This is a genomic window from Nostoc sp. NMS9 (assembly GCF_017114995.1).
In the GTDB taxonomy this organism is placed as follows: Bacteria; Cyanobacteriota; Cyanobacteriia; order Cyanobacteriales; family Nostocaceae; genus Nostoc.
In genome coordinates this window covers 1-57,671 of record NZ_JABXKL010000017.1, presented here as the reverse complement: position 1 = coordinate 57,671, position 57,671 = coordinate 1, and the positions used below count along the sequence as shown (strand labels likewise).

The following is a 57,671-nucleotide window of genomic DNA, read 5'->3' as shown; positions in this document are numbered from 1 at the left end:
CTTTATTACAGCCCATTCGACCCAGCACAAAGGTTATAATACTTACTCCCACAGAAGTCACTAACTATTTTGCAACCAAGCAAGAGTATCTTAAAAGCCTTGTAAAATAAATAAATATTGTACTAGCTACAGATGCGGCTGGTAGGGGTAAAGCTTAGGCAGACTGAAACCATTGTTTTGTCTAACCCGCACAAGGAAGCTTTGTAATCTTTGGCATTGCGCTTAAAGTCGGTAAGAGTTTGAATATTTTCGAGATTAATTTTGATCTGCATCGCATCTAATTAAATGCTTTATTAAGATATCTTATCAGATGTTAGACCTGCTGTGTCTTCTCCAATTCATAAAGGATTTAAAATATAAAAAATATCTTTGAGCAAAGTGACTCAAACAGATGTGAATCAAAACGGGGCAATGCCACAAAGCAGCGAACCAACTTATTACTCCCTGCTAGGACTGCATCCCTGGGCATCGGTAATTGACATTCGTCGCGCTTATCGGCAACTGAGCAAACTCTATCATCCTGATACTACAGACTTGCCGACTGCGATCGCCACTCCCAAATTTCAGCAAATCAACGAAGCCTACGCCACCCTTAGCCATCCAGAACGGCGGTTAAGCTACGATTTAAAAATTGGCTATTCCCGCTTTGGAGTAATTCAACCACCCCCTGATTTGAATCATCCCGTCTCGCGTTCGTATAACTGGTCAAAATCAGCTTACCTCGATGCGAGCGATCGCCCCTTATCATCTGGCGAAATCTTTGCTTTATTTATGCTGGTGCTAACATTTGTAGGTTGTCTGTTATTAGCAGTTGCCATTGGCTTAACTCGTGGCGAGGCTGCTTTCCAAACCCATAAGCTGCAACCAATTACATCTATACAACAGCAGATTACCTATCTGTCGCAACTAATTACCCATCCGATAATTAAGAATTAAACAATTCTCTAATCCAAAATCTAAAATTCCTATGCCTCTTCTTCCCTCTGATACTCCCCTATATAATCATCCCCTGCCACAAATTGAGCAGTGGCTAAAAGACCAAGGCTGTCAACAAGACGAAACACAAAGGCATTGCTGGCGTGTACAGCGACCTAATTGGCAAGCTGAATTATGGCTCGATGTTGAGCAAATTGTAGTGCGATATGTTCAATCTGGGGAAAATGGACAAGATATCCAACGCTCATTCAAGTATTCTCTTAGTCGGGATGATGTAGAACAAGCTGTGTTTTCTGGGCCATAAGGAAGTGCTAATGTATTATAGGACTTACGCAAAAATCCCCAAAAAGCTTAATTTATCGAACTGCCTAATCTGCAATATGCTTCCGCCAACGCGTCTTGTAGAGAAGAATCGTAGAGTGTGCGTAAGTCCTATATTAGATTAAAGCTAAAAGCAGGGGTTCTAGCTGGTAGAGCTTCCAATAACTCCGTTATAGGGTTGTACCATTTCTTTGTGAGGCTGCGCCAAACCCTCTTAACTTCTTCTTTCTTTCTTTGTGTCCTTTGCGTCCTTCTCCCAAGGGGAGACGCTAACGCGAATGCGGTTCGTTTTTCTTTCTTGTACTTAAATATGGTTTAGCGCATCTTCATACAGAATTGGTATTGCTGCCCTATAACAAGAATTATGTATCAGATTTTGTTACCAATGCTTTAGGAGTAACTTGACTACAAATTTCCAGCAGTCGAGCAACAGCACGCGCAGCTGAAAACTTTTCTGCAACGTATTGGCTGGACTGAAAACCTCGGTTAATTGCTTCATCTGGATTATCTAAGCAATATCGCATACATTTGGCTAATTCTTCTGCATCTTCATTTTCAAAAAATAGGCTGTGCGGCCCTCCTACTTCTGACAATCCTCCCATTTTTGAGACAATCGAGCAGGTTTGAACGCTAGAGGCTTCTTGCACTACGTAAGGTGCTGGATCTTGCCAACGAGATGGAGCAATTAAAGCCAAAGCATCTTGAACTTTTAGAAGTACTTCTTTTTGAGTAACCTTACCTAAAAAATTAACTTTGTCGGCAATTCCTAAATCAAACGTTAGCTGTTTTAATTCCTGAGATTGTTTGCCATCGCCAATAATAGTAATTTTAAATTTTTTATTTTCATCTTGTAAAATCCGCGCTGCTTTTAATAAAATATCTACGCCTTTGTCTGTAGCTAATCTACCGACAAAAATAAAATTATATGGCTGAGATAAATTTTCTAAAGTTTTAAGCTGGTTTTCCGACTTGATTTCAATCGGATTATATAAAGTATCAACTGGCCAAGGAAAAGCAGAAGATTCTCCTAAAAAGTTACTACAAGCTGTATGATAATCGGCTAAGAAGGCAGTAGAAAGCCGGGTGGTTAGGCGTGCCCATTTGATAAAAGTGTGTAATTTCCACTTTAATGGATAATTAGCTTTCGGCAATGTGTGTTTAAATTCAGCTTTTAAACGTTGCGTCAATTTCATCTGCTCATAACTAGTATGAGTAGATTGATAAAGAGAATAATGGTATTTAATAATTATTTTTTTTCGCAAGACTTTACATAACAAAGTAAACAATAAGTCATTGGAATTCATGTGTACTATATCTGCCCAAACAATATAACGAAACCATTTGACGATATTATCTTGTCTGGTCGAAATAGTTTTAACTTCAATTAATCTAGCTTCCAACTCAGGAATAATAGAATAAATATAAGTTAAAACTCCACTAATTTCATTGTCGTAATGACGGTGTTGAATTAATATTTTCATAGATCACGTATGGGAAATTTTGTATTTATGGGAATTGGGATTGAGCATAACTATGAAACAAGTATTTCACTTTGTTCAGAATCAACTTGGTGTTTAAGCTAGGTAAGCACAAATAAATCTAACTATCCAACGAGATATAAAAAGCTTGAAACCCCTGTGATTGCTTCTCTACGAGACGCTACGCGAACACTTCGCTGAGTCCCAATGAGACACGCTTTGCGAATGCTGCGTTCGCTACAGACATAGTTATAAATTTCCTCATCCATCTACTTATATGCAGAAAGTTGGGAAAAGTATTTTTCCTGATAGTTATAGTTATATAATTCCCGCAGATACTGCTAAAGTACCATTCTGTTCGCTACAGGCTAAAAGTTTAGTCTGACAGTAGTGTGTAAAATTATCATCAATTTGAAATACCTGCCGATCAGCCTGAGTGTTACCCAAACAGGAACCAAAAGCCATTATCCCCAGTTTGACTTCGTAGCGTCTACTCGTGAAAGAGAAGTAACAAGCCGCACTATCGCTTCGACTATCTTAACTTCTTGGAAGAATTTGTTTGGAGACACAAGTGCTGATATACGTCTTTACATACCCACTGACCAATGACCAATGACCAATGACTAATAATTAATTTCTTTCCATCCATGCATGGATGCTATGCCTTTTGTAACCCATTCGATCACAATTGGGGGAGCTTCTGATATCAAAATACTAGGATAAACTGCTGCACCCCAATCGGGATGAACTAACACACAGCATTGATTTTTAATCACTGGATAGTTGAGCAAAGCTTTGACAACTGCTGTGTCGTCGTGGGGGATTGCTCCGGGATGGGACAGTAAGGGATAGCCTGTACGAGGGTCAATTAGGTCGGTTAAATAGCCGCGATCGCGCAAATTAAATGCTAAATCACAGCCAAATCTCATAAATTTTTCTCGTAAGCGTTCTTTCTCTGACTCTACTTCTGCTGTCTTTTCGACTAATTGATAACGCGATTGCTGTAATACAATCACTACTCGTAAAAATGGCTGCCGTTTCCAATCTGGTAATATCCGTTCGCAGTTGGCACAGATATATTGACTGGGAGCATGAATTGAAATTTGAACCGCTTGTCCTGTTTCGCCAACTAAATTAATGGGGCAGGCTTGCTCCGAAGTGTAAACTTTGGGATAGTTCACTAAATTGATTCGGCTTATACAAATTTTTTAATTTAATCTACGGTATAGATGATACCTCTTAAAAGTTAAGAAAAATCATCATTTTTCTATAATATGTTACTTTTTTGGGAAGCAGTTAATAATAATTTGAGAAATTTAATCCGAATTTTATCCTTTATTAACCTGTTCTCATGGAATTTGCTGCGATCGCTCTAAGCATTGGCATAGGTTCAGCTTGTGGTAGACAAGCGATGCCTATGGCGGGCTACGCCTACGCAGATAAAATATGTTCGATCAAAATCCCAAATAAAGCAAAGCAGGTTGGAGTAAGCAGAAAATAACAAAAGTAATTATGTCTGCCAAGAGATACTTCAGCTATGCAGCCTAATTTCTATAGCACCCAATTAATTGAGTTTTAAAGAATTCACCGGCACTTCATCCCAAGAATCGACTGTCCGCAATCGCGCTACCCAACCTGCCGCCTTTTGCCTCTCGGTCAAATTATTCTCAAAAGAATCATGACAATCTTTAGCTTGAGATTCATTACAAGTGGCAATACAGGCATGAATCATCCCAGACGGATCAATTTGCTCATTTACCCAAATAGTCATGGAATATTTCCTCAATAACTGTAGCAAACAAAGCTATTCGTCATTTTAGAATACTATTAGAGTCAAAAGTTTTAGAGCAAAATCGGTAACAAATAATGAACTAATCCCAATTACCGATTACTAATTGACAATTACCTAGTTCCGCTTCATTTATTCGGCAGATATGATTTATCTGCTCTTTCGTAGCGACGGCGGTAGAGTAATTCTAACTGTCCACCATATTCTTGAATCCAGGCAATCTGGCGTTGGTAGAGTCCCCGAAAGGTATTAGCAAATAGAAGTGTAAAGATTGCTACTACCAACCCTGATGCTGTGGATACTAAAGCTTCACTAATTCCAGATGTTACACCTGTTGTTTTACTACCTCCCACATCTCCGATATTCAGAGAAGCAAAGGAGTTAATTAATCCTAATACAGTTCCTAAAAGTCCTAATAGAGGCGCAAGACCAATAATTGTCTCAAAAATATTTTGGGAGCGCTTGAGTAAGGGAATTTCGGCTTGTGCTTCACTTTCTAATGCCAAACGAAATTCCTCTGGTGTTGGCTCCTCCAATTCTAAAGCTGCTAAAAAAATTCGAGCCATAGGTAAGTCAGTATTTTTCTGCAATTTATCTAAAGCACTAACTACATTATCAAGGCGATAAAGGTGTAGCACCTCTCGCACCACCTTGTTTTGCCGATTATTTATCTTTACCCAAAAGATGATACGTTCGATAATCAGCGCCACCCCTAACAAAGAGAATACCAGCAGAGGCCACATGACCACGCCACCTGCTGTAAACAGATTACTAATTTCCATTTATTATTTTTTAACTCCTCAACAACGCTAGATTAACAGATCGTTGAGATGGAGCAGTTTAACGCTGCATTGTAGTTACAGCAACTTTTGGGCTATCCTCAGTTTGGCCGATCGCGATCGCGGATGATTAAAAATTTCTTTTGTTAAGGAGTTGAGATTATTCCTACACCAGAACAGAAAACACAGTGCTATATATTGTGCTGTTGGTTTACTAAGCTTTACTTGCCTATTAATATCGTTCGTATGGATGAACGGACAAAAAATCTATTCTTCTTGGCAGGTGAGGAAAATATTATAGAGATATACCCTAACGGTAAATGGAGATACATAGGATGAGCAAGCCTAATTTTCATGCAATGAGTCAGAAAGAGTTACATGATTACGTTCTTGCTCATCGAGAAGATCGGGAAGCCTTCTACGCTTATGTAGATAAGCTGCATCTCGAAGGTAATTGGATTGAAATGCCACCGTTGGAGTCAGAACAGGATTTAGAAGATTATCCTCATTTCATTGAGCGTATTCGCAGCAGTTCTGAGCCACGAGATGAAGCAGTTTAAAGCTTACAGTAGCTTTTCTGCTATCCTCAGTTTGGCCGATCGCGATCGCGGATTTTTCCCAATTTCCTCTTCTTGGGCAATAATCGGCTTTTTTGTCAATACCTTTAATAAAGGTGAATTTCTTAAACCATGCTTCACCGGGCGATCTTCCAAACTGTGGAAACTGATAATCGCAATTCTACCACCAGGGACAAGGGCATTTGGTGCTTGCTCCAAAAAGGTTTCTAGGGATTTTAACTCATCGTTGACGACAATTCGCAGAGCTTGAAAAACACGGGTAGCGGGGTGAATTCTCCCATAACGATATTTCGGGGGAACTGAAGAAGCGATCGCATCAGCTAATTCTGTAGTCGTGTGCAACGGTCGCCGTTCGACAATGCGTCTAGCAATGCGCCGCGATAATCTCTCTTCACCGTACTTAAAGAAAATATCTGCTAATTCTGCTTCATCCCAATTATTAATTACATCCGCAGCAGTTAGCGATCGCCCTCTATCCATTCGCATATCTAAATTTGCGGCTTGGCGAAAGCTAAAACCCCTTTCTGCTTGGTCTAAATGGTAAGAACTTACCCCCAAATCGGCTAAAATACCATCGAAAGTGTTGAGGGGAAATTCGTACTCAGCAAAATTGCGATGAATAAATTGTATGCGATCGCCAAACTCAGCTAATTCTTTCCTCGCTGCTGCTAAAGCATCCTCATCTTGGTCAATCGCCGTTACCCGCACATCCGCAGCAGCTTCTAAGATTAGGCGACTGTGACCACCACCGCCTACCGTCACATCAAGATAATGACCTCCCGGAGATACCGCTAGACCTGCAATCACTTCTTGCGGTAACACTGGTAGATGGGAAAATATCGGTTCTTCAATAGCTAGCTGACGATTCATGAGACTTAGGGCAAAAAACCACAGATGAACTTTAATTATGTATTCTTTTGTTTGTGTCTTTGTGTGTTCCTAGCTAAAAAATAGTTTTTAAACCACTAAGACACAAAAGAAAATATCATAAACTCAACACTCAACGTCAGCTTTGAATGTTGAGCTTTAAGCATCTGTAGTGCTATTTTTTACCTTTTTTTTGGTAAATCATTGAATTTGATATCCGTTTTAATTTTTTCTCCATACTTAAATTACTATTTAAAATAAAAATGAATACATTATCGGGCAATTCATTTTCCTTTAATAAGCTCTGAACAATTTTAGAGTTATCGGTTTCATAAATACGACTACCTTCCCAAAAACTAAATCCACGCTTCACAGCTAGAACATAAAGTGGTTTTTCAGGAAAATATTGCAGATTCTTTTTAACTAAATAAGCAGTTATTATCTGCGGGTGATGAGATAACTGCTGACGAAGCTTATTTACCTCTATCTCAGAGATATTATGAGGGTCAAATTTATCATTTATTTTCAAACTAGAGCGCTCTTTCTGTCCTTTTAAAATTAATTTATGATAATTTTCTGCACGTTCTTGATAAGACTTCGCCTCCTGGTTTTTACCTTGGTTTTTCAGAAAATAGCAAATTATCTGACAACCTCCTATAACTATACTTGAGTCTTGCTCTATTGCCTTCTCAATGTATTCTATTCCAGTCGCATCTTGTTTTTTTAATAAAATTTGACCTAGTAAATAATTAGCTGATGCATGGTAAGCATCACGATGAATAATTTCTTGTAATAGAGGTATAACAGCTTCTTCGCCCTCAAGTTCCAATGCCAAAAATGCTCGCTGACTAGCTTCTTCTAAAGTTAGCTGTTGTTTTTGCGATTTGTGATTTAAATTTTTTAATGTAGCTATCGATTTTTGAAACTCAGCATATTTTTGTCGCCAAGGTGTTGCTATCTTTTCTCGCCAATTTTGACTAAAATAATCAATAAAACTTTCCAATTTATCTCCTAAAAATTCTTGGGCAGCACTAATTTCAATTGGTGCAAAGATAGCTAATTCCTGCTGAGTATCGGCGATATATCCCAAGGCTTTTAATCTATCTGTCAGGCAAGGGTGAGTATCAGCATTGTTGGTTTTTTCCGTTAAAGCTTCACTTAAATAAGTACTTGTGATTTCCTGATGAAGTCTCTGGCTTAAAGCCTGCCTCATATCCATATAAGTCATTTTTGGTGGTTCAATCTCTGTCTGTATTTGTTTATAAATACTAGACCAAAAATATCTTTCTAAAAATCTAGATTTGACCTCCAAACTTATCAAAGCTTTAGCAGTATTTTGTTCTCCCGTTAAATCAACAGCACATCTATCTGCTTCATATTCATCCATTCGTGCCAATACAAAAGAATAGGCATTAAAAAATGGAATGTACCATATCAAAAACAGTTGAAAAATTAACAATGATAGATCGTGTCCACTTTGTTGGAGTCCCTTAAGAATGCGATACCAAGTTTCGCGTTGGCGATAAATCCAACCACTAAAGCGGCTGTGATTTCCTGATAAATGTCCCAGTTCATGGGCTAAGACGGCACGAAATTGTTCGGGCGGCAGTGCTAGCATCAGTGGTAGACCTACAATTAAGTAATTTTGCTGCCATCCCAGCAAACCTAAGCGTGGTATTTGGACAACCCCTGCATTAAAATCGTTGGTCAGCAGGATGTGGTGAAACCGTGGAGCTTTTAGCTTCGATGATATTTCGTTAATTAAACAATAGAGATTGGGTACATCCTTGGGTTGCAGTGGTAAACCTGTAGGTGGGGGAAAAGAAACCCAAAGCGATCGCACTAATACGAATGCTAACGTCAGGAAAAACAGAAGACCTGTCAAAGATAAGTTAGAAATTGACTGAGCATTAAGTATCCCAAAGATAATACTTACCAGTAGAGTCAACGTTACAGCTAGAACCAAAAATATATATGCGTAGCCCAAAGTAGCCAAAAAAGCAACGTGCAATTTATAAAGATGCGGTTGTTTGTTAGCGAAAACTTCTAACTTCTGAATTAGCCTATCAAAACGCTCTTGATTGAAAGCCATAAATATGTATCAGCCTCATAAAACTGTAATATAGCTGACACAATATCTCTATAGCTTACGTAGAAACTCAGAAGTCAATAGTCATTATTGAGAAAAAGCATCTTCTTTCACCCCGTCCCCTTATCCCAGCACCATGAGATAAAAAAATTCGATGCCTTAATTAAGTGCATATCGAGCTTCCATATAATAGTTGAAGAAGTGCAACAAAATTAAACATCAAATCAAATCTCTCCTCTCACAACCCTTACTTTGGCTTGACAAACAAGATAAATTGGGTCTAGTTGGCATCTGCGCGGTTGAATTCAATATTTTCACGAACGGAGAACACGAAATCTATGACCAGACTAGAAACCCGCACTGAACCTATGGTGCTAAACATGGGGCCACACCACCCCTCAATGCACGGGGTTCTGCGGCTAATCATGACTCTGGATGGCGAGGATGTTGTTGACTGTGAACCGGTCATCGGCTATTTGCACCGGGGAATGGAAAAAATTGCTGAGAACCGCACTAATGTAATGTACGTCCCCTACGTTAGTCGGTGGGACTACGCTGCGGGAATGTTCAACGAAGCCGTCACTGTTAACGCCCCAGAAAAGCTTGCAGGTGTCGCTGTCCCCAAACGTGCTAGCTACATCCGCGTCATCATGCTGGAGTTGAACCGCATTGCTAACCACTTGCTGTGGTTTGGCCCCTTCCTCGCTGACGTAGGCGCTCAAACTCCGTTCTTCTACCAGTTCCGGGAACGGGAGATGATTTATGATTTGTGGGAAGCTGCTACAGGTTATCGGATGGTAAATAACAACTACTTCCGCGTTGGTGGGGTAGCAGCCGATTTACCTTACGGTTGGGTAGATAAGTGTCTGGAATTTTGCGACTACCTATTACCCAAAGTTGATGAGTACGAACGCTTAGTAACAGATAACCCGATCTTCCGGCGACGTGTTGAGGGTCTTGGGACTATCACCCGTGAAGAAGCAATTAACTGGGGACTTTCTGGCCCAATGTTACGCGCATCTGGCGTGCAATGGGATTTGCGGAAAGTTGACCATTATGAATGCTACGACGATTTCGACTGGGATGTGCAGTGGGAAACCGCCGGTGATTGCTTTGCCCGTTATGTGGTGCGGATGCGGGAAATGCGCGAATCTGTGAAGATTATTCGCCAAGCAATTAAAGGACTTCCTGGCGGCCCTTACGAAAATCTGGAAGCAAAACGTTTAGCCGCAGGTAAAAAATCCGAGTGGGATGCATTTGATTACCAATTCATTGGTAAAAAAGTTTCCCCCACTTTTAAGATTCCCAAGGGTGAAATCTACGCTCGTGTAGAAAGTGGCAAAGGTGAATTGGGAATTTATTTGGTTGGCGATGATAATGTTTTCCCTGCACGTTGGAAGATTCGCGCAGCAGATTTCAACAACCTCCAAATTGTTCCACATTTACTGCGCGGAATGAAGGTTGCAGATATTGTGGTGATTCTCGGTAGTGTTGACGTAATCATGGGGTCTGTGGATAGGTAGAAAATATCTATCTAGATATTTTTTAGAGCAGTTGTATTACAGTGCAACTGCTCTATTTTTTAGTTAATCAAGCTAAATAAAAATGTTCGTAGTAAGGACTTTAGTGCTGGCTTTGGGGACTGAAGTTCCCACTAAAAACGTTTAAAAAACGCATGGCGGCAGAATTTCGCCAGCAGTTGACTATCGGTGCACCGACTAATCAGGATGAAGCGGGGTTGCGGCGGTTAAGTCATCAGCTAAAAACTCAGAAACTAATTATTAAACTGTTTCTCCGTCATTCTCTCCACGCCAAGTTATATCTTGTGCATCGCCATGACGCTAACACTCCTACAGTAGGATTCTTGGGTAGTAGTAATTTAACCCTTCCCGGACTGGCAAAACAAGGGGAGTTGAATGTTGATATTTTAGACCATGATGCTTGTAATAAACTGCAAAAATGGTTTAGCGATCGCTGGCAAGATTACGGTTGTGTAGATATTTCGCAAGAGTTAGCAGAAATTATCGATCAGAGTTGGGCTAGAGATGAGTTAGTCTCACCTTACTACATCTACCTGAAGATAGCTTACCACTTATCCCATGAAGCGATCGCCGGACTTTCTGAATTCCGCATCCCCCGCGAATTTAACAACTTATTTGATTTCCAAAAAGCCGCCGTCCAGCTAGCAGCACGTCATGTAACTAGGCGTGGTGGCGTATTAGTAGGCGATGTGGTTGGTTTGGGTAAAACTTTAGTTGGAACCGCCCTAGCTAAGATTTTACAAGAAGATTGTTTTTTAGAAACACTAATTATTTGCCCGAAAAACTTAGTACCAATGTGGCAAGAATATGTAAATAACTATCGGTTACTTGCCGAAGTTATGCCAATTAGTCAAGTACAAAATAAATTACCAAAACTCCGCCGCTATAGAGTTGTGTTAATTGATGAAAGTCATAATTTACGTAACCGTGAAGGCAAACGTTATCGAGCAATTACAGAATATATTGCTGCTAACGAAAGTAAATGTATTTTATTATCTGCTACTCCTTACAATAAAAGTTATCTTGACCTTTCCGCTCAACTTCGGCTATTTGTACCAGAAGACGAAGATTTGGGATTAAGACCAGAAGCTTTAATTAATGAACTGGGTGGTAGTTCTATAGGAGAATTAGAGTTTAATAGAAAGCATCAGTGTTTTGTGCGTTCTTTAGCTGCCTTTGAGAAAAGTGAACACCCTGATGACTGGCGAGAATTGATAAAGCGTTACATGGTACGACGCACTCGCTCGTTTATTAAAGATAATTATGCCCACACAGATGAAACAGGGCGGAAATATTTAGAATTTGCTGATGGGAGATGTTCTTATTTTCCCCAGCGTCTACCTCGTAGTCTTAAGTTTCGTCTAGAAGGTTCTAACACTGACTTTTATTCTCGCCTTTACTCTGAGTTAGTAGTAGAAGTAATTAATCAACTGAATTTACCTCGTTATGGTCTAGGAAATTACGTTATTGCTAAACATAAACAGCCGCCTACAGACACAGAGCAACGCTTTATTAATAGCTTATTCCGTGGCGATAGGAGGTTAATGGGTTTTTCTCGCACTAATTTATTTAAACGTTTAGAAAGTAGTGGTGTTGCCTTTATTCAATCAATTGAACGCCATATATTACGGAACTTCATTTATTTATATGCCCTAGAGCAGGGGCTTGATATTCCGATTGGAACTCAGGAAGCTGAGTTATTAGATACAAGTAATAATGATGAAGATGCCGATTCTGTGGTAGCAACTTTGTTTGATACAGAAACAGAAGAAGATGATTCTACTACTTCGCTGCAAGCAGAGAGAGAGGAAGAAGTAACTCCTTTCTCTAATAAAGATGATAAAGCATCTAAAACAGAAAAAGTTTTTTGTCAAAGGGCAGAATCAATTTATCAAGAAGATACAACTCGATATCAACGGCGATTTAAGTGGTTGCGTTCTACACTTTTTGATATTAAAAAACTGAAACGGGATTTATTAGAAGATGCCAAAGCACTGATTAATCTACTGCAACAGTGTAGCGAGTGGAATCCTCAAAAAGATGAAAAACTTGCTGCTTTAATCAAACTGCTAACAAAAACTCACCCAAAAGATAAAGTACTAATTTTCACCCAATTTGCTGATACAGTCCGTTATCTTACAGACAATTTACAGTCGAGTCATATTACTAATGTCGCTGGAGTGACAGGTCAATCTAAAGACCCGACAGTAATGACGGGAAGATTTAGCCCTGTGAGTAATGGAAAACGGGAGCAAATTTCATCATCAGATGAGTTGCGTGTTTTAATAGCTACCGATGTTTTAAGTGAAGGTCATAATTTGCAAGACTGTGCAATTATCGTCAATTGGGATTTACCTTGGGCGATTATTCGCTTAATTCAACGCGCCGGAAGGGTAGACCGTATTGGACAAAATGCTGATAAAATTCTCTGTTATTCTTTTTTACCAGCCGAGGGAGTAGAACGGATTATTAATTTGCGGGGACGACTCCGCAAACGACTGCAAGAAAATGCTGAAGTGGTGGGAACCGATGAAGCTTTTTTTGAAGATGATGATGCACGAGTAATTCTTGACCTCTAGAACGAGAAATCTGGAGTTTTAGATGGCGAAGAAGATACAGAAGTTGATTTGACATCAGAAGCATTTCAAATTTGGAAAAAAGCCACTGATGGTAATCCGGGCTTGAAAAAAACGATTGAAGAAATGCAAAATGTGGTTTATTCTACCCGCACCCATACTCCGCAACCTGTGCAACCGGAGGGGGTATTACGTTATATGAAAACCACCGAGGGAAATGATTCTTTGATTTATGTTGACCGTGATGGAAATAGCGTTACTCAATCACAATTAGCGGTGCTTCGGGTGGCGGCGTGTGAAGAATCTACCCCAGCGATACCGAGAGATAAACAGCATCATGAGTTAGTACAAAAGGGTGCTGAATTAATTGCTGAAGATGAGAATAATGCAGGCGGTCAATTAGGGCGACCATCAGGTGCAAGGTTTCGCAGTTATGAACGACTGAAAAGTTATGTTCAAGAAATGAAGGGAACCGCCGTCTTTGTTATATTTAAATATATAAGTTAGTTATTTTAGGAGTAATTTTTATGGTTACATTATCATCTAATCTTTCTTTAACAGAGTTTCTGCAATTACCAGAAACTCAACCAGCTAGTGAATATATTGATGCAAAAATCTACCAAAAACCAATGCCGCAGGGAAAACATAGCAGAATTCAAACTCGTTTATCAACTGAGATTAATCAGGTAAGTGAGCCTGAGCAAAAAGCTTTAGCATTAACTGAATTACGCTGCACATATGGAGGACGTTCTTTAGTTCCAGATATTGCTGTATTTGAGTGGTCACGGCTTGTTGTTGATCAAGATGGTGAAATTGCCAATCAGTTTGGAATTTATCCAGATTGGATAATTGAAATTCTATCACCTGACCAATTTCCTAACCGTGTAATTGATAAAATTATTTTTTGTATTAATCATGGGACAAAACTAGGTTGGTTTATTGACTCTAATGATAAATCGGTGATGGTATTTCAACCTAATAAATTACCGGAAGTTAAATATAATAATGATAATTTGACTGTTCTTTATGTATTAGCAGATTGGCAAATTACGCCAGCAGATATATTTAGTTGGTTAAAGGTTAAATAGTTAAAAGTGCAATTATAAACCACGTCTAGACAAGCAAGATTTACCTCCGTGAATTTCAATCCCTCAATTTAGCTAGTTCACCTCATCACCTTATTCCCCGAATGTAGCGTTTTTCGTATGGATGCAATAGACTCTGACCTCACTTCCATTCCTCTCTCCTCTTAGGCTACGGTAGAATTACCCCCCTTAATCCCCCCTTATTAAGGCTACGGTGTATACACATCTTGGTAATGAAGCCCAAACCCTGGATTTACCCCCCTTAATCCCCCCTTGCAAAGGGGGGAAATATCCGGTTCTCCCCCTTTGCAAGGGGGAGTTAGAGGGGGTGAAAAGGACTTGTGTGTACACTGTAGCCTTTCCAAGGGGAGGGTTAGGGTGGGGTAAAACCGTGATTTCTCAGCTATTTTAGACTTGTGTATACACCGTAGCCTTATTAAGGGGGGAAACAATAAATCTAGTTCCTTCCCCTTAGAAAGGGGAGGGTTAGGGTGGGGTAAAACCTTGGTTAATCAGGGGCTGTTCTTGTTAGGTCTGTATTGCACTCAACTGAGAAGCCCTATAGTAGGTTGGGTTAAGCGACACCAAAACCGAATAAAGCTTTGATAAGGTTGGGTTACCCTGCAAGAAGCAAGCTATGTTCCTCAAACCAGCCTACGCTTTACGTAAAACACTGAAATGAGAAAGCAAACTGGGGTTTGAGAAAGCAAAAGCTTATTTGACTTGCGTAAAACACCAAAATGAGAAAGCAAACTGGGGTTTGAGAAAGCAAAAGCTCATTTTGCTTGCGGAAAACACCGAAATGAGAAAGCAAACTGGGGTTTGAGAAAGTAAAAGCTCATTTTGCTTGCGGAAAACACCAAAATGAATAAGTCAAATCACCTTTTGAGTAAGTCAAAGGTCATTTTGAGAAAGTAAACGGACATTTTTATAAAACAATTAGAGATTTTGATAAAGTAATCAGAAAATATACCTGATAATTAAAAATTACGATTTTACAAATAAAGCTGCCGCTTAGATAAATCAATAACGTTTCAGTAATATCTCTCAAGCGCAAGAAAGATAAAGGATTTATAAAGTATGAAAAGCATGGTAAAAATTTAACTCTATAAAGAGAGTTTCTTAAAGTCTGCCAGCGCAGACTTAATTTTTAAAGCCACAGATTTATTTTCTGAATGGCAAATTTACCATGCTTGGTTTTTATTTTCCAAATATGGTAAATTATGTCGCTTAATTTTCAACGAACACGCGATTTACTCTCTAAGTTCAAATTTAGTGATTTGTTTATAGAGGAATTAGGTTGGTCTAAACCTTCTAGACAAAAACCTGTAACCTTAAAGATTGATAACAAGACATATCAATTACAGTCTTTAGCCGCAGATAATTATAAGAAAATTTTAGAAGAAAAGAATAAATCTGTTGACTTGTACAAAAAACACGCTTTTTTACCGAAAACATTACCCGATACAGATACACCTCAAGATACTCGATTGATACACCTCCGCAAAAATATTGAACAACTCAACAACAAATCGCAAGAAAAGTTAAATCTTTTGCTGTTGGATGAGTTTAGTAAGCGTTTGGGTATCAAGTATGAGGAGGTTCGTTAACTGGGAAATCACAGAAGCGGGTTTTGAAGGTTGAGGATATTGCAGCTTTGAAGCCGTTTCATTGGGGTTATCATTTTGACAAGGTTTTAGAACGCGGCGGTTTTGATGCAATTATCACTAATCCACCTTGGGAAACTTTTCAGCCTGATGCAAAAGAGTTTTGCTCTGAATACAGTGATGTTGTGTGTAAGAAAAAGATGGACATCAAAGATTTTGAGGTTGAACTAAAACGTTTACTAATAGACACAAAAATTCAAAAGGCATGGTCTAAGTATCAAAGTGATTATAACCATCAAAGAGAGTATTTTAGATTTGCTGAACAGTATAAAAATCAGGTTCCCATAATTAATGGCAAACGCCACGGAAAAGATATTAATTTTTACAAGCTGTTTCTAGAACAATGTTTTAATCTTTTACGTCATAGTGGTGAATGTAGCATCGTTATACCAAGTGGCATTTATACTGATTTAGGAGCTAATAAGCTTCGAGAAATGCTATTCAATAACACTCAAATCACTGGTTTATTCTGCCTTGAAAATCGCAAAACAATTTTTGAAGGTGTTGATAGCCGTTTTAAATTTGTTGTTCTTACTTTTGAGAAAGAAGGCAAAACAGAAAATTTTCCTGCTGCTTTTATGCGGCAAGATGTCCAAGAACTACAAGGGTTTCCTAAAAATGATGGTTTATCCATTAGTATTGACTTGGTGCGAAAGCTATCACCTGATTCTCTCTCAGTAATGGAGTTCAAGAATAAGATTGATTTTGACATTGCTGAAAAAATGACAAAATTTCCATTACTGGGAGAAAAATTTGAGGATAAATGGAACTTAGAACTACATCGTGAATTCAATATGACCGATGATGCTTTCCTTTTTCACAAAAATCCTAATCAAGGTAAATTACCATTATATGAAGGTAAGATAATTCATCAATTTACTCATACTTTTTCAGAGCCGCGTTATTGGGTAGAAGAAAATGAAGGGAGAAAAGCAGTATTAGGTAAAAAAATAGATGCTCAACAAAAACTAGGATATCAAAAATACAGATTTGCGTATCGTAGTATCGCTTCTAATACAAATGAAAGGTCTTTTATATGTACTATTATTCCCCCTTGTTTTACAGGGAATTCTCTAAATATTGCTGATAAAATTGACAATGTATCACAATTGCTTTGTGTTGGGTTACTAAACTCTTTTGTAATTGATTGGTTACTAAGACAAAAGGTAACAACAAATATTAATATGTTCTATGTCTACCAACTACTAGTCTGTCAAGAACTAATTGACGGATAAATTTCCTGTAGAGACGGCGATTTATCGCGTCTTTCTAACCGTCAAAATGAATTTGACAGACTACTACCAGTCCCACGTTTAACAAAAAACGATCGCAACTTCAACGATATTGTACAACGCGCCGCCAAACTCATCTGCACCACACCAGAATTTGACGAACTCGCGCAAGAAGTCGGTCTAGGTTCCCATCAACAAGGCATTACCGATGAAGCAGAACGCGCCAAACTCCGCGCAGAACTCGATGGAATGGTAGCACATCTTTACGGCTTAACCGAAGATGAATTTAGCTACATTCTCACTACCTTTCCGATTGTGAATGCAACAGTTAAAGAAGCAGCATTGTCAGCTTACCGTACCTTGGTTTTACCCCACCCTAACCCTCCCCGTATGTATTGGGGAGGGAACTAGATTTCTTGTTTCCCCCCTTGACAAGGGGGGATTAAGAGGGGGGTATTTCGACTTATGTGTACAACGTAGCACTTGAGGAGACAGGTTTGGAGAGAGGTCAAAGACTATTGCATACAAGAGAGCGTAGACGCATTAGCGGAGCGTCTCGTAAAGAAGCGGCTTGTCGTAAGACATCGCTATATTTATGCTATAAAAAAACTTAAAATACATATTATTTGTAACATACTGAAAATCTTAACTTTAAATTTATTATTTTGAATTTTCTCTGGTCTGGATTAAAAATTGTAATTTATTAATAATTTTTTCAAATTCACCGAAGATGTTGACTAGTATTAACTTCCGTTAAAATTGAAGTGCTGCTATAAATACAAAAATGTATTTAGATAAGGTGTAATAAATTACTATATAAATCCGGCAGCATTTACTTAGTCGTAATTTTAGAACTGTGCAAATTCATCCTCACTCCAAATTTAACCAAAACGGCGATCGCCGTGAACAGGGTTTGCAAAAATTGCTTGATCGCCTTGTCAGCTCAATAGAGCAAAATGAGTTAGTCCGGCAAACAACCAATCAACTCAGAGAATCGCTTCAGGTTGATCGAGTGGTGTTGTATTATTTTTACGGGCAGTGGGAAGGACAGGTGACTTTTGAATCTTTGAGTTCTAAAGAATTCTCGATACTTGGTTCCACCGGCCCAGATGATTGTTTTAACAACGAGTATGCTGCTTTATACTTAGCAGGACGGGTAAAGGCGATCGCTGATATTGAATTAGAGCCAATCGAGCCTTGTCACCGAGATTTTCTCCGCAATATGCAGGTTTGCGCCAACTTGGTTGTACCAATTGTCATACCTAGAGGATTATGGGGATTGTTAGTAGCACATCACTGTCAAGGGCCTCATTATTGGTCGCCATCAGATATAAAAATGATGAAAACAGGTGCACAAACTCTAGCAACAGATCGTAATATTTTAGAGAGTTAAGTCACAGTGTATTCAAATAGCATACAGTTAAGTAGCAGAAATCCTCGCTAGCACTGATTTTTCTAGATAAGGAGAAAAAACTGTGAAATTTTGTTACACGGTCATTTGGGTAGACGATGTAGTTAAGACCGTTGAGTTTTACGAAAAAGCCTTCGGTCTAGTTCGTCGCACTCTCGTGGATAAGGGACAATCTATCTGGGCGGAAATCGAAACCGGAAACACCACACTAGCTTTCTCCTCTAGTAGCGAAGCACAGAAGTTATTTCCTGGTGGCTGCCATCCCAACGACGCTACACAACCACCGGCATTAATCCAGATATCATTTATTACTCCTGATGTTGGCAGCGCTTACATGAGAGCGATCGGCGCTGGTGCAAAAACACTAGATGCACCTAAATCTCAGCCTGGGGGACAAACTATTGCTCGTGTCCGCGATCTCAATGGTGTGCTAGTGTCGTTGGTGAGTGGCTAGGTAGCAAATTGCCTTCAACACGATTAATTGGGCTGAAGATTGCGATCGCTAGAGTTAAAATCAACACCTAAAATACTATTTATAAAATAAATCTTCAGTAGCGTGTGTTACGACTTTAGCTTAATGCACCGTTTTCTATAGATAGCGGTGTATTAGGCACTTTAATTATATTTTTCGATAAAAAAATAGGACGAAATATAAAAGGTGTTTTGAAGGAGTCTGGCTTATTTGAAATTATCGAGAGTCAGGATAGCCAGAAAAACAGAATATTTATTTTATACAAAAGTAAAATTACGTAATAATAAATCGCTAAATTCACAAGCGAGAGCCGATTACTGGCAATTAATAATCGTTATATTATTGAACTTACTATTAGAATTAAAATTATTTTTATTTAATTTTGCGTGTAATAGAGTTGAGGCAGAAATACAAAACTATTTCTATCTCTTGCTCCATACTATAATTTATGACCCTATTTCAAATATGTATAATTTATTTACACAACGCAATCTTCCTAAACATAAAATATGGGTATAATTGCTGCATAAATCTCTTAACTAAGTCCGATAAGTTAACACAGGTTCCCATTAGAGATACCTGATTTGATATTTCCATTCTGGAATAGCCAATAGGCTTTACAATCAACAGGACTTTGATCATGACACAACAAATAATTCGTGAAGCACCTGCTCCTGATCCGTTAGAAGGTCAACAGACAAACGCATTCTTCTACGTCCCTGCACCTAATGAGCCTATTCTCAATGTCAACAATATTCAAGGCAACATTCTAGGTGGGTTCAATAAAGACTATCAAGCCCTCTTGTTCCTTGAAATTGAAAATCCAAATGCCTTTAAGCACTGGCTTAAGTCACAGATCAACTTCATTGCCACTGCCTCAGAAGTGATTGCCTTCAACCGCCTATTTAAGTCCGCCAGACAACGGCGAGGCCGCGAAGGTACTGTTAAAGCAACTTGGATCAATGTAGCTTTCTCCTTTGAAGGGCTAAAGAAACTAACCAATGATGCCGACTCATTTACGGATAAATCCTTTAAAGCTGGACTAGCAGCACGCGCAGCCGATCTGAACGACCCAGTGGATAACGATGGCAAGCCTATTGGCTGGGTTGTGGGTGGGCCGGATAATGGCAAAGTTGATGTGGTTTTCATTATTGCTAGCGACGAACGCGCAGACTTGTTAGCAGAAGTCTCGCGGATCTTAGAAAGCATTGTGGCATTTACAGATGGGAAAGGCAACGCTAAGAGCAGTGGAGCCAAAATTACCTTTTTAGAAGAAGGAGCCAACTTACCTGCACCCCTGACTGGACATGAGCATTTTGGCAACCTGGATGGAATATCACAACCTGGTATTCGTGGCCGGGTTGCTGATAATCCTAAAGACCTTCTGACTCCTCGGCAGAACCCAGAGAATAAAAACCAGGGTAAACCAGGACAGGATCTGCTGTGGCCAGGAGAGTTTGTTTTTGGCTATGAGGGTCAGAAGGATGATGCTAAAAAGTTGGAAGATAGCAAAGGTCAGGTTGTGTCAGCAGGACTACACTGGGCGAATGATGGCTCTTACCTTGTATTCCGGCGATTGCGTCAAGATGTGTATAAGTTCCACAAGTTCTTAAACGATATTGCTGCTGACCTAGACACCGATGCTCGAAAGGTGAGTGCAAAGCTGATTGGTCGCTGGCCTAGCGGTGCTCCCACTGTCCGCACGCCGGAAGAAGATGCCCCAAGTTTGGGTGATGATGACAATGCCAATAATGATTTTGAATTCAACGGTGATGATCCACCAAAGGATAATTTCTTCAAAAACGATGTAGTCCCGCCTTCCGATGATGCAACGGGTCTGCGCTGTCCGTTTATTGCCCATACCCGCAAGACTTATCCACGCAATGACAAAACACCAGGAGGGAGAGTCCCTAATTCTGACGAGATTGATATCGATCGCAGTGAAGTGACGACTCAAACACATCGCTTGCTCCGTCGCGGCATTCCTTATGGCCCGGTATCTCCTTCAACGCCAAACAATCCGCTACAAGACCCAAACTTTGTTGATCGCGGTCTCCACTTTTTGGCTTATCAGACTTCGATTGTAGAGCAGTTTGAATTTGTCACTCAGTTCTGGGCTAACGAGCCAAACTTTAGTGAACCGGCTGCTACCAATCACAAGGTTGGCGACAAACTACCCCTTGGTCACGATCCAATTATTGGTCAAAGTGATAATAACAAACCAGGTGGCGATCGCACCCGCAAGTTCTTTATCCACCTTGAGGATGACCAAAATCAACCTCAAACTAAGGAGTTGACTGCACCTGAAGACTGGGTAATCCCTACTGGTGGCGGCTACTTCTTTGCACCCTCGATTTCTGCTTTAAAGGAAGTCTTGACAAAATAAGGATTTTAGGTAATGAGGGACAGAACCATTTGGTGGCGATCGCACCGAACTGCAAACTTCCCAAGTTTTGTCTGTCAATAAATGCCAGCGCTTATGCCACAGTGGTCGATATCATGAGGTTTGTAGACCATTAGGGAAATAATGAATTATGAATTTTGTTTTGCATCATGCATAATTCATTTATTTTTCTCTATTCCCCAATCTCAAACCTCAAATTTATGGATTCAAATCCAGCATTGTGTGCTGCGATCGCCAATCACATTACCACTACTCCCCAGCAACGAATTACTTTCGCCCAATTCATGGATCTGGCACTATACCACCCTGAATACGGCTACTATTCCAGCGATGCACTCAAAATTGGCTTTAAAGGTGGTGATTTTTTCACTTCTCCCAACCTTTGCTCTGACTTTGGCGAGTTACTAGCAGAACAATTTTTGCAAATGTGGGAGATTCTAGGGAAACCTGTACCCTTTTCTCTGCTAGAAATGGGAGCAGGCCAAGGATTGCTAGCTTTGCATATCCTTAAATATCATCAGCTACACTACCCAGATTTTTTTACCGCGCTGGAGTACATCATTATTGAAAAGTCTCCAACTTTAAGACAAGAACAGCAGCAACGCTTGCAAGATTTCCCTGTGCGTTGGTGTAAATTTGAGGATATACCACCAAATGCGATCGCAGGTTGCTTTTTCTCTAATGAGTTAGTAGATGCGTTCCCCGTGCATCAATTCATCCTAGAAACGGGAGAACTCCGAGAAATTTATGTAACCACAGATCAGAATGACAAAGAAACCAATGCCCCATGCCCCATGACGGCAGTTGCTCCACTTGGGGAAACCCCAAGACCGCACTGCCTCCCCCATGACGGTAGTTGCTCCACTTGGGGAAACCCCAAGACCGCACTGCCTCCCCCATGCCCATCATTTGTGGAAGTCACAGGGGAACCTTCAACGCTCCAACTAGCTGAACATTTGGATTTACTGGGAATTGACTTGACCCAAAGTGCATATCCAGATGGCTATCGTAGTGAAATTAATTTAGCTGCTCTAGACTGGTTGAGTATAGTAGCAGACCGCTTGCAGCGCGGCTATGTGTTAACAATTGATTATGGCTACCCCGCCAGTCGTTACTATAATCCCAGGCGATCGCAGGGAACACTACAGTGTTATTACCATCATCGTTTCCATGACAACCCCTATATTAATATTGGGCGACAAGATATCACTGCCCATGTTGACTTTACAGCTTTAGAACGCTGGGGTGAGAAGTGTAACTTAAAGAATGTTGGTTTTATCCAGCAGGGATTATTTTTGATGGCATTAGGGTTAGGCGATCGTATTGCAGCCCTTTCCGATCAAAAGCAACCTCTCTCGCAGTTACTACAGCATCGGGATGCACTACACCAACTTCTAGATCCCACAGGACTCGGCGGCTTTGGAGTCTTAATTCAGAGCAAAGGTCTAGACAAGACAGAAATCTCTCAACCATTAAAAGGATTGACCCTGCCAGAGTAAGCGTAAAGAAAGAAAAGTTAAAACTCTATTTAAGAATGCAGTATCAGTCTTATTTAGACTAGCATAACAGTGATTACTGTAAAGTTAAACACACTACCAAAGTAATAATTATGTCCACTCATGACCTGTTAATGCTAGCAACACTACTTACCCCCGGTATTTTACTTTCAGTGATAATTATGTTGACTTTTGCTGCCGGTGGTTGATTGCCAGAGTTAGGGAGTAAGAAAACTGGGATTTAGGACTCTATCTTAAATTTCAAATAACTACTTCCCAACTAAATTTGAATCAAACAATGCGATGTTCACGATGGGCTATGACGCTCGATAACTCGCTCTAAGCGTTGGTGCAGCCTCTCTAAGAGTTGCTATGCCAAAAGCTTTACGCAACGCTTACGGTGACGCTGTATTAAAGGAACGTAAAAAATGAAGGTGGCATTTCTGGGAATTGGACTGATGGGACTACCAATGGCTCAAAGGTTATTAGCCGCAGATATACAGCTAGTTGTCTACAATCGTACCCCAGAAAAATTAGCACCACTACAAGCAGCTGGGGCTGAAATTGCTACACATCCCCGCCACGCCATTCGTGCTGCTGAGTGTGTAATTCTCATGCTGACTAATGCCCCAGCCATTTATAATGTGTTGCTTTCAGATACTGCTTGGCAAACTTTGAAAGGGCGCACAATCATCCAAATGGGAACAATTACGCCCACAGAAAGCCAGGAAATTAGAGATGCAGTTGTTGGGGGTGGTGGTGAGTATTTAGAAGCGCCCGTATTAGGGGGTATCCCAGAAGCAAAAGCTGGCAAATTGAGTGTTATGGTAGGGGCCGAGCCAGAACAATATGAACATCACTTGAACTTACTCCAAAATTTTGGGACAGAACCTTTACTTATCGGCCCTGTGGGATCTGCGGCGGCGCTTAAATTGGCACTAAATCAACTAATAGCTTCTCTAACAACTAGCTTTGCTCTGAGTCTAGCTTTTGTCCAGCGTCAAGGTGTAGATGTGGATGTGTTTATGCAAATCTTGCGTGACAGTCCCTTCTACGCACCTATCTTTGACAAAAAGCTACAACTGATGTTAGATGGCAATTATGCCGATCCCAATTTCCCTACAAAATACTTACTTAAAGATACGGAATTATTTATCTCGGAAGCAAAATCTCAAAGTTTGGATCTCAGCAGTATTAAAGGAGTGCGGCAAATCTTGCAAACAGCTGTAAAAATGTCATTTGCTGATGATGATTACTCATCACTATTTTCAGTCATTAAGGAATGGGGAGAAGCGATCGGGGAATAAAAAGAGTTTAAGCTTCATCTCACACCTGAAGAAAGCCCAACAAATACCTTGGTTATGTTGCAATACGGTTCAGTTGAAGGCTAAAAACTAAAACTGGCGCAGGTTGGGGAGCCACTGCGTTGGACGGGTTTCCCGGCTTAAAGCAAGTGGCGTTTGAGGAATGAAACCCAACATTATCAAGGCTTTGTTGAGTAACGCTTACGCTCAACCCAACCTACTATTCTTCTTAACCCAAGTGTATTGGATGATGTTGGGCTTCGCTAACACTCAAGACAGTAAGTGTAATTTTTCTTAACCTAAGCGCATCGCCCTATACGATCCTTGAAAAAGATACAGCAGATTGCAGTTTCTCTACGAGAGGCTACGCCAAGGTGAGGTACAGATGATTGTAAGGGCACAACATTGTTTATAGGTGTCAACTTAACGTGAAAGCCAGCCTATAACCAGCTTTTAGATATTGTCTCGTTCCCAGTTTCCGACTGGGAATGCCGTCAAGGAGGCTCCGCCTCCCTTGCTGGCAGCAGAGCCACCAGGAGCAGCATTTTCAGCCAGAGGTTGGAAACGAGGTTTTAAAAGAGTTTCAGCTTAAGTTGACACCAATGAACATTGTTGTGCCCCTACGTGTGTACCTCATTTACATGAAAAACGCTGTAAATTAAAGCTTTTTAAAATTAAAATATAGTCAAATTCCGAATATACTTTTGGAATTAAGACTTTTGCTTTAGTATTTACACGCAAATAAATAATTTAAAAGGTATTAAATGAGGCTTTTTACAATTGGTGACAGTATTTCTCAAGGCTTTATGTCTTTGGCAGCAGCCCGGACAGACCTTTGTTTTTCGACTTTGATTGCTAGGTCAATGGGGCAAGCAGTTGGTACTCAATATCTCTATCCTAAATGGTTATTGGGCGGACTACCAGCCAATATTGAGAAGATTCTACGACGTTTGGAGAAAAAATATGGCTCAGATATCAACGCCCTAGATTGGCTGACCATATTGCCAACTCTTGAGACTGTACTTGATGAAACTGAAGATTTCTTTGAACGGGGAGAAGGTAGTGCTGAACACCCTTATCCAGGAGGAATTGAATTCTTCCATAATGTAGCAATTCAGGGCTTTGATATTGCTGATTCTTGGATGATAACACCCAATGTTTGCAAGTATCAAATTAAACTTAGTAACGATAAAGGAGATGGCAAGCCTGGTTTCTTGACTCTGCCCAATGCTGCCTTCTATCGAACTGCACTTAAAGTTCTCAACCCGTCTTTAAATCCTCTTTTTGACGACTATAGCCAACTTGATTGGTTGAACCATCATGCAACTGCTTCTGGGGGAGTTGAGAATTTAATTCTCTGGTTAGGAGCAAACAATGCGCTTGGAACTGTGATCGGTTTAGAAATTAATCAAACTCCCAATGACCCAAATCAGACTCTTAACAACCCAAGCCAAGATCCCAAATCATTCCGTGAGGTAAGAGAACAATGGAACCTGTGGCATCCCAATGATTTCGAGGCTGAATATCGAGAATTGCTCAATCGGGTTGATGGAATCATGCAAAATAACACCAACCCTAATTGGAATGTCTTCATTGGGACAGTACCGCTTGTAACTATTGCGCCATTGGCAAAAGGCGTAGGTTCAACTACTGAAATTGATGTGCCGGGAGAGGATAAACCTTCAGTTTACTATAAATACTACACTTATTTCCCGTTTGAAGAGGATACGGTTAGAAAGACCGGAACCTTATACCTGACGCTACAAGATGCCCTCTACATAGATGACTGTATTCGCACATACAACAAAGTAATCAAAGAACTGGTCAAGAGTAGGAACAGTCAGTATCCGCAACCACGCTATCATATTGTCGATCTTGCCAATGCTTTACAACAAATCGCCTTCAAGCGAAATGCTGGACAAGTGCAGTATGAATTCCCAGAAGAATTCAAGTTTGCCTATCCCCAGGTTAATACAAAATACTACCACGCAGACACAACTGGACGACTACGACAAGGTGGACTATTTAGTTTAGATGGGATTCATCCATCTGCAATTGGTCAAGGGTTAATTGCTTATGAATTCCTCAAAAAGATGAAAGATATTGGAGTTGTTAATAACACTCAACTAGATTGGAAGTCGATCTTCTCCAGCGATCAACTTTATTCCCAACCTATTACTTTGATGCATGAGTTTTACGATAATAAAGAATTCGCTGAAACCATCATCAAGCTATTTGGCAGCAATCCGCTCGCCAGAAACCCAGTTAAGAATTGAAGGCTTGGTTAAGGTTAAGCTAAGGAGCTTAATCCTAGATTGTCTCTAGTCATAGCTTCGTGCTTATTTCAGTAAGAAAACTTAACGTCTGAAAGGATGTTTGAAAAGTATTTTTGTAACATCTAAGCCTCGAAAACCTAACCCTTCCTCGCCCCCATTCTCTTGTAGGAAATGGAGTTTGAAACCCTCTCAACCTTTCGGGGAGAGGCTGGGAGAGAGATTTTGAGTATATATACTTTACAACTTTTCAAACAACCTCTTACTGAGGATAAAGATTAGTAATACTGCTCACTATCGGCGATATTGAGATGCTTAGTGAGTAGCCACACTGTGGTCTATTGACTTGAAAATTGCTCTATATAGACAATCACTGACCATTAATAGTAGTTGATCGGGGAAATGGTAGAGATTCAGGCACAGACGAAGGCTGAGGTTCAGGTTGAGGATTGAGAAATTCCTGCCAAGTCTTAATTTGCTCTTGCGCTGCACTGTAAGCAGCACTACCGCGTGGAACTGATTTGGCAATGTCAATGCCTCTAGCAATATCAGACTGACCTTGAGTGCGTGCTATTTCTAACAATTGCTGACTCCATTGGTCAATAGCCTGATTCGCATCCATACGTAAGATGCTATTGTTTGAAACTCGATCCGCCAGTCGTATTGCCTCAACCAAGGCTTCTGGAGTGCCAGCTGCCCCCACTTCCTGGGCTTTTTTCCAGTTTTCTCTAGTGCGGATTTGCCCTTCCCAGTCATTGATCGCAGTTTGTGCTTCTTGTGAAAGCGCCCTTCCTGATGAGGCAATTTGTTGAGCTGTACTAATGGCGGCGGTGAGATTGCCACTCTGGGCCAGTTCTTGTGCTTGATCTAAGTAAGGTTGGTCTTGAATTCGCTCAATCTTTCCTACCCAAGTACGAATTTTTTTCCGTGCCTCTGGATATAATGCACGACCTCTACGAATTTCGCTGGCCTGGGCGATCGCAGCTTGCAAGGAGTTAATATCGTCGAATATTGCTATCTGTTCGGCACGGTCTAAGTAAGGTTGGTCTTCAATTGTCTCCACTTGGGAATTCCAGCGACCTATCTCTTGTCTAGCTTCTGCGCCTCTAGGGTTACTAGCAGGAATAAGCTGTACTTGGGCGATCGCTGCTGTTAAATTAGGGACTGTTCCCTGGCTAGCCAATATTCTCGCTTTTTCCAGATGGGCAACATCTTCAATTTCCAACTGCCAACGAGCAATTAGTTGCTGTGCTTCGTTATACACTGGTCTGGAAGGATCAATTTGTTGTGCTTGGGCGATCGCTGCCTCTAAACCAGAAACATTACCGATCCAAGCACTCCTTTTCGCGTCAGCTATGGCAATAAAGTCATCAGTTTCGCCTTGCAGTTTCGTACTTTCCGGTATTTGCCTAGCAATATTCAGCGCTTCATCCGCATCCTGCTTGTCTAGTTTCGCCTGTGCCAATTCCAGCATTTTGCGTCCAAATGCCGGAATCGCTTCCTGAGCTTTTTGGTAAATGTAACTTTCCTGCCCAATCGACTCGGCTAACTTGATCGCTTCTAATAAATTATCGACTACTTTGCTGTTTGCTAAACTTTCGGCTTTTCCTAACTTATCGCCATCTTCTCGTGCTGTGGCAATTAGACGATTCAATTGGTCGTATTTAGTACCCGCCCAGTATTGATTGTCTACACGCAGCATTTTAGCGGATAACATGAATGCTGATTGCCAGCGCCGTTCTTTTACTTCGGCGATCGCACCGTTGTATGTGGCTTCAGCCTTTGACCAAATCGACTGCCATTTGTCAACTTGTTCATTGACTAATTTATAAGCTGCTAGATCTTCGGGTATTTTCTGAGCAGTAGCGATCGCTTCCTCTAAATTCCCAGTTTGGAAACTTTGATCGGCTAGCTTCAAAATATCCCGCGACCATTCTTCGATAAAACGATCGATTTCTCCATGCAACGGGTGATTTTGTGGTAGTTGCTTCACCAGAGCGATCGCTTGTAATAGGTCGTTCACTGTTTGCTTAGAAGCCGCTAACTGAGCGCAATGTAACCGCACAGAAGCACTAGCTAGCGGCCAGAAAATCGATGGGCAATTAGGGGCAGCTGGCAACTTTAGCAGCATTGCCATTGCCAAGAATCCTACACTGCCGGGAATCAACATTAGTAGTACTAGCCACAATGTCCAGCTTTTCATCCAGCGTGGCCATTTTCCAGAAGTACTATTGAGTTGGGCAGTTTCTTCTGAATGACTATTTATAGGTAATCCTTTCGTATGGTTTTTTTTTCGCCGCTTCACTGACTTTGAGGTAGAACCAGTAGCTGGGACATCAAATGGCTGAGTTTCACCGAATTGTTCTGTTCGGGATAATCTTTTGCTTTGATCTGGCTCTCTTCCACTGGCTCTTGACCAACTGTCTGGAATATCCCGCTCTGTCATCTCTCACACCAAAATAATTGAATAGCGCTCTGTTTTAGGTTGATAATTCCATTGTTGACATAGTAACTTTCTCGTCATTAAAAAGCTACTTTTTTGATTATCTCTCTCCACAGAGTACCATTATCAATCTCAAAAATCAGTGCTATTTTATACTTTATCCTCAAACAGCAGATTCGGCTTGCAAATCGGAAATTAGTTGAGCTAACTGATCGCTACTTGCCTGGTACACGTTGCCACAAAAGTCGCAAGTTGCTTCAGCACCATTATCTTTAAGAATCATATCTTGCAGTTCAGCTTCTCCCAAAATCTTCAGTGCCCCCAAAACGCGATCGAAAGAGCAACCACAGTGGAAGCGCAACATTTGGCGTTCGGAAAAGATTTCCAACCCCATATCTCCCAATAAGTCATTAAAGATTTCAGGTAACGTCTTCCCAGCTTGCAACAATGGCGTAAATCCTGCTAGACCAGCAACCCGTGATTCCAACGTTTCTACTAAAGCTTCGTCTCTGGCGGCTTTGGGCAATATTTGTACCAGTAATCCTCCAGCAGCAGTTACTCCTCCTGCTCCCACGAACACACCTAAAACTAAAGCCGAAGGTGTTTGTTCCGAATTCACCAGATAATGAGCTACATCATCACCAATTTCCCCAGAAACTAGTTCTACCGTACTAGAGTAAGGATAACCATGACCGATATCTCGCACAACGTAGAGGTAGCCGCCACCCACAGCACCACCAACATCTAATTTACCTTTGGGGTTGGGAGGCAATTCTACAGATGAATTCCCAACATATCCGCGTACCGTACCATCTAAGCCTGCATCTACTAATATGCCACCCAAAGGCCCATCGCCCTTAACGCGGACATTCACCCTCGATCCAGTTCGCTTCATACTAGAAGCCATTAACAAGCCCGCCGCCATAGTTCGACCCAGTGCTGCCGTTGCCACATAAGAAAGCTTGTGGCGCCCCCGTGCTTCTTCTGTTAAACGTGTGGTGATCGCACCTACGGCACGAATTCCACCTTCGGCTGCTGTTGCACGAATTAACTGATCCGCCATGAATAACCTTACATTTCTTAACAAGTTCACTTTTTCTATTCTAAGTTCTCTGCTGCGAGAAAAGTCACCTAGTCATAATCAGTGATTGTATTTGCAATATTAGAAATAGCGATGTCTTATCTTTAGGTAATCCGAGAAAAATGCTGGGTAATTTTCAACAAAGCCAACTGCGGATTGAAATCGAAGCATCAACAGATGCAATTCGTGACAGTCTGCTGCATCCCGTGCAACTAAAAAAATGGTTTTTAGGGCAACGTTTTGCGCCAGGAATGCCAGAAGAACTGCTTCCCGGATTCCAGTTTACAACCTGGACTGGGCCAGTCCCGATTCATCATCAAGTAAACGTTGTCAAATCCAACTGCCTCCGCTTGGTACTGAGCGGAGGGATTGACGGGTTCCACGAATGGTACTGGGGAGAAGGTTGGGTACAATCTCGCTTGGAAGGAGTTTCAATTTTGCCCTTGAATTTGGGTCAAACGCTGAGTTTGTTAAGTTTGCGTCAGTTTTTGGCAACTCAAGAGCGGTAAAAGGATCGGGGATTGAGGATTGGGCATTGGTTATTCTTTGCGTCCTCAGTCCCCAGTTTATAAAGCAGAAATAATACCTACAAGAATTTTTACCGTTAATTGTCGGCTGTTAAGACTTGTTCAACTGTTAATTCTAACTCCGCAAAAGTTTGAAATTGAATGCATTGAGTACCAAAAAACTCTACTGGCTTGTATAATTCTTCAATCAATGTGAAAACAGTCACTTTGTTCGTTAATGGATCGACAATCCAATACTCTGGAATATTTAAAACGTTATACTCAACTCGCTTGGCTCGATAATTTACAATCTTTGTTGACTCACTGACGACTTCCACCACTAACAATGGGGGTGGTTCGTTGAGTTCAATAACTGCTTCTCGCTTTCTCAATTCTCGCCACTGAGGCAATGGAATCACAACTACATCTGGAATTCTCGATGTATCCCATCTGCCAGCCCGGGGGGAACGAACACCGATAACCATTTGTTTAAAAGTCCAATCCAAATTTAGCCGGAGAATTTCTGCTCGGAAACAAACATTGAGAAATCTGTTACCGCGCCATGTTGCCCACTCCCTAGACTCATGGGAATTAGTTCTCCATTAACCAATTCGTAGCGGATATCGGTACCATCATCATATTTCAGGTATTCCTCAAAGGTTAGTTTTGAGGTAGTTATAGTCATTGCTTCTCGTTGCGAATTTTTACTTTGGTTTGACGACTAACACCGAACAATTAGCCTCTTCTACAACTTGACTGCTAACAGAACCCTGAACAATTCGTTTCATCCCCATCAAGCCCCGACTGCCAATTACGATCAAGTCAGTTTTATAAATATTGGCAAGACGAATAATCTCTTCAGCGGGATCGCCAGTTACTAACTCTAACTCACTTCTGACTGATAATTTTTCCTGATATGATTGCAGCTGTTTTTCAATATGAAAATAAGAAAATGTTGGGGACTCTGACTGAGGACGATCAGCAGGTAGCTCCATCTCTGACTCCGGTGTGGGAAACACATGACAGAGAATAACCTTGGCATCTTTTGACAACGCCAAATTATCTAAAGTCTGAATTACTCGTTCTGTAACTTCCGAACCGTCTAGAGCTACCAAAATATTCTTTAGCACCGCTCTCGTCTCCTAAAGAGTAGACCCCTTACATAAGTATCTAGCAAAATTCGTCGGCAACGACACTAAACCAATTTTTTATTTGCCAATTAGTTTATATGTTTGAGGCTGTGCTATATGTCAGTTTCATCGTGGTGCATTGTAGCAACTGGTCTGGAGAAGCTTTTCACGAGTTTGTGGAACAGGAAAACCCTCTCCCAGAAACTACTGTCGGCAATGCCCGACTTGTGCACGTTTAAAGGTCAGATGAAGATCAGGATAGCAAATGGCGTGCGTTAGCGTAGCTTACCCTAGTTAAATCAGTAGACCTCTTGCAAAAGTCCCTAATATCCCACCCCCAACCCGTCCCCGATGCTTTGGCTCTTTGGGGTTCTTATTTTAGATTTATGCAAGAGGTCTAGTTAACAGTCAATAGTTATCAGTTAACATTTATTGCCTCGTTTGCCTCGTTTCCAGCCTCTGGCTGGGAATGCCTACTAGGAGGCTCCGCCTCAAGACTTGCGGCAGAGCCGCAATGAAAGAGCATTTCCAACCAAAGGCTGGAAAGGAGGTTTTAAAAAAGTTTCAGCTTAAGTTGACACCAATGACAACTGTACTACCCTACGTTCGCGGAGCGTCCCGCAGGGATGGGATGTTTTTTTAACTGGAAGTCCCTTATAAGAAAAAATTAAGCATTCCAAATCACTCTTCTTGCTGAATTCGGCGCCGTACTGAATCAGCATGAGAAGGTAAGCCTTCTGCTGTTGCTAGAACATCAATAGCACCAGCCACATTTTGCAGTGCGGTTTGGGAGTATTGAATAATACTGGAGTGTTTGAGGAAAGTTTCAACCCCCAATGCCGAAGCATAGCGGGCAGCACCAGAAGTTGGCAAGGTATGGTTAGGACCTGCCAAATAGTCTCCTACAGCTTCTGGTGTTGAGTACCCCAAAAAGATTGCCCCAGCGTGGCGAATCTGTGGTAGGAGTGCCCAAGGGTCTTTGATTTCTAATTCCAGATGTTCAGGGGCAAATTCATTTGAGAGTTCTGCTGCTGCTTCGAGCGATTCCACAAGAATAATCAAGCCGTAGTGAGCGATCGCTTTTTCTGTATCTATTCGCCGTGGGTGATCCACTAGCTGTCTTTCCAAGGCTAATTGGACGTTTTTCGCCAAAGCAGCATCTGTGGTCAGCAAAATCGCTGCCGCCATTGGATCGTGTTCGGCTTGGGCTAGCAAGTCAGCAGCTACATGCACTGGATTTGCAGTTTCATCGGCAATTACCAGCACTTCGCTCGGTCCTGCCAAAGAATCAATACCAACGGTGCCGTAGACAAGTTTTTTCGCTAGGGTGACATAAATGTTACCAGGTCCAGTAATCACATTCACTTTCGGAATTGTTTCTGTACCATAGGCTAAAGCGGCGATCGCTTGTGCGCCCCCAATGCGATAAATTTCTTGCACCCCTGCTTCTTGGGCAGCTACCAAGACTGCTGGGTTAATAGCACCCCCTGGGCCTGGTGGTGTTACCATCACCACGTGGGGTACAGCAGCTACCTTTGCCGGAATTGCATTCATTAGCACTGTACTGGGATAGGCGGCACGACCACCAGGCACATACAAGCCGGCTCGGTCTACAGGGGTGTAGCGTTTGCCCAGTACTACTTCATCGTCACCAAAGTGTACCCAGCTTTTTGGTACTCGCTGACGGTGAAACGCTTCAATTTGGCGGCAAGCTAGCCGAACTGCACCCAATAACTCCTTTGATACCTGCTGATAGGCTGCATCCAGTTCCGAGCCTGTAACTCGGAGTTCTTCTGCTTTGAGGGTTTGTTTGTCAAATTCGGCCGTGTAATGCAATACAGCTTTGTCGCCTTGGCGCTTCACTGCTTGCAAAATTTCCCGCACCGTTGCTTCTTTGTGAAGTACCTGTTCGTCATGGGTGCGATCGCAGATCCGTTGTAGTTCTGCTCTAACGTCTGCCTGCTGAGTAATAATTCGCAGCATGGAGTAAGGACAATGCCAAAATTATAATATTGCCACCTGAGATTTAGTATTGCTCTTGACCCACTGGGGTGTGCAAGCTGACTCTAATTCTCTTCTCTAGCTTAACCTGGATTTTTTTGATACTCTCAAGGCTACCAGCGTATAGTTTGCTTGAGAAGGCAACTTAATTATTGCTCAATCCGACAAGCCTTGACTGGCTAGCGGCAGGAAGCAGGTGTGCCATTTCCCACTCCCCTTACACCCTTTCCCTCAATCCTTCGGGGGTGCAAATGGTATGTTTACACATCTAATCCCCTGAATTTACAGAGGTTCGGGTCTGAGTATAATTTTTACTTATTTCCCTAACTTTTACTAGTTAATGTGTGTACAGGTACGATATTATATCGGTTCTATACTTGACTTGAGAATCCCTGGAATTTAGCTCTTTACAGTTCCTGTCTCTAAATAATACATCTGGTTTACGGACAAATTATATTTATTGACAATCACATTGCTTAATCAGGTTGTGATGAGTTAGGGTGACAGTTATTTAGATGAATTTTATTTTAACGCATTTCCTCAATTGACGAAATACTGAATTAGCGAGTAGAGACTATGGAACTAATACTAATATTGATCTTCATTCATGCCCAGCCCAATACCTAATTCTATAATTTTTTTAGGAAATTATAACATTGGCAATTTGGATGCTATATTAGTAAGTCTAGTAGTGTGTGTACATAATTAATAATCGTATTTTTGGAATTGACTGTGGCGAATACAAAGTCTGCTCTCAAGCGTGCCCAAATCGCAGAACGTAACCGACTGCGTAATAAAGCTTACAAATCAGCAGTCAAGACGCTGATGAAGAAATACCTCAATGCTGTAGCTGCTTATACAGCTAATCCTACCCCAGAATTAAAACAAGAAGCGCAGGCTCGGTTATCCGAGGCTTACGGCAAAATTGATAAGGCGATCAAACGCGGTGTTCTTCACCCAAACAATGGGGCAAGGAAAAAGTCAAGATTGGCTCACAGACTAAAACCCCTCACACAAACAGCTGAGTAGTCATTGGTCATTTGTCCTTAGTCATTAGTAAGAAAACAAACGACAAATGATCAAGGACAAACAACATAGACGCGCCAGCGGTGAAGTAGCGCGGTCTTGGGAGTTTCCCCCATGAACGACTGCTGAACCCGAAGGGCTTCCCGCAGGGTAGGACAAAAGATGCAATTGATAGACACTCATGTACATCTTAACTTTGATAGTTTCCAGCCGGATTTAGCAACAGTGCGATCGCGGTGGCAAGAAGCAGGTGTAGTGCGTTTAGTGCATTCCTGTGTTCACCCGGAGGAGTTTTCCAGTATTCAATCTATAGCCCAAAAGTTTCCCGAAATTAGTTTTGCCGTAGGATTACATCCTTTAGATGCTGATAAATGGAATAGCGAGACAGCTGAGAAAATCAAAACTTTAGCGAGTTCTGACTCAAATGTGGTAGCAATTGGAGAAATGGGGCTGGATTTTTACAAAGCTGATAACTATGAGCAACAGTATATGGTGTTCGAGTCTCAGTTGGCGATCGCATCTGAACTAAACTTACCAGTGATTATCCACTGCCGTGATGCTGCCGTGGCAACCAGAGAAGTGTTGCAAAAATGGCGGCAACTCAAAGGAGAAAGAGTACGAGGTGTGATGCATTGCTGGGGAGGAACACCTGAAGAAACTCAATGGTTTCTCGATTTAGGCTTTTATATAAGCTTTAGCGGTACGGTAACGTTCAAAAATGCCAAAGCAATCCAATCCTCAGCTGCAATGGTAAGTAGCGATCGCCTACTGATTGAAACAGACTGCCCATTTCTCGCTCCCGTTCCGAAACGGGGCGAGAGGCGCAACGAGCCTGCCTACGTACTTTACGTCGCCGAGCAAGTAGCTAAACTGCGTCAGGAAACAGTAGAAGCGATCGCCCATCAAACCACCCAAAATGCCTGTGAATTATTCGGGTTGTCAATATCAAGTGTGTTCTAGTATCTTTTGTTAAGTTGTGTAAAAAAAATAAACCTATAGGGGGACAAAAATATGCTAATATTATTCCCTCAAAAACATTTTACTTGCGCCATAATGATAAAGGAAAGAACATAAAACTTCTCATCCTAATTTTCCATGCTGTTATGGCTTGGCCATCCTCAAAATCTCTACAAGCGGATGCTCTCCACACATGACTAACTGTGCCAACCTAAATTGAGCTAGACTTTTGCACAACATCGGTTTAGTTTGTATTGAACCTATTCAAAATCGTTAAACAAAAATTGCCTTGTGAGTACAATCCAGCAAAATGAAGTGATTCTGATTCAAAATCGACAAGGTGCGGATCATTCCCTCATTCTTAGGATATCTAAAATATCACTGAGAGTATCAACAGTGGGGTGGATTTAAAACACACTGTGTTGAGCCGCGTCAGCGAATTAACGCGCTTTTTGGAGGGGAAGTGAAAAAAGTAAATCAAATTCAGGAATATTTTAACTGGATATTCTATTTGAAATGGGCATTGGGGAGCCAGCCTGTTGGGCGGCTTTGCCGACTTTTGCCCCTACTCTTAAGCAAGCTACGCATAGCGTGTTTGACAGGAAAAGCGAATGACTCCATTGGGCATGAGATGCAGAGGGTAAACACTTTCAGCAACTTTTACCATACTCCCCGAATGCTCAGTACCCAGTACCCATTACTTAGTCCCTATTAAGGGCAATTTTCCTTGTGAAAATTGCTCATTCCAGCCAGATTTAATCGCTGCGTTTGCCCACAGATGTAAATCACAGTGTGTAAGAAAAAGTTCCCAAACAGCCAAGGGCACTGGCTAGGAGTGGGAAGCGTCAAACAGCAGTGTCCAAGGGAAAATTTAACCAGGTTGACAAAGGTAGAGGCATGACTAAAGAAACATATATGGAACCCGCCTTTCTGTTACCCGACTTGATTGAAATCCAGCGGTCAAGCTTTCGCTGGTTTTTAGAAGAAGGGCTGATAGAAGAACTTAACTCCTTTAGTCCTATTACAGATTATACGGGGAAATTAGAACTGCACTTTTTGGGTCATAACTACAAACTCAAGGAGCCAAAGTACAGCGTCGAAGAAGCCAAACGGCGGGATAGTACTTATGCTGTCCAAATGTATGTTCCCACACGTCTAATTAATAAAGAAACCGGGGAAATCAAAGAGCAAGAGGTATTCATTGGGGATTTGCCTTTGATGACCGATCGCGGCACGTTTATTATTAACGGAGCTGAGCGGGTAATTGTCAACCAAATAGTGCGATCGCCAGGGGTCTATTACAAATCAGAAATCGACAAAAACGGGCGACGTACTTATTCGGCTAGCTTAATTCCCAACCGGGGAGCATGGCTGAAATTTGAAACAGACCGTAACGATTTGGTATGGGTACGCATCGACAAAACCCGCAAACTCTCAGCGCAGGTACTCCTAAAAGCTTTAGGGTTATCAGACAACGAAATCTTTGACGCCTTACGCCACCCAGAATATTTCCAAAAAACCATCGAAAAAGAAGGGCAATTCTCTGAAGAAGAAGCCCTAATGGAGTTATATCGGAAACTGCGTCCTGGTGAACCACCCACAGTCTTAGGTGGACAACAACTCCTAGACTCCCGTTTCTTTGACCCGAAACGTTATGACCTTGGCCGCGTCGGACGTTACAAGCTCAACAAAAAATTGCGTCTTTCTGTCCCAGACACAATGCGCGTGTTGACTGCTGGCGATATCTTGGCAGCCGTGGATTACCTAATCAACCTAGAATATGACATTGGTAATATCGACGACATTGACCACTTAGGTAATCGGCGGGTAAGAAGCGTCGGGGAATTGCTGCAAAACCAAGTGCGGGTGGGCTTAAACCGCCTAGAAAGAATAATTCGGGAACGGATGACAGTATCTGATGCCGAAGTGCTGACTCCTGCTTCCTTGGTGAACCCCAAACCATTGGTAGCAGCAATTAAAGAATTCTTTGGTTCCAGCCAGTTAAGTCAGTTCATGGATCAAACCAATCCCCTAGCAGAACTGACCCACAAACGCCGTCTGAGTGCCCTTGGTCCTGGTGGTTTAACCCGCGAACGCGCTGGGTTTGCTGTGCGAGATATACATCCTAGTCACTATGGACGCATTTGCCCGATTGAGACACCAGAAGGCCCCAACGCCGGATTGATTGGCTCCTTGGCAACCCATGCGCGGGTTAACCTGTATGGCTTCTTAGAAACACCATTTAGACCTGTAGAAAATGGGCGAGTAAGATTTGATCTGCCTCCAGCCTACATGACAGCCGATGAAGAAGATGACCTGCGGGTTGCTCCTGGAGATATTCCTGTAGATGAAACAGGGCACATTATTGGACCACAAGTGCCAGTCCGCTATCGCCAAGAATTTTCCACCACAACACCAGAACAGGTTGACTACGTAGCAGTATCTCCCGTACAGATTGTGTCGGTAGCAACCAGCATGATTCCTTTCTTGGAGCATGATGACGCTAACCGAGCGCTGATGGGATCGAACATGCAACGGCAAGCAGTCCCCCTACTCAAGCCAGAACGTCCTCTGGTGGGTACAGGTTTGGAAGCGCAAGGAGCAAGAGACTCCGGGATGGTGGTTGTATCGCGTACTGATGGCGATGTCACTTATGTGGATGCTACAGAAATTCGCGTCCGTCCTAAACCTAATACCCCAGAAATTAAGTACACCCTTTCCAAGTACCAACGTTCCAACCAAGACACCTGTTTAAATCAGAAACCTCTCGTCCGCATTGGTGAACGGGTTGTTGCTGGTCAGGTATTGGCTGATGGCTCATCCACCGAAGGCGGAGAATTAGCACTAGGACAAAATATCGTCGTTGCCTATATGCCTTGGGAAGGCTACAACTACGAAGACGCGATTTTAATCTCTGAAAGACTGGTGCAGGATGATGTTTACACCTCAATTCACATTGAAAAATATGAAATTGAAGCCAGACAAACCAAACTGGGGCCAGAAGAAATCACCAGAGAAATTCCCAACGTCGGGGAAGATGCCTTGCGTCAGTTGGATGAACAGGGAATTATTCGGATTGGGGCGTGGGTAGAAGCTGGTGATATCTTGGTCGGAAAAGTCACACCAAAAGGTGAATCTGACCAACCGCCAGAAGAAAAACTGTTGCGGGCTATATTCGGTGAGAAAGCGCGGGATGTGCGGGATAATTCCCTGCGAGTGCCAAACGGTGAGAAAGGTCGCGTAGTTGATGTGCGCTTGTTTACTCGTGAACAAGGCGATGAACTACCACCGGGAGCCAATATGGTAGTCCGAGTGTATGTTGCCCAAAAACGCAAAATCCAAGTTGGGGACAAAATGGCAGGCCGCCACGGTAATAAAGGGATTATTTCTCGGATATTACCAGCAGAAGATATGCCTTATTTGCCCGATGGTTCACCAGTGGACATTGTACTTAACCCCTTGGGTGTACCCAGTCGGATGAACGTCGGACAAGTATTTGAATGTCTGTTGGGTTGGGCTGGTCAGACCTTGGGAGTACGATTTAAGATTACTCCCTTTGATGAAATGTACGGTGAAGAGTCATCTCGCCGAATCGTGCATGGCAAATTGCAAGAAGCACGGGACGAAACAGGGAAAGACTGGGTATATAACCCAGATAACCCAGGCAAAATCATGGTGTATGACGGTCGTACAGGTGAACCCTTTGACCGAGCAATTACTATCGGTGTGGCTTACATGCTGAAACTGGTGCATTTGGTGGATGATAAGATCCACGCCCGTTCTACAGGCCCATACTCCCTAGTGACTCAGCAACCCTTGGGTGGTAAAGCACAACAAGGTGGTCAGAGGTTTGGGGAAATGGAAGTGTGGGCATTGGAAGCCTTTGGTGCCGCTTACACCTTACAGGAATTGCTCACAGTTAAATCTGACGATATGCAAGGACGGAATGAAGCGTTAAATGCGATCGTTAAAGGTAAGGCAATTCCTCGCCCTGGAACGCCAGAATCCTTTAAAGTCCTAATGCGCGAGTTGCAATCATTGGGATTAGATATTGCCGTACACAAGGTAGAAACCCAAGCAGACGGAAGTTCCCTAGATGTGGAAGTCGATTTGATGGCAGACCAATCAGCCCGTCGCACACCTCCTCGACCTACATACGAATCTCTCTCCCGCGAATCGCTGGAAGATGACGAATAAATAGTGAGGAGTGAGGAGTGAGAAGTTAGGAGTTAACAATTCCTAACTCCTAACTCCTAACTTAAAACTAAATATACTCAAAACTCAAAACTCATAACTCAGCACTTAAGTATGAGACCTGCCCAAACTAATCAGTTTGACTACGTAAAAATCGGCTTGGCTTCCCCTGAACGCATTCGTCAGTGGGGCGAAAGAACATTGCCCAATGGTCAGGTAGTCGGTGAAGTTACCAAGCCAGAGACGATTAACTACCGAACTCTCAAGCCAGAGATGGACGGGCTTTTTTGTGAGCGGATCTTTGGTCCCGCAAAAGATTGGGAATGCCATTGTGGCAAGTATAAAAGAGTCCGTCATAGAGGTATTGTCTGTGAGCGCTGTGGGGTAGAAGTCACCGAGTCACGGGTGCGTCGCCACCGTATGGGCTATATCAAACTCGCCGCACCAGTAGCTCACGTCTGGTATCTCAAAGGCATTCCTAGCTATATTTCCATTCTGTTGGATATGCCTTTGCGGGATGTCGAGCAGATTGTTTATTTCAACTCTTATGTTGTCCTGAGTCCAGGTAATGCCGAAACTTTAACTTACAAACAGCTACTAAGTGAAGACCAGTGGTTGGAAATAGAAGACCAAATTTATAGCGAAGATTCTGTGCTGCAAGGCGTAGAGGTAGGTATTGGTGCTGAAGCACTGTTGCGCTTACTTGCCGATATTAATTTAGAACAAGAAGCGGAAAGCCTACGGGAAGAAATTGGCAACGCCAAGGGACAAAAGCGGGCCAAGCTAATTAAGCGACTGCGCGTGATTGACAACTTCATCGCTACTGGTTCCAAACCAGAGTGGATGGTAATGGCAGTTATTCCCGTAATTCCCCCTGACTTGCGCCCAATGGTGCAGCTAGATGGCGGACGGTTTGCCACCAGCGATTTAAATGATTTGTATCGGCGGGTAATTAACCGCAACAATCGTTTGGCACGCTTGCAAGAAATTTTGGCACCAGAGATTATTGTGCGGAACGAAAAGCGGATGCTGCAAGAAGCAGTGGATGCTTTGATTGACAATGGTCGGCGGGGACGCACTGTGGTAGGGGCAAATAACCGACCACTGAAATCTTTGTCCGACATTATTGAAGGTAAGCAAGGACGTTTCCGACAAAACTTGTTAGGTAAACGGGTTGACTACTCTGGACGTTCAGTAATTGTGGTCGGGCCAAAGCTGAAAATTCACCAGTGCGGTTTGCCTAGAGAAATGGCAATTGAGCTATTTCAACCATTTGTGATTAACCGCTTGATTCGTAGCGGTATGGTAAATAACATCAAAGCTGCAAAAAAGCTGATATCCCGCAATGATCCCAGTGTTTGGGATGTGCTGGAAGAGGTGATTGAAGGACACCCAGTGATGCTAAATCGGGCACCAACATTGCACCGCTTGGGGATTCAGTCTTTTGAACCAATTTTAGTAGAAGGTAGAGCGATTCAACTTCATCCTCTCGTGTGTCCAGCCTTTAATGCCGACTTTGACGGCGACCAAATGGCAGTACATGTCCCGCTGTCGTTAGAAAGTCAGGCTGAAGCGCGGTTGTTAATGTTGGCTTCTAACAATATTTTGTCACCAGCCACGGGTAAACCGATTATCACGCCCAGCCAAGACATGGTATTGGGAGCCTATTACTTAACAGCAGAAAATCCGGGTGCGACAAAAGGCGCAGGAAAGTACTTTTCTTCGCTAGAGGATGTAATTATGGCTTTCCAGCAAGAGCAAATTGACTTGCACGCCTATATCTACGTGCGGTTTGACGGTGAAATAGAATCAGACCAAGCGGATACGGAACCCGTGAAAGTGACGGAAAACGAGGATGGTACCCGCACATTACTCTATAAGTTCCGTCGAGTCAGACAAGACGCTAAAGGCAATGTACTATCTCAGTATATATACACAACTCCTGGTCGCGTTATTTACAATAATGCTATTCAGGAAGCACTAGCAAGTTAGGGAATAGGGCATGGGGCATAGCGCATGGAAAAAATTACCAATGCCCAATGCTCAATGCCCAATAACTCAGGACTAATGACTTAGGATTAATGACTAATGACTAACGAAAAAATGATTTTTCGCAATCGGGTGGTTGATAAAGGTCAGCTGAGAAATTTAATTTCTTGGGCCTTTACGCATTATGGTACGGCGCGAACCGCAGTAATGGCAGACAAACTAAAAGATTTGGGATTTCGCTACGCTACCAAAGCAGGAGTTTCCATCAGTGTAGATGACTTGATGGTGCCACCAACTAAGCGATTGCTCTTAGAAGCAGCCGAAGAAGAAATTCGGGCTACTGAAACCCGTTACCAACGAGGAGAAATTACGGAAGTAGAACGCTTCCAAAAGGTAATCGATACCTGGAACGGTACTAGTGAAGCTTTGAAAGATGAAGTAGTTGTTCACTTCAAGAAGACTAATCCCCTGAACTCCGTATATATGATGGCATTCTCCGGTGCACGGGGTAACATCTCACAAGTGCGGCAATTGGTGGGGATGCGGGGACTGATGGCAGATCCTCAAGGGGAAATTATCGATTTACCCATCAAAACTAACTTCCGTGAAGGACTGACAGTGACGGAATACATTATTTCGTCTTACGGTGCCAGAAAAGGATTGGTGGATACTGCCTTGCGGACGGCTGACTCTGGTTATCTCACCCGCCGATTGGTGGACGTATCCCAGGATGTAATTATTCGGGAATTTGACTGCGGCACCACTAGAGGTCTTAGCATTCGACCAATGACAGAAGGTGCTAAAACCTTGATTCCTCTAGCAACCCGCTTGATGGGAAGGGTAATTGGCGAAGATGTGGTGCATCCGGTGACAAAAGAAGTGATTGCAGCACGTAATACCCCAATTCCTGAGGAGTTGGCAAAGAAAATTGAAAAGTCTGGGGTGGGAGAAGTTGTGGTGCGATCGCCCCTAACTTGTGAAGCCGCACGTTCTGTCTGTCAACACTGCTACGGCTGGAGTTTAGCCCACGCCAAGATGGTGGACTTGGGCGAAGCTGTGGGGATTATTGCTGCTCAAAGTATCGGTGAACCTGGTACTCAGCTAACCATGCGGACATTCCACACGGGTGGGGTGTTTACTGGGGAAGTGGCGCAACAAGTTCGTTCTAAAATTGATGGGACTGTCAAACTTCCCCGTAAACTGAAAACCAGAACATATCGTACCCGCCACGGGGAAGATGCCCTCTATGTTGAGGCTAATGGCATCATGCTTTTGGAGCCAACAAAAGTAGGTGATGTTACTCCAGAGAACCAAGAGGTTCATCTTACCCAAGGTTCAACACTATATGTATTTGATGGAAATAAGGTAAAACAAGGTCAGTTGTTGGCAGAGGTTGCCCTTGGTGGACGCACAACTCGGACTAATACAGAAAAAGCAGTTAAAGATGTAGCCTCTGACTTAGCAGGGGAAGTGCAATTTGCCGAAGTTGTTCCAGAACAAAAAACTGACCGTCAGGGCAATACCACAACCACAGCCGCACGCGGTGGCTTGATTTGGATTTTGTCTGGGGAAGTTTACAACTTACCGCCCGGTGCAGAATTGGTGGTGAAAAATGGTGATGCGATCGCTTCTAATGGAGTTTTAGCAGAAACTAAGTTAGCCAGTTTGCACGGCGGTGTGGTGCGCTTGCCAGAAGCTACTCCAGGTAAGAGTACCAGGGAAATTGAGATTATCACCGCTTCTGTGGTCTTAGACCAGGCAACCGTGACAGTTCAAAGTTCCCAAGGTCGCAATAACTACTTAGTCTCCACGGGCAACAACCAGGTATTTAACCTTCGGGCTACACCAGGTACAAAAGTGCAAAATGGTCAAGTAGTAGCTGAGTTAATTGATGACCGCTATCGCACAACCACTGGTGGATTTCTGAAATTCGCGGGTGTCGAAGTCCAGAAAAAAGGTAAAGCCAAGCTGGGTTATGAAGTCGTGCAGGGCGGTACCTTATTGTGGATTCCTGAAGAAAGCCACGAAGTTAATAAAGATATCTCCTTACTGTTGGTGGAAGACGGTCAGTTTGTCGAAGCTGGCACCGAAGTCGTGAAAGATATCTTCTGCCAAAACAGTGGTGTGGTAGAAGTGACCCAGAAAAATGACATCCTGCGGGAAGTTGTGGTGAAGCCAGGGGAACTGCTGATGGTGGACGATCCCGAATCAGTTATCGGGCGAGATAACACCTTTATCCAACCAGGTGAGGAATTCCAAGGCAACGTCGCCACGGAATTGCGTTATATCCAGTATGTCGAGACACCAGAAGGGCCAGCCCTGTTGAGTCGTCCAGTAGTTGAGTTTGCCGTACCAGATAATCCAGATGTGCCATCAACGACATCGGTAAGTCAACAAACCGGGCGATCGATTCAATTAAGAGCGGTGCAGCGACTACCTTATAAAGATTCAGAACGCGTCAAATCTGTTGAAGGTGTGGAACTGCTGCGAACCCAGCTAGTGCTGGAAATTGAGCAAGAAGGGGAACAAGACCATAATGCTTCACCCCTGGCAGCAGATATTGAATTAGTAGAGGATACTGAAGACCCAGAAGTTCAACGTTTACAACTAGTAATTTTGGAATCTTTGGTAATTCGTCGAGACATTACCGCCGATGCCACCCAAGGTAGCACCCAGACGACACTTGAGGTACACGATGGGCTAACCATCGCCCCAGGTTCTGTAGTCGCACGTACCCAAATCTTGTGTAAAGAAGGGGGGGAAGTGCGGGGTGTCCAAAAAGGAACCGAAAACGTGCGTCGCTGTTTGGTGTTGCGTGACGTTGACAGGCTCACCATTAATACTAGTACTCAGCCCAAGGTAAAAGTGGGTGACTTGCTAGTAGAAGGTACAGAAGTTGCTCCCGGAGTTTTTGCCCCAGAATCAGGGCAAGTAGTGGATGTTAAAAGTGCTGCTGCTGCATCTGGTGGGGAATCAGCTCTGAGTACTAAAAACTTCGTTATTACTACCCGTATCGGTCGCCCTTATCGAGTCAGCCCTGGTGCTGTTTTGCAGATAGAAGACGGCGATTTGGTGCAACGGGGTGATAACTTGGTGTTGCTGGTGTTTGAACGCGCCAAAACCGGAGATATCATTCAAGGTTTGCCCCGGATTGAGGAACTACTTGAAGCTCGTAAACCGAAAGAAGCGTGCATCTTATGTCGGCGGGGCGGAGAAGTTAAGGTAGTTTACGGTGATGGTGATGAAGCGATCGCTATTAAGGTCGTAGAATCAAATGGCGTGGTGACAGATTATCCTCTGGGGCCAGGACAAAACTTGATTGTGCCAGATGGCTCAATGGTATTAGCGGGACAACCGTTAACTGATGGCCCATCTAATCCCCACGAAATTTTGGAAATCTTCTTTAGCCTGGGTTCCGAAGATGGAATCTATGCTTGTGCTAGCCTTGCTTTACAGAAGGTACAGACATTCTTGGTGAATGAAGTGCAAATGGTGTACCAGTCTCAAGGGATTGATATTTCCGATAAGCATATTGAAGTGATTGTTCGCCAGATGACCAACAAAGTCAGGATTGATGATGGTGGTGACACCACAATGCTTCCCGGCGAATTGGTGGAACTGCGCCAAGTTGAGCAGGTGAACGAAGCTATGGCAATTACAGGTGGTGCTAGGGCACAGTATACCCCAGTATTGTTGGGGATCACTAAAGCATCGTTGAACACCGACAGCTTTATTTCCGCCGCGTCCTTCCAAGAGACAACACGGGTACTCACCGAAGCGGCTATCGAAGGTAAATCTGACTGGCTGCGCGGATTAAAGGAAAACGTGATTATCGGGCGATTGATTCCGGCTGGTACTGGATACAATACCTATGAAGAACCAGGAGCGATCGATGATTATGCTGCTGAAATTACCAGTAGTGTGTTAGATGAAGTTGATGATCCCCTAGATATGGTCTTAGACGATCGCACAGCTCGCACCTATAATTTAGATTCTCCTACTCTCGGGGAATCTGGCTTTGGCAGCAGACGTGCGGAAAGGTCTATTCTAGATGAAGAAGATGAATTAATTGCTGACGAAGTAGTAGACGACGACGATTATGAGGAAGAAGAGGAAGACGACGAAGATGATTTCGACGACGAATAAAGACTTGAAATTTCGCGTCTAAAAAGTAAAAGGTAATATCAAGTCTGCTCAATTACCAATAACCAAAGTACCTCACCCGTGCTAGCGTGCCCCCTTGGCAAGGGGCACGCTAGCTTCAGTTTTACCCCTGGCGACGAGCAAGTCGTCATATTCAATTAAAATAACGTGCGCTTCCGTTGGAGACTCACGTTAAAATAAGTCATCGCAATTAGTGGACTGAAATTTTCTCTTTCACATATAGAGTCTAATCATTTACATCTTACATTCCGCACCCGAAAGTGTTACACATCAAAAAAATCAAGCTGAGTAGTACAAAGAAACTAAAATATCGTTAGTAACCTGAGTTCGGGTTAAGCAGATTGAGATAAGATCCAGTCCATTTGAAGGCTAGACTTCTTCGGTTGGTGAGAATAAGCAATTAATCCACACAGAACATTAACACAGAAATTAACAGGACTTCGATGCCTAGAATGTTCGATCTGAGAAATGTTCTTGAGTTGGTCGTTAATTGTCTCAATGATTGAACGCTTACGTGACAACAGTTTGTCATGAAGGGGCATCAACTTATTTTTCATATTGCGACGTGGTTTCGCAAAAAATTCAATTCCGAATTCAAAGAATAAAGTTTGTCAGCTAGCTGTTTCGAGACATAACCCCGATCTGCAAAGATTTTGCCAAACAAATCTTTGAGTAAATCAGGAATGGGTTTGCGGTCATCAATATTACCAGGGGTCAAAATCACATTTAGGATTTCACCGAGTTCGTTAACTACAATGTGCAACTTAAACCCAAAGAACCAATCGACGGAAGTCTTACCTCTAGCAGCAAAATCCTTAAACACCTTATTCCTTGAAATTCGACGATTATGGCAGACCTTCAAGCTGGTTGAGTCTGCAAAACCGATACCAGTACATTTGTCAAAACAATGCTTCAAGTATGCACATAGAGGGATGAGAACTGATGGCATCCATTCGACAAATCGTTGATAGCTTGGAAGTCCTGGAAATGCACACCTCCATTGTTTCTGTACATGTTCTAAATAAAAATGCTTGAAACTTCGGTAATGGTTTTGGTGAAATGCGTTCGCAATTGTCATGATTTCGCTTAAGCACAAGCTTTTTGCACGAACTCGCTTGATTCCTCCATGTTTTAATAGGGTTCTGTGCCATTGACCTTCAAATCTCTGACAGAAATCATCTACGTGACAGAATAATGCTTCTAAACTAAACATCGGGCAGGTGCTGGATTTTACGCTATTTTCAGCTTACTACCTGCCCCTTTCCTTATCCTGAACTCAGGTTAATTAATAAAGTCAGATTTAATCAGGGTTTCAAGGTTTGAATCTGTTGTCTTGTTTTGGAAAATAAGCCTCTGTGAACCAAAAGCTGATTCTTGAGGCGATCGCTTTTAGCTTATCTGGCTTCACGTTTAGCTAGTAATATACGTATATGTGTTGTTACTGATTCCCTTTCCGACGATTGACACAACTCGTTGGGCTGAATATAGAAATGAGCTAATTCTAGGCAAAGACCTATGATGGCTATGATTAGAGAAATTTTCTCAAAACGACTCATTACTTCATACCTCGATGATTTTGAGTAACTTAACTGAATTTTTTGTTAAGTAATTACTTTGTTTACACTCTGCCAAGTAATTTCATCTTTGCACTGTTTTCATAAACACCGATTGCACAAGTGTGAGTCTTTACTAAATTGCTTTTCATAAACACTTGTGAAGATGTTTTTAACTAGCATATAAATATGACTAGAGGGGAATTTGACAAAGGGTTTCAACAATTAACTCCAAGACGGCAAGAAGTCTTGAAGAGGTTTTTAGCTGGCGAAACAGATGAAGATATTGCCCTATCCTTGAGTATTACTGAAGAAACAGTAAGGCAACACATTTCAACCATTTGTAAAGCGTTTAACTTGAAAAATCAGTTCCCAGATGAACGCCGCTCAAAACGTAGTGATTTGATGGCTCTGTTTGCTCAATATATGCCTGAGTGGATTAGGAGTAATGCTTCTGCAAATACTACAAAACCAGAACTGACACTCCCAAAAACTGATGCAAGTACTATAAAACCAAAACTGACACTCCCAAAAACTGAGTCAGATCCAAATTTTGTTGGACGAGAAGAAGCGATCGCTGACCTGGACGAACTAGTAAGTGCAGGTAAAAAGGTAATTGTCATCCAAAGTCCTGGTGGTGTTGGTAAGACAACTTTGGCTAAGAAGTATCTCAAGAAAAAATTTGACTTTTTGATTGAATTTCCAATTGCTAAAGAAATCCAAGATATTGCTACCGTCGAGAGTTTGGTTGAAGAGCGACTGCGGCAGCTAGGCGAGGAGCCTGGACGTGAGTTTATGGTATCACTAGAGCGGCTGAAGCATAAGCTTAGAACTCAGGCAATGGGTGTATTAATTGATAATCTAGAACCTGCACTTGATAAGGCGGGCAGATTTATAGAACATCACCGCCATTATGTAGAATTGCTGCGAGTCTTGGCGGACTCTGAAGTTCAGTCAGTAACGCTCATTACCAGTCGCGAACCTTTGCATGAAAATGTAGAATTTTTTAACTATCCGCTACCAAGTTTAAGCGAACATGCATGGCGAGAGTATTTTAACAACCGTGGTATCAATACAAATACTGACGCTTTTGCTCAAATGCACAAAGCGTTTGGTGGAAATGCCTTAGTGATGAAAATTCTCTGCTATCCGATTCAGAGATACTTTAAAGGGAATTTAGCTACTTATTGGCAGCAAAATAAGAGTGTACTAGTCGAACCAGATGTAGAAAACCTAATCAAGGAGCAGTTCGACCGTCTCCAAAAAACTTATCCTGAAGCTTATAACCTTCTATGCCGCTTGGGATGCTATCGTTATCAAGTTGTTCCATCAGTATGTACTATTGGGCTTTTAGATTTATTGTGGGACGTACCTGAGTCACAACATTTGCGGGTAGTCAATGATTTGCGCGATCGCTCTTTAGTCGAGTTTCAGCAGCGTCCCTCGGTTAAATTCTGCAATAAAATTGAATACTGTAATGGTGAATACTGGCTGCACCCTTTTATCAGAGCAGAAGCAATTAGTCGGCTGAAGCTAAGTCAAGACTGGCGAAGAGCAAACTATCAGTCCGCTAAGTTTTTTACAAAAAGAGTAAAAATAGTTCAAGACACAAAAGAAGCATTAACTGCATTAGAAGCTCACTATCATTGGGTAACAATTGAAAACTTTGAAAAGGCCGCAGATGTCATCATAGAACAGAGAAATAATATGTGGGGAACTAATGAGTCTCTGGGGCGATCATTTTACAAACGAGGTCTTTTGCAACCGATGACTGATGCCATAATTAGTATATCAGGTAAGCTTCGATCAGATTATCGACTAGCCAAACTTATTCATACTTTAGGTGCTATAAGTTGGCTGTCCGGTGATATTCACCAAGCTATCACATATTGTGAACAATCCCAAAAAATAGCGCTTCAATCCTTAACTTCCGATTTAAATCAAATTGATGAAGAAACTCAAAAAAAACTCAAATTAATTGAAATCAACTCCTTATTAACTAAAGGTATTTGTCAAATAGGTCTTTGGGAATTAGAAGAAGCCGTCAATACTTTCGCTCAAATGAAAGAGCTTTGTCACGGATTAGATTATAACAAGTATGCGCCATCTGCCTTATTTTATCTTGCATTTTTAAACTACTGTTTAGGTCATTCTCAAGATGCGAGAGCTATAGCTGACCAACTATACAATAAACTACCAGAAAAGGATTTTCCTTCATGGATAAATGAAGGAAGACTCATTTACTTAGCTCTTACATACAAAAACTTAGGAGAAATTGAAAAATCCGACATCATTTACCGTAAAGTCATTTCATATTCTGAAGAAAATCAATTCGCTCAGGATAAAAGTAAAGCGCTAAGTGGTTTAGCAGAGCTATATAGAAAACAAGGAGATTTTAAAACAGCTCTTGATTATCATAAAGAAGCAGTAAATGGCCTAAAGCAAATTGGTGCTAAATATGATCTTGCTGAAACTTCTTATCAATTAGGATTGACTTATCAAAAGATGGGTGAAATCTATGAAAGTCAAGAAAGCTTTGATAAAGCAATTCAACTGTTTGATCAGATACAAGCACCTAAGCAAGTAGAAAAAGTACAAAAGGCAATGAATAATAGTTAAAAGTATTAAATACAGGTAAATTAAAATATAGGTTTTATCGTTACACTACTAAAGAAGACATCATTTTATACCACAAGTATAATACAAAAATTGGCAGTATGATAAAACTTACATTTTAAATAAATTGGTCAATAGGTTCTCTTGGTATTACTTTGCCTATGTCTTTGGGAATCTTTAATTACTTATGAAATTCCAAAAAATAAATTCTTCAGCCAGATTTAGTAAAGTTAGCGTTGAACACAAATGTGATCGCTTCCACTTGAATTAAAATAAAGCGATCGCAATTAGTTAAATCCGATATGCATTGCTATATATTTTGAGCAAATTTACCACATTAGCTGTTATTTTGAATTTCGTCTAACTTGGCACGCACTGCCTGGATATCCTGCCACATCAACCATTTCGGCGCACCTCTTTCCTTAGAAGGGTTACGCAGCAAGTAGGAAGGATGAAAAATTGGCATACATAAACGCCCTTCCCACTCTAGCCACTGTCCGCGAATTTTCGTAATTCCCCGCTTATCACCAGTGATCCCTTTGACAGCAGTCGCACCCGTTAACAGAATTATTTTGGGGTCAACTAAGCGAATTTGTTCTAGTAGGTAGGGTAGACAAGCTGCCACTTCTACAGGAGTGGGAACTCTATTCTCTGGTGGGCGACATTTATTGATATTGGCAATATATACATCACGATCAGTAGTCAGATTCACTGATGCCAAAATTTTCTCCAGCAATTGCCCCGATCTGCCTACAAATGGTAAACCCGTCTCATCTTCATTTTGACCTGGCGCTTCTCCCACGACCATAATTGGTGCTTTGAGATTGCCACGTCCGACAACAGCATGAGTGCGAGTGTCTCCCAATGCACAACGGTGGCAGCGATCACAATGCTGTGTCAACTCCGTTATGTCAGAATAAGTTCCGGGAGCGATCGGAATTTTCGCGTCTGTAGGAATCAGTTCTCGTTGGTTAAAAGTTGAGTCGTCGAAGAGGCTGAGTTGGGTTTCGCTGCTCATGAAAATCAGGATTTTGGCATCAGCGCTAGCTGTTATATCTGATTTAAATAGCCCTCTGGCTGGATATTTATCAGAACAATAAACTGTTGCTGAATACTTAATTATTTATACAAATCTTATTGTATCAGTTAATTTGAGACAAAATTCAGTCATGATAAAAGCAGTGCCGTCCTAAAATGCTGGGGGAAAGCATGTCACATACCCCACTTTTCGCCGATCGTACCCATGCAGGTGAGTTATTGGCGCGAGTAATTCATGATGTTTTGACTCAGCAAACTATTGATTCTGGAGTAAAGCCTGTACCAATTGTTTATGCTTTGCCAAGAGGGGGTGTACCAGTAGCAGCACCAATAGCACATCTTTTAGATTGTCCGTTGACAATTGTTGTGGCAAAAAAGATTAGCCATCCAGAAAACCCAGAATTAGCAATTGGTGCAGTGACTACTTCTGGAAATGTTCTTTGGGCCGATCAAAAGCTATTTCGCTCTAAACATGATGCGCGGTGGCGAGAAATAGCTTTAAATAAAGCAATAAACCTTGCTAAGTCTCTTGAGGCTCAATTAATTCCTGCTTGTCCGCAAGTGAATGCAGAGAATGCTACGCTCATCTTAGTTGATGATGGCATTGCTACAGGTATGACAATAGCGGTAGCAGCAACTGCCATGAGAGCGCTTTCTCCAGCAGCAGTTTGGTTATGTACTCCAGTAGCGCCACAAAAATTGCTACCTTGGTTAGAACAGTGGGGCGATCGCACAATAGTCTTGGAAACACCCGAACCCTTCTGGAGTGTGAGTAATTTTTACGCAGAATTTCCCCAAGTCGATACATTAGAAGTTCTCGTATATCTCCAACAACAAAAGACAATCGGGGAAATTGATCTGTGCGAGTAATTTTGAATTGTTATCCGGTCTTACTTTTTAACTATTTGAAGATGTTTCCTGCTGATATTGCATAGCTTTGGCATAATCACCCAAGGCGTAGCAAGCGACTTTCAGACTGGCAAGAGCTTGTTCTTCACTGCGACGATCTTTGGTATTTCTAGCTAACAACAAACGTTCTTCATAATATGTAATTGCTTTGTTATAGTCACCCAAAGCTTCACAAGTAACTCCTAAACTATTTAATGACTGTTCCTCACTACGCTTGTCTTGAATTTCTTTGGCTAATTGCAACCGATCTTCATAATACTTAATGGCTTTGGTATAATCACCTAAAGCATAACAAGCATTGCCCAGATTCTTTAGCACTTGAGAAGCACTGCGAACATTTTTTAAGGAGCGTGATAGTACTACACATTGTTCATAATAGGCGATCGCTTTTGGGTAATTGTTCAAAGCATACCAAGCATTACCCAAGTTCTTGAGTACCTGTTCCTCGCCCCAATTATCTTTGAGTTCCCGCACAATCTCTAAGCTTTGCTGCTGATACTCAATAGCCTGTGTAAAGTTGCCTAAAGCTTTATACACCAATCCCAGATTATTCAGTGCTGCCACTTGACTTCGTTTGTCTTGGAGTTGCTGCGTTATTTTCAAACATTTTTCTAGAAACTCAATAGCCTTTTTATGATCATTCAGGTGACGGTATGCATTGCCTAAATGGGAAAGAGATTGCATTTGCAATGCTAAATCTGAAGTGTTATTGAGCAAAGAAAGACACTGTTGGGAGTAAGAGATAGCACCTTTATAGTCTCCAGCGCTGTAAGTTACCAATCCTAAAAAAGAAAGTACCTGTGCCTGTTTTTCTAAATCGCCAACCGCCTGAAACAGCCCCAAGGATTGCTGTAAAGACTTCATAGCCGTTATTAATTCGCCAGCTTGCTGCTGTTGAATTCCTTGCCGTAGTAGCTTGGATGCTTCTGACAAGTGGTCATCACTTTCTTGTGGAGGTATTATTTCTGCTTGCGAACTAGAATTAAATTCATGGGTAATGGTATTACGCTTCACTGATTTTAGGTATGTTATGGGTAATTGCAAGAGAGCTGTATTTTTCGATCTGTTTATTCCATTCGCCTTTAGACATCAACTCCTTCCTGTGAAGTCTGCTGCTAAATTTAGTGTTCCCAAAACCAGGATGCATCTTTCAGCAGTCTCGTTTACCACAGCATAAGTTTAGAAGAGGTGAGAGTTTATATAGCGATCGCTATTGAATTTTAATCGAGATTTTTAGATTACCACTCATGAAGAATAATAACTCTATAGAAGTTTTAGAGCGTTTGCGATCGTCTTTATTTCTTATCTCTTCGTGTTCTCTACGTCTGGAGTAGTTCGATTAAAAAACTATTTCCTACAAGATTATTTAACACTTTTATTATTAATATATGCTCTGTATGTATTGTGCAGGATATCCCGCACCTCCATTAAAATTTTTCCTAGCATATTTTTACCACTGCCATCGGCTCCACAACCCCAATAAAAATCGATAGGCGAGTTCTCAACAATTTCTGCATTTCCTGTGGAAAGTAAGATATCTCTAATATCTGTATGAGTTTGAAATTTACATAGCACAGCTTGCCGCATGATGTCGTCTTTAACTTGTTCCCAATCTTGACGTAGGGGACGGTTTCTCTCACGCCCCATTCTTGCCGCATCTTTAGATGTTTTAACTAGGCGTATTTGTTATACATGAGGTGTACTTACAAACTTTTGTGCTTGAAAGTAGTGTTCGCTAGTTGACCAGTATAATCCATCTAATTCAAAACCGTGGGGTGAAAAGTTAGAGAAACAGCCATATTCTTCACGAGTGCTATAAAAGTAGATTGTCATAAATTTAATACAACTTGAATTCACCGAATTTTTAAGTTTTTTATAAAACAGATGATTTATTTTCTGTTGATTCAATAAACGCCTCAAACTGACCATTAGGAGTCCATAGAATAGCCCCATCTCGTCCCGTAAAGAACAGTTTAGTTTGGCTTTGATTCAGTTCAGATAAAGTTTTTGGATCAAAGTTGGCAGAAGAAGCGATCGCTACTTGTGGTTGCAGAGCAATAACTAAATCTTTCAATGACTCAGGCGCACACCAAAGCACTTGCGGGCGAGTCAAACTTCCATTTTTAACTAGTTGTTGTACCTCTTTAGATTTAACATTACCTACTAATAACCAATTCTGATCTAAAATTTGCAATTGTAAAATAGGTAATTGATCGTTAATTAATTGCACTACTATCGAACCAGCTTTCACAGCTTGACCAACTGCTAATGGTTGATAAATTCCTTGATGTTTTTGTAGTTCCTGTTGAATTGCCTGAGTTGTAATAGAATTATCTGTTTGGGGTAAATATTCATAAAAATTATTGATTGGTAAACGTTGCATTAATTCAAACCAAGCATTACTTTCATTGCCTTGGAAATCAGTTGCGATCGCCCAATTTATTTGATTTACACCCTGCTGTTGTAAAAACGGTAAAATTGTAAAACGTCCTGTACCTTCATCGCCACTATTAATTACAGTTACAGTCCCTCGATCTTGAACAACTACAATTGGTTCCGTACCAGATTCTAAGACAGTTATCCTAAACAATGTATTTTTATAATGCCAAAGTGGGATGAATACTAAACCAATCGCAATCATATTAGCAAACCACCACCGCCTTTGCCACCAAGGTACTAGCCAGACCAATATAATTAGTATATAAATTGCCAAAAGCTGCCAAGTAGATATGCTGCCCACCGCAACAGAATTTCCAGGCAAATTGCTAAAAAATTCCACTAGTTTAATTAACCAATCAGTAGGGTAATGTAACACCCCGGCTAGGAAGCTTCCTGCTTCAGTCCAAACTAAACCTACTAACGCACTGATAATTCCACCTATACTAATGATCGAAATTAATGGAGTACTAACTACATTCAGCAACAGACTATAAGATGGTACAACTCCAAAGACAAAAAGTTGCACAGGTAAAGTCCAAATAGTTGCAGCTAGGGGAACAGCAATCAAAGCAGCGATCGCAGGCGGTAGCCATGCTAGACAATTAACTAATGCGGGTACTGTTACAACTAATCCTAATGTTGCTAAAAAACTCAATTGAAAACCTAAATCCCAAATCCATAGAGGATTAAACACTAATAGGAGAGTTGCTGCCAATAGTAACGATCCAAACTGTTTTACCTTCCTTTTTAATAGCAGACCAACTAATGCCGCAAAACCCATAATTACGGCTCTGAGAACCGCAGGTTGAAACCCTGTTAAACTCAGAAAAATAATTAAAGCCAAAAAACCAAGGGTAAATTGCGTTCCTTTTCTTGCCCGCCTTGTTAACTGTAAAATCACACTCAAAATCAAAGAAGTTTGGAATCCAGAAGCTGCTAAAGCATGAGCTAATCCGGCTTGTACAAATAAGTCTCGGATATCGTAGGGTAAATCAACAGCCTTGCTACCTAAAACCATTGCACTGACAAGAGGTCCTTCAGGAATGCCCAACCAACGAACTTGCGATCGCACAATTCGCTCCCGAATTTGCCACCATCCCCATTTACGTTCCGGCTCCAAAACATTTATTTGTCGCCCAATTAGACCGGCAAACGTTCCTTCCTGCTTGAGAAACTTCTGAAAGTCGAAACCACCAGGATTGGAAGCCGCCTTCGGTTTGTATAAAATCCCAGTCACAGCAATTTGTTGACTAGGGTATAACCCAGTAGCCTGAAGTATAGGCACTGTCACATACAATTTGCCTGTAACCCCTTGTGGAACACCCGCTGAACCTTTATTATTTTTGACTTCATCTAGCTGAGTCGCTTCCAGCCAAAATTGTCCTCGCTGACTGCGAGTTAAGCGGGGATTACTCGCCACTTCGCCGCGTACAATCACAAGTTGTTCTTGATTACTGCTATTTCCAGGTGGGACAAACTGACTAATATCTTTTGCACCCGGTTGTGGCATTCGCCATTGAAAATATAGAGTTGCCAGTAATCCCACCAAGCCAGCAGCTAGCCATATTCGAGGATGGGGAGTAGTTTGCCAAATATTAGGCACTGCCTTATTTTTGCTTCCAGCATTTTCTGATTTCTGAGCAAATTGCTGTAGTGTGATGCGTTTTCTAAAAAGTATTGCTCCCACAATCCCCACAACCAAAATCCCCACACCACCCCAGGGAACTGCTGTAAGCAGCAACCCAAAAATGTAGCCAAGACAAATAATTACACCACTGGTTTGAATCATAAGATTTTTGTAAAAGCACCTAGCAATCTGAATTTACAGGTGATTTAAATATAGATAGGGCAGCAATAAAGAAAAATCGGCGTTGCTGAATTTGGTTATGAAATTCAAAAATAAAATATTCCAAACTCTTATTATCTGTGCTTGGAGCACCTCTGCGTGAGCTTTTTATCTCTCTAATTAGCAACAGCGAAAAGTTTTTATGCTTGTGGTGAGTATAATCCATCAAGTTTATATAAACAAAGCCCGCACAGGCGGGCCTTATCCTTCTTGTAGCTTTAATGTTCTAGATACAATATTTAACCGTATTTCTATCCTTTAACAAAAGCTACATCAAAAAAATATACCTAGGTTAAACCTCAGCGCCACAAGGATAAACAGAACACAAAATCGTAGTGAATTAAATTTGGACGACTCTGCGTACCTTTGCCTTTACTTTGCGTACCTCTGCCTTCAAACAGCTCTTATTTTACACAAAATTGTACTTAGTTCGTGTAGCCGCACCCTTTAGGATATTGGGCTTCCTGTTGAACTCACAGTATCTTTGAGCAACGGAAAACCCAACTTCTCCCTTTGCTCAACATATAAATGAGCTACCTTCCTAGCCAAATGCCGAATCCTGGCAATATAGCGAGTTCTCTCCGTCACCGAAATCACACCTCTAGCATCCAGCAGATTGAATGTGTGCGAACACTTCATTACATAATCTAAGCTAGGCAATACCAATCCTCGTTCCGTCAATTGGGTAGCTTCCTGCTCATACAAATTAAATAATGTCAGTAGCAACTCAGGATTTGACGCTTCAAAGTTGTATGTACATTGCTCAATCTCACTTTGCAGGAAAACATCGCCATAAGTAATGTTGTCTGTCCACTGGATCTTAGTAAATGCTTCTACTTGCTGGAGATACATTGTCAGCCGCTCTAACCCGTATGTAATTTCAATCGACACCGGACGGCAATCAATTCCTCCACACTGTTGGAAATAGGTAAATTGAGTAACTTCCATCCCATCTAACCATACTTCCCACCCAGTGCCCCAAGCTCCCACAGTTGCATCTTCCCAGTTATCCTCTACAAACCGAATATCGTGGTCTTGAGGACGAATACCTAAAGCTCTTAACGAATCAAGATAAATCTCCTGAATATTATCTGGTGATGGCTTAATCAGAACTTGGTACTGATAATAGTGTTGGAAGCGGTTGGGATTTTCGCCGTAGCGTCCATCAGTAGGACGACGACAAGGCTCAACGTAAGCAACAGCCCAAGGTTCCGGCCCCAATGCTCTTAAAAAAGTCTGGGGATTCTTAGTACCAGCCCCCTTTTCAATATCGTAGGGCTGGGCAATAAGACAACCGCGATCGCCCCAGAAATGATGCAATAAACTTATTACCGACTGAAAATTCACGCTTCTTCCATCCTTAGTCAACACAGTGCATAAACCATTGTTGCCTAGAACCCGGTACTGTGGGCAGTTTCAGGAGACACTAAAACCGTCCAAAATTATTTTGGAGAAAATAGTTGACACAAGGAGTTGGGTTC

The 57,671-nt window shown here is 41.8% G+C and carries 41 protein-coding genes and 2 pseudogenes; 25 read left to right on the top strand and 18 right to left on the bottom strand.

Annotated features, from left to right (window positions below):
- Positions 1-411: 411 nt before the first annotated feature.
- Both HWQ40_RS06430 and HWQ40_RS06425 read left to right on the top strand, forming a co-directional pair.
- A complete protein-coding gene (locus HWQ40_RS06430) occupies positions 412-936 on the top strand; it encodes a J domain-containing protein (protein WP_292775774.1) in 525 nt (174 codons plus the stop codon).
- A gap of 31 nt (positions 937-967) precedes the next feature.
- Positions 968-1,240 carry a DUF3143 domain-containing protein gene (locus HWQ40_RS06425; protein ID WP_292775752.1) on the top strand — a complete coding sequence of 91 codons (273 nt, stop codon included), beginning with the start codon at positions 968-970 and terminating at the stop codon, positions 1,238-1,240.
- Positions 1,241-1,619: 379 nt separating this feature from the next.
- Here HWQ40_RS06425 and HWQ40_RS06420 read toward each other — a convergent pair whose 3' ends face one another.
- The 4 genes from HWQ40_RS06420 to HWQ40_RS06405 all read right to left on the bottom strand — a co-directional run bounded on the left by HWQ40_RS06420 (position 1,620) and on the right by HWQ40_RS06405 (position 5,306).
- On the bottom strand, positions 1,620-2,738 hold the full coding sequence (locus HWQ40_RS06420; protein WP_292775750.1) for a glycosyltransferase: 1,119 nt from the start codon (positions 2,736-2,738) through the stop codon (positions 1,620-1,622).
- A 620-nt stretch (positions 2,739-3,358) separates the two neighbouring features.
- Positions 3,359-3,916: a methylmalonic aciduria and homocystinuria type D protein gene (locus HWQ40_RS06415; RefSeq protein ID WP_292775748.1), complete on the bottom strand. Its 558-nt coding sequence runs from the start codon at positions 3,914-3,916 to the stop codon at positions 3,359-3,361.
- A gap of 383 nt (positions 3,917-4,299) precedes the next feature.
- Positions 4,300-4,506, bottom strand: a complete 207-nt coding sequence (locus tag HWQ40_RS06410; RefSeq protein ID WP_104909440.1) for a glycogen debranching protein — start codon at positions 4,504-4,506, stop codon at positions 4,300-4,302.
- A gap of 146 nt (positions 4,507-4,652) precedes the next feature.
- Positions 4,653-5,306 (bottom strand): MotA/TolQ/ExbB proton channel family protein, encoded by a 654-nt coding sequence (locus tag HWQ40_RS06405; protein WP_292775743.1) that lies wholly within the window; start codon positions 5,304-5,306, stop codon positions 4,653-4,655.
- A gap of 332 nt (positions 5,307-5,638) precedes the next feature.
- Between HWQ40_RS06405 and HWQ40_RS06400 the strand changes: the two genes are divergently transcribed.
- Complete coding sequence (locus tag HWQ40_RS06400; protein WP_292775740.1) at positions 5,639-5,863, top strand: hypothetical protein; 225 nt, start codon at positions 5,639-5,641, stop codon at positions 5,861-5,863.
- A gap of 3 nt (positions 5,864-5,866) precedes the next feature.
- Here the strand turns inward: HWQ40_RS06400 and rsmH are convergent, their stop codons facing one another.
- Both rsmH and HWQ40_RS06390 read right to left on the bottom strand, forming a co-directional pair.
- The gene (gene rsmH, locus HWQ40_RS06395; RefSeq protein WP_292775737.1) at positions 5,867-6,751 is read right to left on the bottom strand and encodes a 16S rRNA (cytosine(1402)-N(4))-methyltransferase RsmH; all 885 of its coding nucleotides are present in this window, start codon (positions 6,749-6,751) and stop codon (positions 5,867-5,869) included.
- Positions 6,752-6,923: 172 nt separating this feature from the next.
- Entirely contained in the window at positions 6,924-8,411 is a 1,488-nt protein-coding gene (locus HWQ40_RS06390; protein WP_292775735.1) for a M48 family metalloprotease, read from the bottom strand.
- Positions 8,412-8,523: 112 nt separating this feature from the next.
- Here HWQ40_RS06390 and HWQ40_RS06385 point away from each other — a divergent pair, with 112 nt between their 5' ends.
- From HWQ40_RS06385 to HWQ40_RS06320, 14 genes are all read left to right on the top strand, one after another.
- Positions 8,524-8,655 (top strand): hypothetical protein, encoded by a 132-nt coding sequence (locus HWQ40_RS06385; RefSeq protein WP_292775733.1) that lies wholly within the window; start codon positions 8,524-8,526, stop codon positions 8,653-8,655.
- Between the two features lie 520 nt (positions 8,656-9,175).
- Positions 9,176-10,360: an NAD(P)H-quinone oxidoreductase subunit H gene (locus HWQ40_RS06380; protein ID WP_292775729.1), complete on the top strand. Its 1,185-nt coding sequence runs from the start codon at positions 9,176-9,178 to the stop codon at positions 10,358-10,360.
- A 152-nt stretch (positions 10,361-10,512) separates the two neighbouring features.
- Entirely contained in the window at positions 10,513-12,957 is a 2,445-nt protein-coding gene (locus HWQ40_RS06375; RefSeq protein ID WP_292775726.1) for a helicase-related protein, read from the top strand.
- Between the two features lie 48 nt (positions 12,958-13,005).
- Positions 13,006-13,461 (top strand): hypothetical protein, encoded by a 456-nt coding sequence (locus tag HWQ40_RS06370; protein ID WP_292775723.1) that lies wholly within the window; start codon positions 13,006-13,008, stop codon positions 13,459-13,461.
- A gap of 20 nt (positions 13,462-13,481) precedes the next feature.
- Positions 13,482-14,042: a Uma2 family endonuclease gene (locus HWQ40_RS06365; RefSeq protein WP_292775721.1), complete on the top strand. Its 561-nt coding sequence runs from the start codon at positions 13,482-13,484 to the stop codon at positions 14,040-14,042.
- A gap of 1,220 nt (positions 14,043-15,262) precedes the next feature.
- The gene (locus HWQ40_RS06360) at positions 15,263-15,649 is read left to right on the top strand and encodes a hypothetical protein (protein ID WP_292775719.1); all 387 of its coding nucleotides are present in this window, start codon (positions 15,263-15,265) and stop codon (positions 15,647-15,649) included.
- 23 nt (positions 15,650-15,672) lie between these two features.
- Positions 15,673-16,941 carry a hypothetical protein gene (locus HWQ40_RS06355; protein WP_292775717.1) on the top strand — a complete coding sequence of 423 codons (1,269 nt, stop codon included), beginning with the start codon at positions 15,673-15,675 and terminating at the stop codon, positions 16,939-16,941.
- Positions 16,942-17,187: 246 nt separating this feature from the next.
- Positions 17,188-17,349, top strand: a complete 162-nt coding sequence (locus tag HWQ40_RS06350) for a hypothetical protein (RefSeq protein WP_292775715.1) — start codon at positions 17,188-17,190, stop codon at positions 17,347-17,349.
- A gap of 445 nt (positions 17,350-17,794) precedes the next feature.
- Positions 17,795-18,331, top strand: coding sequence for a GAF domain-containing protein (locus HWQ40_RS06345; protein ID WP_292775714.1), 537 nt, complete (start codon positions 17,795-17,797; stop codon positions 18,329-18,331).
- Positions 18,332-18,413: 82 nt separating this feature from the next.
- Positions 18,414-18,803, top strand: coding sequence for a VOC family protein (locus tag HWQ40_RS06340; protein WP_292775713.1), 390 nt, complete (start codon positions 18,414-18,416; stop codon positions 18,801-18,803).
- Positions 18,804-19,461: 658 nt separating this feature from the next.
- Positions 19,462-21,207: a Dyp-type peroxidase gene (locus tag HWQ40_RS06335; RefSeq protein WP_292775712.1), complete on the top strand. Its 1,746-nt coding sequence runs from the start codon at positions 19,462-19,464 to the stop codon at positions 21,205-21,207.
- Between the two features lie 218 nt (positions 21,208-21,425).
- Positions 21,426-22,724, top strand: coding sequence for a class I SAM-dependent methyltransferase (locus tag HWQ40_RS06330; RefSeq protein ID WP_292775711.1), 1,299 nt, complete (start codon positions 21,426-21,428; stop codon positions 22,722-22,724).
- 425 nt (positions 22,725-23,149) lie between these two features.
- Entirely contained in the window at positions 23,150-24,028 is an 879-nt protein-coding gene (locus tag HWQ40_RS06325) for an NAD(P)-dependent oxidoreductase (RefSeq protein ID WP_292775710.1), read from the top strand.
- Positions 24,029-24,789: 761 nt separating this feature from the next.
- Positions 24,790-26,301 carry a hypothetical protein gene (locus HWQ40_RS06320; protein ID WP_292775709.1) on the top strand — a complete coding sequence of 504 codons (1,512 nt, stop codon included), beginning with the start codon at positions 24,790-24,792 and terminating at the stop codon, positions 26,299-26,301.
- Between the two features lie 367 nt (positions 26,302-26,668).
- Here HWQ40_RS06320 and HWQ40_RS06315 read toward each other — a convergent pair whose 3' ends face one another.
- Both HWQ40_RS06315 and hslO read right to left on the bottom strand, forming a co-directional pair.
- Positions 26,669-28,744 (bottom strand): chromosome segregation ATPase, encoded by a 2,076-nt coding sequence (locus HWQ40_RS06315; RefSeq protein WP_292775708.1) that lies wholly within the window; start codon positions 28,742-28,744, stop codon positions 26,669-26,671.
- Positions 28,745-28,904: 160 nt separating this feature from the next.
- Positions 28,905-29,804: an Hsp33 family molecular chaperone HslO gene (gene hslO, locus HWQ40_RS06310; RefSeq protein WP_292775707.1), complete on the bottom strand. Its 900-nt coding sequence runs from the start codon at positions 29,802-29,804 to the stop codon at positions 28,905-28,907.
- A gap of 140 nt (positions 29,805-29,944) precedes the next feature.
- Here hslO and HWQ40_RS06305 point away from each other — a divergent pair, with 140 nt between their 5' ends.
- Positions 29,945-30,331 carry a hypothetical protein gene (locus tag HWQ40_RS06305; protein ID WP_292775706.1) on the top strand — a complete coding sequence of 129 codons (387 nt, stop codon included), beginning with the start codon at positions 29,945-29,947 and terminating at the stop codon, positions 30,329-30,331.
- Between the two features lie 95 nt (positions 30,332-30,426).
- Here HWQ40_RS06305 and HWQ40_RS06300 read toward each other — a convergent pair whose 3' ends face one another.
- The 4 genes from HWQ40_RS06300 to hisD all read right to left on the bottom strand — a co-directional run bounded on the left by HWQ40_RS06300 (position 30,427) and on the right by hisD (position 33,441).
- Positions 30,427-30,813 (bottom strand): Uma2 family endonuclease, encoded by a 387-nt coding sequence (locus HWQ40_RS06300; RefSeq protein ID WP_292775705.1) that lies wholly within the window; start codon positions 30,811-30,813, stop codon positions 30,427-30,429.
- Positions 30,814-30,836: 23 nt separating this feature from the next.
- On the bottom strand, positions 30,837-31,013 hold the full coding sequence (locus HWQ40_RS06295) for a Uma2 family endonuclease (protein ID WP_292775704.1): 177 nt from the start codon (positions 31,011-31,013) through the stop codon (positions 30,837-30,839).
- Between the two features lie 19 nt (positions 31,014-31,032).
- Complete coding sequence (locus tag HWQ40_RS06290) at positions 31,033-31,458, bottom strand: universal stress protein (protein WP_292775703.1); 426 nt, start codon at positions 31,456-31,458, stop codon at positions 31,033-31,035.
- Positions 31,459-32,139: 681 nt separating this feature from the next.
- The gene (gene hisD, locus HWQ40_RS06285; protein ID WP_292775700.1) at positions 32,140-33,441 is read right to left on the bottom strand and encodes a histidinol dehydrogenase; all 1,302 of its coding nucleotides are present in this window, start codon (positions 33,439-33,441) and stop codon (positions 32,140-32,142) included.
- Between the two features lie 750 nt (positions 33,442-34,191).
- Here hisD and rpsT point away from each other — a divergent pair.
- The 5 genes from rpsT to HWQ40_RS06265 all read left to right on the top strand — a co-directional run bounded on the left by rpsT (position 34,192) and on the right by HWQ40_RS06265 (position 45,771).
- Positions 34,192-34,488 carry a 30S ribosomal protein S20 gene (gene rpsT, locus HWQ40_RS06280; RefSeq protein ID WP_292775698.1) on the top strand — a complete coding sequence of 99 codons (297 nt, stop codon included), beginning with the start codon at positions 34,192-34,194 and terminating at the stop codon, positions 34,486-34,488.
- 159 nt (positions 34,489-34,647) lie between these two features.
- Positions 34,648-35,445 carry a TatD family hydrolase gene (locus HWQ40_RS06275; protein ID WP_292775696.1) on the top strand — a complete coding sequence of 266 codons (798 nt, stop codon included), beginning with the start codon at positions 34,648-34,650 and terminating at the stop codon, positions 35,443-35,445.
- 894 nt (positions 35,446-36,339) lie between these two features.
- Positions 36,340-39,639, top strand: a complete 3,300-nt coding sequence (gene rpoB, locus HWQ40_RS06270; protein WP_292775694.1) for a DNA-directed RNA polymerase subunit beta — start codon at positions 36,340-36,342, stop codon at positions 39,637-39,639.
- Positions 39,640-39,750: 111 nt separating this feature from the next.
- Positions 39,751-41,628, top strand: coding sequence for a DNA-directed RNA polymerase subunit gamma (locus HWQ40_RS35570; RefSeq protein WP_334982111.1), 1,878 nt, complete (start codon positions 39,751-39,753; stop codon positions 41,626-41,628).
- A gap of 96 nt (positions 41,629-41,724) precedes the next feature.
- Complete coding sequence (locus tag HWQ40_RS06265; RefSeq protein WP_366933922.1) at positions 41,725-45,771, top strand: DNA-directed RNA polymerase subunit beta''; 4,047 nt, start codon at positions 41,725-41,727, stop codon at positions 45,769-45,771.
- Between the two features lie 350 nt (positions 45,772-46,121).
- On the opposite strand, the pseudogene HWQ40_RS06260 reads toward HWQ40_RS06265, so the two are convergent.
- A pseudogene (locus HWQ40_RS06260) lies at positions 46,122-47,002 on the bottom strand (IS982 family transposase).
- A 529-nt stretch (positions 47,003-47,531) separates the two neighbouring features.
- On the opposite strand from HWQ40_RS06260, the gene HWQ40_RS06255 reads away from it, so the two are divergent.
- Complete coding sequence (locus HWQ40_RS06255; RefSeq protein ID WP_292775692.1) at positions 47,532-49,961, top strand: LuxR C-terminal-related transcriptional regulator; 2,430 nt, start codon at positions 47,532-47,534, stop codon at positions 49,959-49,961.
- Between the two features lie 334 nt (positions 49,962-50,295).
- On the opposite strand, the gene HWQ40_RS06250 is transcribed toward HWQ40_RS06255, so the two are convergent.
- Positions 50,296-50,976 carry a uracil-DNA glycosylase gene (locus tag HWQ40_RS06250; RefSeq protein ID WP_292775690.1) on the bottom strand — a complete coding sequence of 227 codons (681 nt, stop codon included), beginning with the start codon at positions 50,974-50,976 and terminating at the stop codon, positions 50,296-50,298.
- Between the two features lie 191 nt (positions 50,977-51,167).
- Between HWQ40_RS06250 and HWQ40_RS06245 the strand changes: the two genes are divergently transcribed.
- Positions 51,168-51,866, top strand: coding sequence for a phosphoribosyltransferase (locus HWQ40_RS06245; protein WP_292775688.1), 699 nt, complete (start codon positions 51,168-51,170; stop codon positions 51,864-51,866).
- 27 nt (positions 51,867-51,893) lie between these two features.
- On the opposite strand, the gene HWQ40_RS06240 is transcribed toward HWQ40_RS06245, so the two are convergent.
- The 4 genes and pseudogenes from HWQ40_RS06240 to glyQ form a co-directional block, all read right to left on the bottom strand.
- Positions 51,894-52,919 (bottom strand): tetratricopeptide repeat protein, encoded by a 1,026-nt coding sequence (locus HWQ40_RS06240; protein WP_292775687.1) that lies wholly within the window; start codon positions 52,917-52,919, stop codon positions 51,894-51,896.
- 348 nt (positions 52,920-53,267) lie between these two features.
- A pseudogene (locus HWQ40_RS06235) lies at positions 53,268-53,738 on the bottom strand (NADAR family protein).
- 40 nt (positions 53,739-53,778) lie between these two features.
- Positions 53,779-56,133, bottom strand: a complete 2,355-nt coding sequence (locus HWQ40_RS06230) for a ComEC/Rec2 family competence protein (protein WP_292775685.1) — start codon at positions 56,131-56,133, stop codon at positions 53,779-53,781.
- A gap of 504 nt (positions 56,134-56,637) precedes the next feature.
- Complete coding sequence (glyQ, locus tag HWQ40_RS06225) at positions 56,638-57,537, bottom strand: glycine--tRNA ligase subunit alpha (RefSeq protein ID WP_292775682.1); 900 nt, start codon at positions 57,535-57,537, stop codon at positions 56,638-56,640.
- Positions 57,538-57,671: the final 134 nt, after the last annotated feature.

What these genes read in the sequence shown, in the direction of transcription:
- HWQ40_RS06430 (WP_292775774.1), top strand. Translation starts at nt 412, where the DNA reads ATGCCACAAAGCAGCGAACCAACTTATTACTCCCTGCTAGGACTGCAT.
- HWQ40_RS06425 (WP_292775752.1), top strand. Translation starts at nt 968, where the DNA reads ATGCCTCTTCTTCCCTCTGATACTCCCCTATATAATCATCCCCTGCCA.
- HWQ40_RS06420 (WP_292775750.1), bottom strand. Translation starts at nt 2,738, where the DNA reads ATGAAAATATTAATTCAACACCGTCATTACGACAATGAAATTAGTGGA.
- HWQ40_RS06410 (WP_104909440.1), bottom strand. Translation starts at nt 4,506, where the DNA reads ATGACTATTTGGGTAAATGAGCAAATTGATCCGTCTGGGATGATTCAT.
- HWQ40_RS06405 (WP_292775743.1), bottom strand. Translation starts at nt 5,306, where the DNA reads ATGGAAATTAGTAATCTGTTTACAGCAGGTGGCGTGGTCATGTGGCCT.
- HWQ40_RS06400 (WP_292775740.1), top strand. Translation starts at nt 5,639, where the DNA reads ATGAGCAAGCCTAATTTTCATGCAATGAGTCAGAAAGAGTTACATGAT.
- rsmH (WP_292775737.1), bottom strand. Translation starts at nt 6,751, where the DNA reads ATGAATCGTCAGCTAGCTATTGAAGAACCGATATTTTCCCATCTACCA.
- HWQ40_RS06380 (WP_292775729.1), top strand. Translation starts at nt 9,176, where the DNA reads ATGACCAGACTAGAAACCCGCACTGAACCTATGGTGCTAAACATGGGG.
- HWQ40_RS06375 (WP_292775726.1), top strand. Translation starts at nt 10,513, where the DNA reads ATGGCGGCAGAATTTCGCCAGCAGTTGACTATCGGTGCACCGACTAAT.
- HWQ40_RS06365 (WP_292775721.1), top strand. Translation starts at nt 13,482, where the DNA reads ATGGTTACATTATCATCTAATCTTTCTTTAACAGAGTTTCTGCAATTA.
- HWQ40_RS06360 (WP_292775719.1), top strand. Translation starts at nt 15,263, where the DNA reads ATGTCGCTTAATTTTCAACGAACACGCGATTTACTCTCTAAGTTCAAA.
- HWQ40_RS06350 (WP_292775715.1), top strand. Translation starts at nt 17,188, where the DNA reads ATGGTAGCACATCTTTACGGCTTAACCGAAGATGAATTTAGCTACATT.
- HWQ40_RS06335 (WP_292775712.1), top strand. Translation starts at nt 19,462, where the DNA reads ATGACACAACAAATAATTCGTGAAGCACCTGCTCCTGATCCGTTAGAA.
- HWQ40_RS06330 (WP_292775711.1), top strand. Translation starts at nt 21,426, where the DNA reads ATGGATTCAAATCCAGCATTGTGTGCTGCGATCGCCAATCACATTACC.
- HWQ40_RS06325 (WP_292775710.1), top strand. Translation starts at nt 23,150, where the DNA reads ATGAAGGTGGCATTTCTGGGAATTGGACTGATGGGACTACCAATGGCT.
- HWQ40_RS06320 (WP_292775709.1), top strand. Translation starts at nt 24,790, where the DNA reads ATGAGGCTTTTTACAATTGGTGACAGTATTTCTCAAGGCTTTATGTCT.
- HWQ40_RS06315 (WP_292775708.1), bottom strand. Translation starts at nt 28,744, where the DNA reads ATGACAGAGCGGGATATTCCAGACAGTTGGTCAAGAGCCAGTGGAAGA.
- hslO (WP_292775707.1), bottom strand. Translation starts at nt 29,804, where the DNA reads ATGGCGGATCAGTTAATTCGTGCAACAGCAGCCGAAGGTGGAATTCGT.
- HWQ40_RS06305 (WP_292775706.1), top strand. Translation starts at nt 29,945, where the DNA reads ATGCTGGGTAATTTTCAACAAAGCCAACTGCGGATTGAAATCGAAGCA.
- HWQ40_RS06300 (WP_292775705.1), bottom strand. Translation starts at nt 30,813, where the DNA reads ATGGTTATCGGTGTTCGTTCCCCCCGGGCTGGCAGATGGGATACATCG.
- HWQ40_RS06295 (WP_292775704.1), bottom strand. Translation starts at nt 31,013, where the DNA reads ATGACTATAACTACCTCAAAACTAACCTTTGAGGAATACCTGAAATAT.
- hisD (WP_292775700.1), bottom strand. Translation starts at nt 33,441, where the DNA reads ATGCTGCGAATTATTACTCAGCAGGCAGACGTTAGAGCAGAACTACAA.
- HWQ40_RS06275 (WP_292775696.1), top strand. Translation starts at nt 34,648, where the DNA reads ATGCAATTGATAGACACTCATGTACATCTTAACTTTGATAGTTTCCAG.
- rpoB (WP_292775694.1), top strand. Translation starts at nt 36,340, where the DNA reads ATGACTAAAGAAACATATATGGAACCCGCCTTTCTGTTACCCGACTTG.
- HWQ40_RS35570 (WP_334982111.1), top strand. Translation starts at nt 39,751, where the DNA reads ATGAGACCTGCCCAAACTAATCAGTTTGACTACGTAAAAATCGGCTTG.
- HWQ40_RS06265 (WP_366933922.1), top strand. Translation starts at nt 41,725, where the DNA reads ATGACTAACGAAAAAATGATTTTTCGCAATCGGGTGGTTGATAAAGGT.
- HWQ40_RS06255 (WP_292775692.1), top strand. Translation starts at nt 47,532, where the DNA reads ATGACTAGAGGGGAATTTGACAAAGGGTTTCAACAATTAACTCCAAGA.
- HWQ40_RS06250 (WP_292775690.1), bottom strand. Translation starts at nt 50,976, where the DNA reads ATGAGCAGCGAAACCCAACTCAGCCTCTTCGACGACTCAACTTTTAAC.
- HWQ40_RS06245 (WP_292775688.1), top strand. Translation starts at nt 51,168, where the DNA reads ATGTCACATACCCCACTTTTCGCCGATCGTACCCATGCAGGTGAGTTA.
- HWQ40_RS06230 (WP_292775685.1), bottom strand. Translation starts at nt 56,133, where the DNA reads ATGATTCAAACCAGTGGTGTAATTATTTGTCTTGGCTACATTTTTGGG.